The 57,671-nt window shown below is 73.9% G+C and carries 42 protein-coding genes (2 of these 42 running past the window's edge); 29 read left to right on the top strand and 13 right to left on the bottom strand.

All coding sequences use genetic code 11. The features are described from left to right. Positions 1-1,757, top strand: partial view of a methyltransferase, FxLD system gene (gene fxlM / locus ACIRBY_RS15775; protein ID WP_403900963.1) — the 3' portion only. 619 nt of this gene lie to the left of the window's left edge; only the last 1,757 of its 2,376 coding nucleotides appear in the window; its start codon lies off the left edge, out of view; its stop codon occupies positions 1,755-1,757. Positions 1,758-1,977: 220 nt separating this feature from the next. Next, positions 1,978-2,391 carry a peptidoglycan-binding protein gene (locus ACIRBY_RS15770; RefSeq protein WP_403900962.1) on the top strand — a complete coding sequence of 138 codons (414 nt, stop codon included), beginning with the start codon at positions 1,978-1,980 and terminating at the stop codon, positions 2,389-2,391. Positions 2,392-2,946: 555 nt separating this feature from the next. On the opposite strand, the gene ACIRBY_RS15765 is transcribed toward ACIRBY_RS15770, so the two are convergent. Beyond that, a complete protein-coding gene (locus tag ACIRBY_RS15765) occupies positions 2,947-3,582 on the bottom strand; it encodes a VOC family protein (protein ID WP_403900961.1) in 636 nt (211 codons plus the stop codon). Between the two features lie 318 nt (positions 3,583-3,900). Next, entirely contained in the window at positions 3,901-4,896 is a 996-nt protein-coding gene (locus tag ACIRBY_RS15760) for a LuxR C-terminal-related transcriptional regulator (protein ID WP_403900960.1), read from the bottom strand. 257 nt (positions 4,897-5,153) lie between these two features. On the opposite strand from ACIRBY_RS15760, the gene ACIRBY_RS15755 reads away from it, so the two are divergent. The 18 genes from ACIRBY_RS15755 (at position 5,154) to ACIRBY_RS15670 (ending at position 24,318) form a co-directional block, all read left to right on the top strand. Then, complete coding sequence (locus ACIRBY_RS15755; protein WP_403900959.1) at positions 5,154-5,459, top strand: hypothetical protein; 306 nt, start codon at positions 5,154-5,156, stop codon at positions 5,457-5,459. A 99-nt stretch (positions 5,460-5,558) separates the two neighbouring features. Then, entirely contained in the window at positions 5,559-5,774 is a 216-nt protein-coding gene (locus tag ACIRBY_RS15750) for a hypothetical protein (RefSeq protein ID WP_403900958.1), read from the top strand. Further along, positions 5,771-6,850, top strand: coding sequence for a hypothetical protein (locus ACIRBY_RS15745; RefSeq protein WP_403900957.1), 1,080 nt, complete (start codon positions 5,771-5,773; stop codon positions 6,848-6,850). The genes ACIRBY_RS15750 and ACIRBY_RS15745 overlap by 4 nt, the downstream gene beginning before the upstream one ends. 222 nt (positions 6,851-7,072) lie before the next feature. Beyond that, positions 7,073-8,077, top strand: coding sequence for a TauD/TfdA family dioxygenase (locus tag ACIRBY_RS15740; protein ID WP_403900956.1), 1,005 nt, complete (start codon positions 7,073-7,075; stop codon positions 8,075-8,077). Positions 8,078-8,269: 192 nt separating this feature from the next. Continuing rightward, on the top strand, positions 8,270-9,601 hold the full coding sequence (locus ACIRBY_RS15735; protein ID WP_403900955.1) for an aspartate aminotransferase family protein: 1,332 nt from the start codon (positions 8,270-8,272) through the stop codon (positions 9,599-9,601). Next, positions 9,598-10,908, top strand: coding sequence for a hypothetical protein (locus tag ACIRBY_RS15730; protein WP_403900954.1), 1,311 nt, complete (start codon positions 9,598-9,600; stop codon positions 10,906-10,908). The genes ACIRBY_RS15735 and ACIRBY_RS15730 overlap by 4 nt, the downstream gene beginning before the upstream one ends. Then, positions 10,905-11,648 carry a hypothetical protein gene (locus tag ACIRBY_RS15725; RefSeq protein WP_403900953.1) on the top strand — a complete coding sequence of 248 codons (744 nt, stop codon included), beginning with the start codon at positions 10,905-10,907 and terminating at the stop codon, positions 11,646-11,648. The genes ACIRBY_RS15730 and ACIRBY_RS15725 overlap by 4 nt, the downstream gene beginning before the upstream one ends. Then, positions 11,645-12,346 (top strand): HAD family hydrolase, encoded by a 702-nt coding sequence (locus ACIRBY_RS15720; protein ID WP_403900952.1) that lies wholly within the window; start codon positions 11,645-11,647, stop codon positions 12,344-12,346. The genes ACIRBY_RS15725 and ACIRBY_RS15720 overlap by 4 nt, the downstream gene beginning before the upstream one ends. Positions 12,347-12,442: 96 nt before the next feature. Continuing rightward, on the top strand, positions 12,443-13,711 hold the full coding sequence (locus ACIRBY_RS15715) for a hypothetical protein (protein WP_403901140.1): 1,269 nt from the start codon (positions 12,443-12,445) through the stop codon (positions 13,709-13,711). Continuing rightward, positions 13,708-14,964 (top strand): acetyl-CoA carboxylase biotin carboxylase subunit family protein, encoded by a 1,257-nt coding sequence (locus ACIRBY_RS15710; protein ID WP_403900951.1) that lies wholly within the window; start codon positions 13,708-13,710, stop codon positions 14,962-14,964. Before ACIRBY_RS15715 ends, ACIRBY_RS15710 begins: the two co-directional genes overlap by 4 nt. A gap of 86 nt (positions 14,965-15,050) precedes the next feature. Next, positions 15,051-16,589, top strand: coding sequence for a class I tRNA ligase family protein (locus tag ACIRBY_RS15705; protein WP_403901139.1), 1,539 nt, complete (start codon positions 15,051-15,053; stop codon positions 16,587-16,589). Positions 16,590-16,694: 105 nt separating this feature from the next. Continuing rightward, positions 16,695-17,750, top strand: a complete 1,056-nt coding sequence (locus tag ACIRBY_RS15700) for an ATP-grasp domain-containing protein (RefSeq protein ID WP_403900950.1) — start codon at positions 16,695-16,697, stop codon at positions 17,748-17,750. A gap of 76 nt (positions 17,751-17,826) precedes the next feature. Continuing rightward, entirely contained in the window at positions 17,827-19,098 is a 1,272-nt protein-coding gene (locus tag ACIRBY_RS15695; protein ID WP_403900949.1) for a hypothetical protein, read from the top strand. 46 nt (positions 19,099-19,144) lie between these two features. Continuing rightward, positions 19,145-20,494, top strand: a complete 1,350-nt coding sequence (locus tag ACIRBY_RS15690; RefSeq protein ID WP_403900948.1) for an MFS transporter — start codon at positions 19,145-19,147, stop codon at positions 20,492-20,494. Positions 20,495-20,551: 57 nt separating this feature from the next. Then, a complete protein-coding gene (locus ACIRBY_RS15685) occupies positions 20,552-21,268 on the top strand; it encodes a M15 family metallopeptidase (RefSeq protein ID WP_403900947.1) in 717 nt (238 codons plus the stop codon). Next, a complete protein-coding gene (locus ACIRBY_RS15680; protein WP_403900946.1) occupies positions 21,265-21,945 on the top strand; it encodes a C39 family peptidase in 681 nt (226 codons plus the stop codon). The genes ACIRBY_RS15685 and ACIRBY_RS15680 overlap by 4 nt, the downstream gene beginning before the upstream one ends. 482 nt (positions 21,946-22,427) lie before the next feature. After that, on the top strand, positions 22,428-24,062 hold the full coding sequence (locus ACIRBY_RS15675) for a C2 family cysteine protease (protein ID WP_403900945.1): 1,635 nt from the start codon (positions 22,428-22,430) through the stop codon (positions 24,060-24,062). A gap of 4 nt (positions 24,063-24,066) precedes the next feature. Continuing rightward, the gene (locus ACIRBY_RS15670; protein ID WP_403900944.1) at positions 24,067-24,318 is read left to right on the top strand and encodes a DUF6406 domain-containing protein; all 252 of its coding nucleotides are present in this window, start codon (positions 24,067-24,069) and stop codon (positions 24,316-24,318) included. A gap of 418 nt (positions 24,319-24,736) precedes the next feature. Here ACIRBY_RS15670 and ACIRBY_RS15665 read toward each other — a convergent pair whose 3' ends face one another. Beyond that, positions 24,737-25,669, bottom strand: coding sequence for a hypothetical protein (locus ACIRBY_RS15665; RefSeq protein WP_403900943.1), 933 nt, complete (start codon positions 25,667-25,669; stop codon positions 24,737-24,739). Between the two features lie 436 nt (positions 25,670-26,105). Here ACIRBY_RS15665 and ACIRBY_RS15660 point away from each other — a divergent pair, with 436 nt between their 5' ends. Further along, complete coding sequence (locus tag ACIRBY_RS15660; RefSeq protein ID WP_403900942.1) at positions 26,106-26,333, top strand: hypothetical protein; 228 nt, start codon at positions 26,106-26,108, stop codon at positions 26,331-26,333. A gap of 151 nt (positions 26,334-26,484) precedes the next feature. Here the strand turns inward: ACIRBY_RS15660 and ACIRBY_RS15655 are convergent, their stop codons facing one another. After that, positions 26,485-30,747 carry a hypothetical protein gene (locus ACIRBY_RS15655; RefSeq protein ID WP_403900941.1) on the bottom strand — a complete coding sequence of 1,421 codons (4,263 nt, stop codon included), beginning with the start codon at positions 30,745-30,747 and terminating at the stop codon, positions 26,485-26,487. Between the two features lie 272 nt (positions 30,748-31,019). Between ACIRBY_RS15655 and ACIRBY_RS15650 the strand changes: the two genes are divergently transcribed. Continuing rightward, positions 31,020-31,238, top strand: a complete 219-nt coding sequence (locus tag ACIRBY_RS15650) for a hypothetical protein (RefSeq protein ID WP_403900940.1) — start codon at positions 31,020-31,022, stop codon at positions 31,236-31,238. Between the two features lie 492 nt (positions 31,239-31,730). Continuing rightward, positions 31,731-33,071 (top strand): Ig-like domain-containing protein, encoded by a 1,341-nt coding sequence (locus ACIRBY_RS15645; protein WP_403900939.1) that lies wholly within the window; start codon positions 31,731-31,733, stop codon positions 33,069-33,071. 371 nt (positions 33,072-33,442) lie between these two features. Here the strand turns inward: ACIRBY_RS15645 and ACIRBY_RS15640 are convergent, their stop codons facing one another. From ACIRBY_RS15640 to ACIRBY_RS15630, 3 genes are all read right to left on the bottom strand, one after another. Further along, positions 33,443-34,117 carry a pentapeptide repeat-containing protein gene (locus tag ACIRBY_RS15640; RefSeq protein ID WP_403900938.1) on the bottom strand — a complete coding sequence of 225 codons (675 nt, stop codon included), beginning with the start codon at positions 34,115-34,117 and terminating at the stop codon, positions 33,443-33,445. A gap of 354 nt (positions 34,118-34,471) precedes the next feature. After that, positions 34,472-35,464, bottom strand: coding sequence for a hypothetical protein (locus ACIRBY_RS15635; RefSeq protein WP_403900937.1), 993 nt, complete (start codon positions 35,462-35,464; stop codon positions 34,472-34,474). 6 nt (positions 35,465-35,470) lie between these two features. After that, a complete protein-coding gene (locus tag ACIRBY_RS15630; protein ID WP_403900936.1) occupies positions 35,471-35,857 on the bottom strand; it encodes a hypothetical protein in 387 nt (128 codons plus the stop codon). A gap of 185 nt (positions 35,858-36,042) precedes the next feature. Between ACIRBY_RS15630 and ACIRBY_RS15625 the strand changes: the two genes are divergently transcribed. After that, on the top strand, positions 36,043-39,075 hold the full coding sequence (locus ACIRBY_RS15625) for a CHAT domain-containing protein (protein ID WP_403900935.1): 3,033 nt from the start codon (positions 36,043-36,045) through the stop codon (positions 39,073-39,075). Positions 39,076-39,175: 100 nt separating this feature from the next. Here the strand turns inward: ACIRBY_RS15625 and ACIRBY_RS15620 are convergent, their stop codons facing one another. Both ACIRBY_RS15620 and ACIRBY_RS15615 read right to left on the bottom strand, forming a co-directional pair. Next, on the bottom strand, positions 39,176-39,958 hold the full coding sequence (locus ACIRBY_RS15620; protein ID WP_403900934.1) for a hypothetical protein: 783 nt from the start codon (positions 39,956-39,958) through the stop codon (positions 39,176-39,178). Positions 39,959-40,044: 86 nt separating this feature from the next. Further along, positions 40,045-40,218, bottom strand: coding sequence for a hypothetical protein (locus ACIRBY_RS15615; RefSeq protein ID WP_403900933.1), 174 nt, complete (start codon positions 40,216-40,218; stop codon positions 40,045-40,047). Between the two features lie 176 nt (positions 40,219-40,394). Here ACIRBY_RS15615 and ACIRBY_RS15610 point away from each other — a divergent pair, with 176 nt between their 5' ends. Further along, on the top strand, positions 40,395-42,236 hold the full coding sequence (locus tag ACIRBY_RS15610; protein WP_403900932.1) for a transporter substrate-binding domain-containing protein: 1,842 nt from the start codon (positions 40,395-40,397) through the stop codon (positions 42,234-42,236). Between the two features lie 5 nt (positions 42,237-42,241). Here ACIRBY_RS15610 and ACIRBY_RS15605 read toward each other — a convergent pair whose 3' ends face one another. The 4 genes from ACIRBY_RS15605 to proB form a co-directional block, all read right to left on the bottom strand. Then, positions 42,242-42,856, bottom strand: a complete 615-nt coding sequence (locus ACIRBY_RS15605; protein WP_403900931.1) for a VanZ family protein — start codon at positions 42,854-42,856, stop codon at positions 42,242-42,244. 238 nt (positions 42,857-43,094) lie between these two features. Further along, positions 43,095-47,459, bottom strand: a complete 4,365-nt coding sequence (locus tag ACIRBY_RS15600) for an amino acid adenylation domain-containing protein (RefSeq protein ID WP_403900930.1) — start codon at positions 47,457-47,459, stop codon at positions 43,095-43,097. Continuing rightward, entirely contained in the window at positions 47,456-49,009 is a 1,554-nt protein-coding gene (locus ACIRBY_RS15595; RefSeq protein WP_403900929.1) for an AMP-binding protein, read from the bottom strand. Before ACIRBY_RS15595 ends, ACIRBY_RS15600 begins: the two co-directional genes overlap by 4 nt. After that, positions 48,999-49,982, bottom strand: a complete 984-nt coding sequence (proB, locus tag ACIRBY_RS15590; protein ID WP_403900928.1) for a glutamate 5-kinase — start codon at positions 49,980-49,982, stop codon at positions 48,999-49,001. The genes ACIRBY_RS15595 and proB overlap by 11 nt, the downstream gene beginning before the upstream one ends. Positions 49,983-50,301: 319 nt before the next feature. Here proB and ACIRBY_RS15585 point away from each other — a divergent pair, with 319 nt between their 5' ends. From ACIRBY_RS15585 to ACIRBY_RS15570, 4 genes are all read left to right on the top strand, one after another. Beyond that, complete coding sequence (locus tag ACIRBY_RS15585) at positions 50,302-51,522, top strand: Glu/Leu/Phe/Val dehydrogenase dimerization domain-containing protein (RefSeq protein ID WP_403900927.1); 1,221 nt, start codon at positions 50,302-50,304, stop codon at positions 51,520-51,522. Continuing rightward, positions 51,519-53,003 carry an adenylosuccinate lyase family protein gene (locus ACIRBY_RS15580; RefSeq protein WP_403900926.1) on the top strand — a complete coding sequence of 495 codons (1,485 nt, stop codon included), beginning with the start codon at positions 51,519-51,521 and terminating at the stop codon, positions 53,001-53,003. The genes ACIRBY_RS15585 and ACIRBY_RS15580 overlap by 4 nt, the downstream gene beginning before the upstream one ends. A gap of 396 nt (positions 53,004-53,399) precedes the next feature. Beyond that, the gene (locus tag ACIRBY_RS15575; protein WP_403900925.1) at positions 53,400-57,368 is read left to right on the top strand and encodes an amino acid adenylation domain-containing protein; all 3,969 of its coding nucleotides are present in this window, start codon (positions 53,400-53,402) and stop codon (positions 57,366-57,368) included. Continuing rightward, positions 57,365-57,671, top strand: partial view of an MFS transporter gene (locus ACIRBY_RS15570; protein WP_403900924.1) — the 5' end (the start) only. It continues 1,013 nt past the right edge of the window; only the first 307 of its 1,320 coding nucleotides appear in the window; it begins with the start codon at positions 57,365-57,367; the stop codon falls past the right edge of the window. The genes ACIRBY_RS15575 and ACIRBY_RS15570 overlap by 4 nt, the downstream gene beginning before the upstream one ends.

Genomic DNA, 57,671 nt, shown 5'->3' with positions numbered 1-57,671 from the left:
CACCGGCCGCCATGGCGGGCGTCGCCGTCGTCGTCACCAACGCCCGCGGCCAGGTCCTCCTCGGCTGGAACAGCGCGCGCACCCTGTGGGAGCTGCCCGCCGGGAAGGTCGAGCCGGGCGAACCCTTCGAGGTCACGGCCGTCCGGGAACTGCGGGGAGAATCCGGGCTGGTCGCGCAACCGGAAGCGGTGCTGCTGCTCGGCACGCTGTGTGACGCCACGAGCGGCGGGTTCACCCGTGTCACCGAGGTCGCCCGGATCACCGCCTTCACCGGCGAGCCGACGGTGCGGGAGGCGAATCCTTCCCGCTGGGAGTGGCACAACCTGTCCGACCTGCGGAACCTGCCGCAGCCGCTGTTCACGGCCAGCGCCCAGGCCGTGAACCTCGCCTGGCCGGGCCTGCTGCCCGACGTGCCCGCCGCACACCACACTCCCCGGCCTGCCGGACCGGTTGCACCGGCCTTCGGCGAGCCGGCCGCGGCGGTCCGGCTCCGCGAGCAGCTGGTCCGAGACCTCACGGCGGCGGGGTGGACCGACACCCCCGAGCTCCGGCGGGCGTTCGCCATGGTGCCCCGGCACGCCTTCCTGCCCGAGCAGCCACTCCTCAGGGCGTACGCGAACGAGGCCGTGGCGACCGTCTTCGACGAGGCGACCGGCCGGTCGATGAGCTCGGTGTCCCAACCCGAGATGCAGGCCGTCATGCTCCGCGAAGCCGGTCTGCGGCCGGGCGACCGAGTGCTGGAGATCGGGGGCGGCGGCTACAACGCGTGCCTGGCCGCCGAGCTCGTCGGCCCGACCGGGTCGGTGGTCTGCGTGGAGATCGACCCCTACGTGCACGGCCGCACGCTCCGGTTCCTGGCCGAGACGGGGTACGCGGACCGTGTCCGGGCCGTCCTCGGCGACGGGACCCACGGAGCGCCCGGCCCGCTCGTACCGGCCGCAGGCTTCGACGCCATCCTCGTCACCGCCGGTGCGAACGACGTCCCGGCCGCCTGGCGCACGCAGTTGGCCGAAGGCCGGCACCTGGTGGTGCCGTTGCGGATCGGCGGTTTCACCCGGGCCCTCGGATTGCGGAAGGAGGCCGACCGGCTGGCTTCGACCTGGGTCGGCGCCTGCGGGTTCGTTCCGATGCAGGGCGCCGGCCGGTGGGACGAGGCACCGGACCCGATCGGCGAGAGCGGCTACGCCATCCGCTGGGAGGACACCGCCCCGGCTCCCCTCGACGGCCTCGACCGCGCCCTGACGACGGCGGGAACCGAGGTGCGGACCGGGGTGACCGTGGCCGAGAACGAGTCCTTCGAACACCTCCAGCTGTGGCTGGCCACCACTGTCCCCGGGTTCTGCCGCCTGACGGGGGACCGTGGACGGCCGGGCCCCATCCGGCTGCCGAAGAGCATCGACCCGATGGCGATGGTGTCCGGCAGTTCCCTGGCCTGCGTGGTCATCGAACGCCTCGAAGAAGAAGGGCAGGGCGGTGCGCCCACGTGGGAGTTCCGCGTCCTGGGGTTCGGGCCCGACGGCAAGACCGCCGCCGACACCCTGGCCGACGCCGTCCGTACCTGGGACCGGGAACTGCGCGGCGGCGCCCGCCCCGTGCTGACCCTGCTGCCCGCGGACACGCCCGGCCACGTGCTGCCCGCCGGAGACGTCGTCGACAAGACCCTGGTGCGCATCGCGGTCACCTGGGCCGGACGCGACCGGCACGCCGGCCCGGGCGTTGTACGGAGCGAGGGAGGGGACGGAGGCGCAGGGCGGTGATCGCCTGGATCACCGCGGCGTTCGGCGCCGGGAAGTCGGCGCGGCTTCACTGCCGGTCGTAGCCCGCGCGAACAGGTCGTGCCACGCCAACCACCTTGATTCGCTTGCCAGTTCGGATTCAGATCGTATGATGATCGCCGTCCGGCCGGTGGCCGGATTCGTTCGGGATGCCGCGGGGGGTGTCCCGGATCCTTTCTCCACCCCGATACGGGAGCACCTCATGAAGCGACGCATCGCCGCACTCGGCATGACGGCGGCATCGATCGCGGCCACCCTCGTCGGTTTCGCTCCGACCGCGAGCGCGGCCACGCCTTCCTGCACCAGTGAGACCCGGATCTGGCAGGGCGACTTCTACACCGACGTCCCGTCCACGTCGAGCGGCTCCACCAACTGCGTCCTGCGCAAGGGCATGACCAGCAACGCCGTCTACCGCCTCCAGTACACGCTCTACATCTGCAACGGCGCCAACAGCCTGGACCTGGACGGCATCTACGGCGACGAGACGGCCGCCGCCGTCCGCGTCTTCCAGGACCGGATGCACATCGGCGTCGACGGCACCTACGGCCCGCAGACCCGCAACGCCATGTACTGGTCCTTCAACTCGAAGACCAACTACTACTGCGGCAAGATCTGATCCGTCGCGCTCGTCTTCCCCAGGGCCGATCGTGGTGACGCGGGTCGCGCAGGCGGTGCCGAGGTAGATGGTCATCCTCTTGTTCGTCTCGTTTTCGATCAGATCCGCCCGGACCTGGAGAGCGAGACAGACGTTGTCCGGCGGGTTGGAGACCCGGAACTCGTTTTGATTGACGTCGAAATACCGGATCGTTCCCGGGGCGGCCTGCGCGTTGGTGGCCAGACCGGTGGCCGACACGGCCGCCGTACCGACGGTGAGGCCGATCCTGCCGAGGCGTGAGAGGGGCGGGGATCGTCCATCCGGAAGGACGACGGCTCTGCCGCCGCCCGGCAGAGCGTGCCGGAGGTCTTCCACCGCCCCGGGACGACGGGCGAAGAGATCCGGCAGTTCCGGATGGTGGCCTCGGACGTCCCGCCGCGGGCGGAGCTGCGGAAAGTCCGCGAGCCGTCGGAGCATGGCGAGGCGAAGGAGTGGAGTGGTGGCACTGGGAAGAGGGCCTGTGTCACCGCTGCCTGGGAAGCCGCCGCGCGAGGGTGAGGAGGGCGGATCCCCGTTTCAGATCGTGACCCGGCCATGGGCGGTGGCGAACTCGACCGAGACCAGGCCCGGTTCCTCGTCCTCGACCCAGGCGACGTCGATCTGGTCGAGGGGGTGGTCGGCCGGTTCGCCGAGGAATTCGGCGATGGAGGCGGCGTCGCCGGCGATGGAGACCCCGTGGATGGTGGTGGAGGTGCGGGGGTCGGCGCTCGGGCGCTCCGCGTCGGGGACCAGCCACTGGAGGAAGTACGGCAGTTGCGGGTCCTCCATCAGTTCCAGCAGGCCGATCTGCTTCCACCTCAGGTCGAACCCGTCGGGGCGGACACGGTGGCCCTCGGCCGAGGTGCGGCCGAGGCGGGCCTCGACCGGGGCGATGTCGTCGACGGAGACCACCCAGCCGAGCCAGCCGCCGCCCTCGGCGGCGCGGCGCGCGACCGCCTGGCCGAAGGGTGCGCGGTCGGCGGCGGGGTGGTCGAGCGTGGTGACGACCTCGACGTAGGTACCGCCGCTCAGCGGGAGGATGAAGTTGCGGGTGCCGAATCGCGGGTGCACGCCCCCGTCCACGAATCCGGCGCCCAGGGCCGATCCGATCCACTGGACGGTCGAGACGAAGCTGTCGCGGGCCACCGCATAGGACACGTGATCAAGTCGCACTGCGCGATCATCGCCTGACGACCCGCACGAATCCCGACGCCACGCCCGCCGTCCCGGCCACGTCCTCGATGGATTCAGCCGTGGAGCGGATCGACCACCGTCATCCCGGCGGAGGAGAGGCCCGGTCGAAGCCAGTCGGCAGCACCGCCGCCTCGCGGACCGCGAAAGCGCCCTCCGCGATGTCCTGTTCGCGAAGCGGATGCTCCGGCCTCGGCGGGTGGTGGTGTCGGCGAGGTGTTCGCGTCGGACGGCTGGGCCGGGAGGCTACGCCCCGGGGGTGCGGTCCGGTGGGCGGAGAGCCGTCGTCCGCACCGCCCGTCAGAGGTGGGACGGCAGGTATCCCAGCTGTACGGCACGGACGCCGGCCTGGAAGCGGCTGCGGGCGCCGAGATGGGTGAGCAGGCCGGTGGTCAGACGGCGGGCGGTGCGGGTGGAGATGCCCATGCTGTTGGCGATCGACTCGTCGGTGCGGCCCTCCGCCATCAGGCGCACGACCTCGGTCTGCTGGCGGGTCAGTTCGCCGGAGGAGCGCTGGGGCGCGGCGCCGAAGGGTTCGGCGGAGTCCCACACGAGGTCGAACAGGCGGCACATCAGGGAGATCACGCCGGGGTCCGTGATGGCCAGTGCGCCGTCGGCGGTGCTGTCGGAGTCGGAGGCGATCAGGGCCGAGCGCCGGTCGATGATGATCATGCGGTTGGGCAGGGTCGGCACCGTGCGGATGTGTGCTCCCTGCTCGGTGAGCCAGGCCGCGTGGCCGGCGGTGGGGGCGTCGCGGCGGATGCTGTCCAGGTAGACGGTGCGCATCGTGATGCCGCGGGAGAGGAGGCGGCGGTTGAGCGGGCGCGAGGCCTCCATGTTGGCGGGCGTCTGGGGGCCGCCGGGGGCGAAGGTGAGGAACTCCTCCTTGACGTCGTCGTTGAGGGCTTCCAGGTGGTCGCGGATCGCGTCGATGCCGCGGAGGTAGCGGATGCCGGCGCCCATCGACATGGTGTCGCGCTGGGCGTACTGGGCGATGAGCTCGGCTGTCGCCGCTCGGCTCTGCTCCACGTGCTGCTGCTGCTCGGCCAGCTCCGCCTGGCGGCGCGCGAGGAGTTTCATGAGCCCGAGGTCGGGGCTGATGGCGCGCATCGGGGACTCGTCCGCCGAGGACGTGCGGATCAGGGCCAGCTCGAAGAGCTGGTCGAGGGCGTCGCGCACGGCGTCCTCGGACAGCTCCAGCTGTCCGGAGAGCTCGGCCACTCCGGACAGCGGGTGAGCCAGCAACTCCCGGTAGACCGCTTCGGCTGCGGCGCTGAGGCCGAGTGGACCAAGCATGAACGTTCCCTTGTGGTGCGAGTCGTGCGGGTGGTTCGAGTCGTGCGAGTGGTGCGGGTGGTTCGAGCGGGTGGTCCGCGCCGGGATCCCGTGCCGACCTACTCCGACCTGCGACGATCCGGTCCGGTATGCGGACGGCCTGCGCCGCATTCTATTGCTCCGGGCCGTCCCGGAGCGGCCCGGCCCGGGCGGCGCGTCCAGAAGTGGCCAACTGCAACCCCTGGCACTGGGGCCCCGAATCCCGCATGGTCTAAACCATGTTCCTGATCTGCGCATCCCTGACCCCGCGCCCCGGCGTCAGCGGCCCCTTCCCCGTCGACACCGCGGCCGCCGTCGCGTCCGCCGCCGCTGCGGCGGGGATACGGGGCGTCGAACACGTCGTCCAGCGCGCCGCACCGGGAGCACGACCCGTACTCGGCATGTACATCGTCGCCACTACGCAGCAGGCCGCTGCTTCCGCTTGCGAGCGGGCGTGGCACGCCGCGGTCGCCGCCCGGCCGGAGCTGGGGGGGTGGACGGCCGTCTGGGAGGACGTTCCGCTTCCGCAACCGCCCGTGGCCTAGGGCGGACATGGCCATTTTGACCCTCCCGATCTCCCTTCTCCTGGCACTCGCGCCGGGGCAGACTCGTGGTCGTCCAGGAGAACGAACGAGGAACGGAGCATGAACATGAAGAAGACCAAGGGCCTGGCCCTGTCGCTGATCGCGGCCACCACCGTGCTGCTCGGTGCCGGCACCGCGAGCGCCGGCACCGTCACCCCCGAGCACCCCCGCACCCCGATATTCACCCTGCAGCCCGGCACCAGCTGCTCTTCCCCCGGCTTCGGCTGCCCGCGCGACTCCGGCTGGCAGGAGATCAAGCCGCCTGCCGCCAAGTGACGGAGCCCGGGTCGGGCAGTCGCGCCCCGCACCGGGGCGCCGGGGCGCGCCGGCTCACGGCGTTCCTCGACCGGCTGTCCCCCACCTCGACCGTGGAGCCCGTCCCGCTGCGGGACCTCCACACGGCGCACGCGCCGCGCAATGCCGAGGAGGACGAGCAGTACGCACGGACGCTCGCCGCTTCCCAGGAGGACCTCGCGCCGGTCCTCGTGCACCGCTCGACGATGCTCGTCATCGACGGCGTGTGCCGGGCCCGCGCCGCCGCGCTCCGCGGCCGCACCCACATCCGGGCGCGCCTCTTCGACGGCACGGAGGAAGACGGCGACATGCTGTCGGTGCTGGTCGACGTCGCGCACGGCATGGTTCCGCCCGTGGCGGAACGTACCGCCGCGGCCCGGCACGTGCTCCGCGTGCAGCCCGAGTGGTCCGACCGGGCGCTGGCCGCTCTCACCGGACTACCGGGAAAGCGCGTCGCAGCGCTCCGGCGGGAGAGCGGGTCCGCCACCCCACCGCACGAACGACGGCTCGGCCTCGACGGCCGGGCCCGGCCCCTCGACTCCGCCGCCCGCCGGCAACTCGCCGACGGGCTGCTCAACGACGATCCGCACGCCTCCCTGCGACAGGTCGCCCGCGCGGCCGGACTGTCACCGGCCACCGTGGCCGACGTACGCGAACGCAGGCGCCGCGGCGAGGATCCCGTACCCCGCCGGGGCACCGGGGCCCGGCCCGGGCGGGCCGGCCTGGTCCCGACGCCCCGGACCGGTGGGACGGCCCTGCCGGCGACGGCAGTCACCGCGCTGCGCCCCGCACTGGCGTCTCTGACCCAGGACCCCTCCCTGCGGCTCACCGAGAGCGGCCGCGCGCTGCTGCGCGCCCTCGACGTCTCCTGTGTGCTCGCGGACGGGATCGAGGGCATCGCCGCGCACGTTCCGCCGCACCGGCTGGACACCGTCGCCCGGCTCGCGGAGTCGCACGCCAGGCTCTGGGAGGCGCTCGCCTCCCATCTCGGGCAGCGGCGCACCGGCCGGGACGACCGTGTCCCGCTGCCCGCGGGCACCGGCGGCGCGGCCGGCTGACGGCGCTTGCCGCTCCTGCCACCGCCGCCTCCGGTGGCCGAGGCGGACGAGCACGCGCATTCCGGCGGCACGACGGCGTTCGGCGGCGTTCGGCGGCGTTCCACGCCACCGTGCACCACGCGACGTGCCGCGCCGGCCCAGCACCACCAGCACAGCCCATCCCCCTTCCGTCGGCGGACCCCGCCCCCGCCCGCCGGAACCCCCGCAATCCAAGGAGCAGGAGTGGCACTCGCCATAGCAGAACGACACGTGGCAGGGTCGGTCGTCCACCTCACCCAGGCCGAGAGCGAGGGGTTGTGGAACCTGTCGCACGAGGTGGTGTCACTCCTGGAACACTCCCCGTCCTTCGACCTCTCGGAACTCCTCCCGGACGTCCCCCACGCGCTGCGCACCGCGCTGACCGAGTTCCGCGAGGGAGCGTCGGACAGCGGCTACCTGCTGGTGAAGGGGGTGTCCACGGGGGAACTCCCGAGCACACCCGTGGAATACGGGTCACGGGCACTGGCCGGACACCCCACCAACGGAACGCTCGCCCTGACGGCCGACATCCTCGGCAGCCTCATCGGCTACGCCGACGAGAAGAAGGGCGACCTCTTCCACGACGTCCACCCGGTGCGGGGCGAGGAGCACCGGATGGAGAACAGCGGCTCGGTGGCCTTCGACTTCCACACCGAGAACGTCCACCATCCGCTGCGCCCCGACCACCTGGGTCTGCTCAGCCTGCGCCAAGGGCACGAGCGGACCACCGCCACCCGCGTGGCCTCCGTCCGGCGGGCCCTGACCCGCTTGAGGGAGGACGAGGCCGTCATCCTGCGGGAACTGCGCTTCGAGAGCCTGTTCCCGACCTCGTTCACGCGGGGCGCCTCCGGCGAACGGCCCGCCACGGGCCGGCACCGGGTCCTCTTCGGCGCCCCGGGCGGCGAGTTCTTCCGCTACGACTCGTTCAACACCAGGGCGGCGGACCCCGAAGCCGCACAGGCCCTGCGGGCCCTGGCCGAAGCACTCGAAGCCGTGTGCACCGAAGTCGTCCTGGAACCCGGTGACCTGCTCCTCGTCGACAACCACATCGCCGCCCACGGCCGCTCCGCCTTCACTCCCCGCTACGACGGGCAGGACCGCTGGCTGCGGCGCTTCTACTCCCACAGCGCCCTGCCGGGCTGGGCGCGGCGCATGATGGTCGGCGCACGCGTCCTGCCGGCCACCACCGACATCCAGGGCGTCTTCTGAGGCCGCACCCCGGCCTCCCACCCGCCCGTCCCCCTGCTTGCCCGCCGCCCGCACCTCCGGGCGCCCCGGGCCGGTCCGTGGTGCCCACGCGCACCCCGTCCACACGTGCCGGACTCCAGGAGTCCGCACGCCCTCATCGCCAGCGCACCTCAAGCGCGCACCGCCAGAAATCCTCCCAAGAAGGGCACACCCATGTCCATCCTCGCTTCCCCCGGTGACCTCGTGCCCGGCGCGATCCCGGACCCCGTCCTGAGCGCCGTCGTATCCGGCGAGACCTCGCCCGAGGCCGTCTACTACCCCGTCAGCGACCAGCGCATGGTCACCGGCGAAGGGGTCTACCTCTACGACTCCGAGGGCCGCGGATACATCGACTGCGCCTCCGCGACGTTCAACCTCAGCCTCGGCTACCGCCACCCGGCCGTCATCAAGGCGATCAAGGACCAGGCCGACGAGCTGATCCACGTCACGTCGAGCTTCCAGACGGAGCCCATCAACCGGCTCTCCAAGCGCCTGGCCGACCTCGCCCCCAAGCGCCTCACCAAGACCCACCTCAAAGTGTCCGGCGGATCGGTCGCCAACGAGGGCGCGATCAAGATGGCGCAGCGGGCCACGGGCAAGCGCGACGTCGTGACGCTGTTCCGCAGCCACGTCGGCCAGACCATGATGATGGCCAGCCTGTCCGGGAACGCCTTCCGCCGGGCGCCGTTCGCCCAGCTGTACCCGGGCGGCATGCAGGTGCCGGACCCGTACTGCCACCGCTGCTTCTACGGCCAGCAGGCCGGCAGCTGCCGCATGATGTGCGTGGACCGCATCAACGACTTCCTGGAGTTCGCGAGCAGCGGCAGCGTCGCCGCCGTCCTCGTGGAGCCCATCTCCGGCAACGGCGGCAACATCGTCCCGCCGGACGGCTACTTCACCAAGCTGCGCGAGCTGTGCGACGCCCACGGCATCAAGCTGATCTTCGACGAGATCCAGACCGGCATCGGCCGCACCGGGCGCATGTTCGCCGCCGAGCACTTCGGCGTCGAGCCGGACGCGATGACGGTCGCCAAGGGCCTCGGCGGTTCCGGCGCGCAGGTGGCCGCGATCATCGCGAGCGACGAGATGGCGGGCCTGCCCACCAACGACCACTCGTTCACCTACGGCTCCAACCTGCTGGCCGCCTCCGCCGCTCTGGCGACGCTCGACGTGATCGACGACCCGCTGTTCCTGGCGAACGTCCGCGCCACCGGTGACCTGATCATGGGCCGGCTGGAGGAGATGAAGAAGCGCCACCGGGTGATCTCCGACGTCCGCGGCGTGGGCCTGATGATCGGCATCGAGATCGTCGACACGGACGGCACCCCCGACACCGCCCTGACCAACCACCTCGCGGACAAGGCGATGGAGCACGGCCTGATCCTGCGCACCTCGCGCTACGGCAACGGCAACGTGCTCAAGATCCGGCCGCCGCTCACGCTGACCCTGGCCGAGGCCGAGCTGATCTGCGACCGCTTCGACGCGCTGCTGACGGAGCACGCGTGATGGAACCCGGCCTCGTCCTGGTGGGCGGCGGGTTCCGCGCCACCACCTTCCTCGCCTCCGCCCCCGAACTCCTCTCCCACCGGGTCGCCGTGTTCGAGCGCGGCACGTCCTTCGGCCCCGGCGGCTTCGCGGACTACGCGATCACCAGCACCTCGATCGGCTCCCGCTTCCTCAAGGAGCTCTCCGCCACCGGTCCCTTCTCCGCGCTGAGGGACGATCCGCTGGTCGCCCGGGTCGCCGACGCCGAGGCGCCGGTCCCCATGGCGCACCTGGCCGCGGCGCTGGGCCGGGTCGGTACGGCGGTGGCCGCGGCCCTGGGGCCCGACGGGCTCTCCCTGGGCACTGAGGTGACCGGCATCGACGTCGTCGAGGAGGGCTCGGCCGTGCTGGTCCGCCTCGCGGACGGGCGGACCGTACGGAGCCGGAACGCGGTCATCGCCACGGGGCGCACCGAGCGGCCGCACGCCGAACTCGCCCCCTGGAGGGCGAAGGTGCGCCGGTCCGCGCAGATCATCAGCCGCAGCGGGCGGGACGCGCTGCGCCGGGAGCTGGCCGCGCTCGGACGGCCCGGCGAGGACGGCGGCCGGATCGTCATCGCCGGCGCGTCGCACAGTGCCATGTCCGTGCTCCGCGTCCTGCTGGAGCTGTTCGACGAGATCCGCGCGACCGACCCCGGCTACCGGCCCCCCGCCGTCGACGTGCTCCAGCGCAGTGCGGCGCGGCTGGTCCACCCCGGCCTCGCCGAGGCGCGGCGGGACTACGTCGAGGGCCGCGAACGGGCCGCCGACCCGGCCACCGACGTCTGCCCGGAGACGGGCATCGTCTTCCGCGACTCGGGTCTGCGGCACGAGTCGCGGGACCTGTACTGCGCGCTGTGGGACGGCCGGGTCCCGGGTGCCCGGCTGATCCGCACGGGCCGGCTCGCGGAGGCCGCGGACCTGCTCGACGACGCCGCTCTGGTGGTCCAGGCGCTCGGCTACCACGGCCACGCGCCCGACGTGCTGGTCGACGGCCGGCCCGCCCGCCCCAGCGGCTCGCCGGAGCGGTTCGCGCACACGGACGACGGCACGGCGCTGATCGCCGGGCGGCCCGTTCCGGCGCTGTCGGTCCTGCGGGTCGAGCCGACGCCGTACGCCCTGCGCGACCACGCGGTCTACGGCAGCGGGCTCTACGGCAGGCTCGCCGGCCGGCTCCTCGCCCGGCTCGGAGCGGACGCCGGCCCGCTCGCCGCGACCGCGTCCGCGGCCGTTGCCGCTTCCGTGCCCACTCCCCCGTCCCCGTCCCTTCCCCTGGAGAGCGCCGTATGACCACCGAGACGACGACGGCGGGCGCCGCCGCGTGCGTCCGCAACCAGCAGCAGCTCGTCGAGGAGCTGGCCGATCTGCTCCAGGGCCGCAAGCGGCCGGGCCGGCCGCTGGTGGCCGGGCTGACCGGCATGGACACCTCCGGCAAGTCGCAGCTGGCCACCGCGCTGGCCGCCGAGTTCGAGCGCCGGGGAGCCGACCACCAGCTCGTCCGGATCGACGACTTCCACCGGCCGCGCGCCGTCCGCTACCGCTCCGACCTGCCGGAGGCCGAGGCGTACTACCACCACAGCATCGACTTCGGCCGGGCCGCCGGGGAACTGCTGCGGCCCGTGAGGGAGGACGGCCGGCTGTCGGCGGAGCTGACCCTGCTGGACCTGCCCACCGACACGTACACGCTGACCCGGACGTACGAGGTCGGGCCGGAGACGATCGTGCTGGTCGAGGGGGTGTTCCTGTTCCGCGACGAAATCCGGGACCTGATCGACCTGTTCGTGTACCTCGACGTCGCCGAGGACGTCGTACTGGCCCGCGGCCGGTCGCGGGACGTCCCCTCGCAGGGCGAGGAGGTCATGGGCAAGTACCACACGAAGTACCTGCCGGCGCAGCGGGCGTACCTGGCCGAACACCCGCCGGCCGAGCACGCGGAGGTGATCGTCGACAACTCGGACTGGACGGCTCCGGCCGTACGGGTGTGGCCGGCGGACGCGGTGGCGGCCCGGGCAGAGGACGGCGGGCGATGAGCGCCGCGGCCCCCGGCCGGGGTCCCGTGCGCGCGGTGGTCTTCGACCTGTGGAAGACGCTCGTCCCGCTGCCCGACGACGTGAAGCGGCAGGCCTTCACCGAGACGGCGCAGGCTCTGGGCCGGCGGCCGGAGGAACTCGCCGGGCCCTGGGCGCAGACCCGGGTGCGGCGCGAGACCGGCCCCCTGGGCGCCTACCTCGACGGCCTGCGCGAGGACCTCGACGCTCCGTGGGACGAAGCCCAGCAGGCCGAGGCCATGCTGGTGCGCCGGACCGTCCACGGCCGGGGCTTCGCCCGTCCCGCCGACGGCGCCGTCGAGACGCTGACCAGGCTGAAGGCCTCGGGCGTGCCGATCGGCCTGGTCTCGAACTGCAGCTCCGACGTCCGGGACATGCTCGACGCCTCGGACCTGGGGCCGCTGATCGACGTGTCCGTGCTCTCGGCGGAAGCCGGGCTCATGAAGCCGGATCCGGAGATCTTCCTGCTCGCCGCCCGCCGGCTGGGCGTGGACAGCGGTGCGTGCCTCTACGTCGGAGACGGCCACGACGACGAACTGGACGGCGCGTCGAGCGCCGGGATGACCGCCGCGCTGCTCGACCTCGGCGAGGACCACCCGTGGGCCGGCCCCCGGATCGGCGCGCTGCCGGAGGTCCTGGGGCTGGCCGGGTACGGCGGCCGTGCACCGGATGCCGTCTGAGGCGACGGCGCACGAAGCGTTCCCCGGCCCCGCTCCGACGCCCGTACCGGGCGATCGACCACCTTTTCCCCGTTCCGACAGGAGCTCGTGAACCTCATGAAGCACGTCATCGTCACCAACACCGGCAATACCAAGCAGGCCCGGCAGCTCGCCGAACGGGGCGACCTGCGCATCCTGTTCGTCACCGAGCCGCGGTTCGTCGACCAGTACCCGGAGGGCACCGAGCTCGCCCTGGTGGACGACCTCAACGACCCCGAAGCCGTCACCGCCGCGGTCACCGCGGCGCGGCAGCTCGGCGAGTTCACCCACGTGCTGGCGCTCTCGGAGCGCGCCTCCCAGGCGGCAGCCCACCTGCGCAGCCACCTCGGGCTGCCGGGGCCTTCGTTCGACACGGTGGTCAACTGCACCGACAAGCAGGTCATGAAGCAGCGGTTCCGGGAGGCCGGGCTGCCCACCGCACGGCATGCCCTCGCGGCCGACGCGGCCGGGCTCGCCGCCGCACTCGGGGAGACCGGCTATCCGGCCATCGTCAAGCCGGTCATCGGTGCCGGCGCGGACGCGACCGAGGTCGTGCGCTCCGCCGCCGACCTCGCGACGCCCGCCGTGCAGGCGTACCTCGACCGGCTGGCCCACCCGGCCACCACCTCCGAGAAGGCCTTCCCGGTCGTGGTCGAGCAGTACCTGGACGTTCTCAACGAGTACCACTGCGACGGGCTCGTCACCGACGGCGAGGTGACGTACGTACGGGTGTCGCGCTACCTCAAGCCCGTCCTCGCCTACGGGGAGGGCGGTGTCTTCGGCTCCCACCTGCTGGACCAGGACTCCGCGGAGGCGGCCGTGGTCCGCGAGCTGCACGAGCGGGCCGTCCGCGCGGTGGGCCTGCGCGACGGGGTGACCCACTTCGAGGCGCTGGAGACCGCCGACGGCATCCTCGCCGGGGAGATCGCGTGCCGTCCGGGCGGCGGCGGCATCCGCCGCATGCTCCAGCTCGACAGCGGCTTCGACACCTGGGGCGCGTACATCGCGAGCAGCTTCGGGGAAGCGTACGAGGTCCCGTCCGCAGCGGGTGCCCCGGACTCCGGTGCCGCGGACGCGGGCCTGCTCGTCGAGATGCTGTTCCCGGCCGTGCGCGGCACCGTGACGGCGATCAGCGCGGCGGAGGACTTCACCGCGATTCCCGGCGTCATCGAGGTCGACATGCGGCTGAAGGCGGGCGACACGGTCGGCGGGCTCATGGACTCCTCCACGGTCAGCGGCCTGGTCTTCGCGCGGACTTCGGCCGACCGCGACGTGTCCGCCCTCGTACGGGACGTCGAGGCGGCGTTCCGCATGGAGACCGCTGCGCCCGAGGAGGCGGCCGCGTGAGGATCCTCGTCCTGAACCGCTCCAACCTCGCCACCACCCCCTACGCCCAGTGGCTCGGCCCCGCGCACGAGGTCGTGCTCGTCACCTCCACCGGCGCCATCAGCGCCGACCCCGATCGCGCGCGGGCGGAGCTGTCCGGCTACCGCGAGGTGGTCACCTTCGACCGCTTCCACGCGAACGCGGCCGTCGAGACCACCGCACTCGACCTGCACCGGCGCCACGGCTTCGACGCGGTCATCGCCATGAACGAGTACGACCTGCTGCGGGCGGCCCGCCTGCGGGAGGCGATGGGCCTCGACGGCCAGGGCACCGCCGAGGCGGAGGCGTTCCGCGACAAGCTCCGCATGAAGGAGGTCCTCACCGCGGCCGGCGTCCGCACGGCACCGTTCGCGCCCGTCGCGCACGTCACCGACCTGTACGCGTTCGCCGCCGAGCACGGCTACCCGTTCGTGGTGAAGCCGCGGCGCGGCGCCGGGTCGACGGGCGTGGAAGTGCTGCGCGACGCGGACGGGCTGGCGGCCTACGCCGCATCCCACACCCCGCTCGGGGACGACGACGGAGCCGCGCTGCTGGCGGAGGCGTACGTCGAGCACGAGCTGTTCCACATCGACGGGCTGGTCGTGGCGGGCACCACGGTGCTGGTGTGGCCGTCCGCCTGCACCTCCGCGCTCACCTACCGCGAGGGCACCGTGTTCACCAGCACCACCCTCGATGCGCACGACCCGCTGACCGGGCCGCTGCGCGACCTGACCCTCCGCGCGGTGCGCGCCCTGTCGGCCTGGCCCACGCTCACGTTCCACGCGGAGGTCTTCCGCACCGCGGACGGCACGCTCCTGCTCAACGAGATCGCCTCCCGGGTCGGCGGCGGCAAGATCTACGAGACGATCCGGCTGGCGACCGGTGTGGACCTGGTCCGCGAGTACATCCAGGCCGTCGGCGACGACAGCGTTCACCGCCCGCCCGTGGACCGGCCCGAACGGACCGCCGGCTTCGCCCTGTTCCCCGGCAGCCCGGGAACCCTGGCGGCGGCGCCCGCCGAGGGCACCTGTGACGTGCCCGGCGTGGACCAGTACCGCCTCAACGTGCCGGTGGGCACGTTCCTCGGCGTCGCCGAGCACAGCAGCGCGCGGATCGCGTCGGTGGTCGTCGCCGGCGACGACCGCGCCGCGGCGGGGGCGGTCCTCGCCGAGGCCGTCGACTGGTTCCGGGCGGCCTGCGAGATCACGCCGCCGGAACCGGACCCCGCCCCCTGACCGGCCCCCTCCCCCGCTCGCCCGCTTCCCTCCCGTACGTCGAAAGGCCCCCCGTGCACGTCAGTCAGACCGTCCTCATCGTGCCGATGCAACCCACCCCCAACGGACGCATGCACATCGGCCACGGCGCCGGAACGTATCTGCGCGCCGACGTCCTCGCCCGTGCGCTGCGCAGCCGCGGCCACGACGTGTCCGTCATCAGCGGCAGCGACGGGTTCGAGGACTGGGTCACCGCCGCGGCCCGGGCGGACGGAAACACCCCCGAGGAGACCGTCGCCCGCCACCACGCCGGCATCAAGCAGGACCTGGACAGCCTGTCCATCGGCCTCGACGCGTGGATCGACCCGACCTCGGCCGAGCACCACGACGGCTACCGGGCCGTCCACGAGGACACCTTGGAGCTGCTCCGCTCCACCGGCGCGGCACGCGCCGAGAGCGAGCGGATCCCGTTCTCCGAACAGACCGGGCGGGCCGTCGTCGGCACCTGGATCGCCGGCGACTGCCCGCACTGCGGCAAGCCGTGCGGCGGCGCGACCTGCACGTTCTGCGGCCAGTTCTTCCAGCCCGAGGAGGTCGTCAACCCGCGCTCGCGGCTCGACGACTCCACGCTGGAGTGGCGGGACGAGGAGAACTGGTTCACGTACCCGGCCGATCCGCACGCCATCACCGAGCACCACGAACGGGCCGGGGTCCGCCCGCAGTTCCTCGACACCGTGCGCCGCTACCTCGACGCCAGTGCGGGGCGGGTCAACCTCACCGGCCAGGGCACCTGGGGCATCAAGAGCCGTACGCTCCCGGCAGGCAAGGTCATCGCGAACAGCTACTACCTGTACAGCGTGTACTGCGGCGAGGTGCACCGGCGGCTGACCGGCGCCGGCGCCAACCCGTTCGCCGCCGACAGCGACGTCACCACGATCGGCGTGTTCGGCAGCGACAACTCCCGTCCGGGCTTCGTGTCCCCACACGTCATCGCCCAGGGTTCGGGCGGCGCCCTCAAGCCGTTCGACGCGGCCGTCGTCACCGGCATGCTGCACTTCGAGGGCCAGAAGTGCTCCACCAGCAAGGGCCACGGCATCTGGCTCGGCGAGCTGCTCGGCAGTGCCCGCGTCACGGCGGACGAGCTGCGCTTCCACCTGCTCCACGCCCCGCTGGACCACGGCACCGCCGACGTCACCCTGGACGGCCTGGTCGAGGACGTGGTGCGGCTGCGCGACTGGCAGCGGAACGTGCTGCTGCCCGCGGTCGACCAGGTGCGGTCGGCGGGCGCCGCCGTGGCGTGCACCCCCGCCGTGCTCGACGCCGTCGACGCCCAGCACACCGGGCTCAGCCCCTACCACACTGACCTCACCGCGGCCGTCGCCGCGCTCGCCGACTGGATGCACCGGGGCCCCGGCTCCGCGCCCGAGGACCGCGGACCGTGGCTGCTCGGCCTCGCCCTGCTCGGTGCGCCCCTGGTGCCCCGCCTCGCCGGTGAGATCTGGGCCCAGCTGGGCTTCGAGGGCGCGCCGGACCTGGCGCGGGCCCGTGCCGGCAGCTCCGCGCCGTGCCCCGGGCCGCGGCTGACGCCGCCGCCCGCGCAGCCGCTGACGACCGAGGCCCTCCTGCCCTTCGTCCACCGGGCCTGAGGCGCGCGGCCGCCGCCCCGGCCCGGCCCGCGCCGTCACCCGTACCTGCCCCCCACGCCCCTCCCTCGCCCTTCTTCCCTCACCGACCGGACACCGGAGTACCCCATGCACATCACCAGCTGGCTCGACCACGAACCCCACCGGCTGCGCGAGCTGGTCCGCAGCGCCGTGGCCCGTACCGCCCCCTGGCGGGTGGCCGTGCTCTACGGCGGGACCTCCGCCGAGGACCGGCTCTACATGGAGAGCAAGCCCGCCTCCGACTGGTCGGTGCACGACGTCCTGGACGGGCTGCGGCAGCTGGGGACCGAGGCCGACTGGATCGACCCGACCTCCCCCGCCTTCCCCTCCGAGATCACCGCCTACGACGCCGCGTTCCTCAACGTGCACGGCGACTTCGGCGAGGACGGCCACCTCCAGGGCACGCTCGCCTACCTCGGCGTCCCCTACACCGGCAGCTCGGTCGCGACGGGCGTCATCGGCGCCGACAAGCGCCTGACGAAACTGCTCCTGGCCTCCTCCGGCGTCACCGTCCCCGCCCACCGGCGGCTCAGCCCGGCCGGGACGCCCGAGGCCGGCCTGCCGTGCCCGGTCATGCTGAAGGCCGTCAACGGCGGCAGCAGCGTGGGCATGGTCCTCGTCACCGAGCCGGACGACGTCGCCCCCGCCCTGCGCGGCCTCGGGGAGGCCGGCTTCACCGACGTCATCGCCGAACCCTTCGTCGACGGCACCACCGTGACGGTCTCCGCCCTGCGCATCGACGGCGAGGTGGTCCTGCTGCCGCCGGTCACCTGCGGCACCGAGCGGGAGTACTACGACGAGTACAGCAAGCTGCACGGCGAGCGGGCGGGCACGGTGACCTACCTGGCCCTGACCGACGCCGACGACCCCCGCCTGCACGCCCTGCACCGCGCCACCCGGCACGTCCTGGAGGTCATCGACTTCGAAGGCGCGATCCGGGTGGACTTCATCCTCACGCCGGAGGGCGACCCGGTGCTCCTGGAACTCAACACCATCCCCGGCGTCCAGCACGGCAGCAACCTCGTGCTCGCCGCCGCCGCGGCCGGCATCACGTACCCCGAGCTGCTGGGCGTCGTCCTGGCCAGCGCCGCGAACACCGCGAAGCTCGCGCCGTGGAGGCGGGAGCGGGCCGACCTGGCCTGACCCCGGCTCCGGCCCGGGCCACGGCCCCGGAGCAGCCGGACACACCCTCCCCCCGCACAGAACGGACACCCATCCCATGCTCCATGACGGCTACAACACCACCGCGGTAGCAGTGGTCGACGCGCTCGGCACCGGTCACCTCCTCGGCCCCGCCCTCCGCTCCCGCGGCGTCCCCGTCGTCCACGTACGCAACCACACCGCGGCGTTCGAACGGCAGCTCCAGACCTTCCACGCGCCGGACTTCACCGCCGCGCTCGACTTCACCGGTGACCCGGCGGCCACCGCACGGCAGCTGCGCGGACTGGGCGTCCGGCACGTCCTGGCCGGCACCGAGAGCGGCAGCGACACCGCCGACCTCCTCGCCACCGAACTGGACCTGCCCACGGCGAACGCCCCCGGATTCGCCGCGGCCCGCCGGGACAAGCGCACGATGCACCGGATCCTGCACGAGGCCGGGGTCGCCGTACCGGCCCAGCAGCACCTGGACGGCGAGGGCCGCGTCCGCTGGCAGACCGGCCCGCTCGCACCGGAGCGGCCCACCGTGGTCAAGCCGCCCGCCAGCGCCGGGACGGACGGCGTGCACGTCTGCCCCACCGCGGCGGACCGCGACGCCGCCGTGCGCAGCCTGCTGGGCGCCCCCAACCTGTTCGGCCAGCCCAACGACGGCGTGGTGGTCCAGGAACTCCTCACCGGCCCGGAGTACATGGTCAACACCGTGTCCGTGGACGGCTCCCACATGGCCGTCGAGATCTGGCGCTCCGACAAGAAGCTGGTCGACGACGCGCCCGTCTACGACCGGCAGGAGCTGCAGAGCCCCGACGCCCCCGGCATGCCCGCCCTCCTCGCCTACGTCCGCGAGGTCCTCACCGCGCTGGGCGTGCGCTGGGGCGCCACCCACACCGAGGTCATCCTCACCGACCGGGGGCCCCTGCTGCTGGAGACGGGCACCCGGCTGCCCGGCGGCCACGACCCCTCGCTCAGCCTCAAGGCCCTGGGCACCAGCCACCTCGACGAGGTCGTCGACTCCTACCTCGCGCCCGACGCGGTCGCCGACCGCGGTCCGGTCCGCCCGCTGCGCCGTCACGCGCTGGGCGTCAGCCTGATCTCCCCGACCGCCGGCGTCCTCCTGCGGCCGCTCGACCTGGACCCGGTCACCTCGCTCCCGTCGTTCCACGGGATCAAGCTGACCGTCCGCGCCGGATGCGAACTCCCCCGTACGACCGGCCTGCACAGCAAGCCCGGCGGCCTCTACCTCTGCCACGAGGACCCCGCGCAGCTCGAACGCGACTACCTGGCCGTACGGGCCTGGGAGCGGAACGAGTTCACCGACGCCGTGGCCGGCCGCTGACGGACGCCGCCCGGCGCCCGGAGTCCGGCGCCGGCCCTCCTACCGATTGCCCTGCCCTGGCCGCCCTGGCCGCCCTGCCCGCCCTGGCCGCCCTGGCCGCCCTGCCCGCCCTGCCCGCCCTGCCCTTGAGGATGCCGCCATCAACGCCCGAGCGAACACCACCACGCCCCCGCCGGAACCCGGCACCGCGCTCACCCCCCGCGAGCTGCTCCGCCGCAGACCGCTGCGGCTGCTCTTCCTGGCCCGCGGCACCTCGGTGCTGGGCGACATGGTCACCCCCGTCGCCCTGGTCTTCGCCGTCCTCGCCCTGGGCGGCGGCGCGTCCGGCGTCGGCGTGGTGCTGGCCGCCCGGGCGCTGCCGAGCGTGGCACTCGTCCTGATCGGCGGGGTCGTCGGCGACCGCTACCCGCGCCGGTCCGTCATGGTGTGGTCGAACCTCGCGGGTTTCGCGGGCCAGACCCTCACCGGCGTCCTCATCCTCCTCCAGCACGCCCCGCTGTGGTGCATCGCCCTGCTGGCCGCCACCCGCGGGGCGACGGGCGCGTTCTTCAACCCGGCCTCCACCGGCGCCATCGCGGAAGTCGCCCCGGCGGGGAACCTCCGGCAGACCTACAGCCTCTTCTCCCTCGTGGGCAATGCCGCGGAAGTCGCCGGACCGGTTCTCGCCGCCGCACTCCTGGCCTGGACCGACCCCGGCTGGCTGCTGGTGGCGGACGGAGCCACCTTCCTGATCAGCGCACTTCTCGTCTCCGCCGTCGGCCCCCTGGGCGAACCGGCCGCCGGCGCCCGCCGCTCGATGGTCAAGGACATCCGCGAGGGCCTGCGCTGCGTCACGGAACGCCGCTGGCTGAGCGCCCTCATCGCCAGCGCCGCAGTCTTCCAGCTGTGCCTCCTGTCCGCCCTGAACGTCCTCGGCCCGGTCGTCGCCGACGACCACCTCGGCGGCGCCTCCGCCTGGGCCCTCATCGTCGGCGCGCTGGGCGCCGGCGGGCTGTGCGGCACCGCCCTGTCCCTCAAGCTGCGCATGCGACGGCCCCTGCTGACCGGGTACGTCGTCATGCTCGCGGGCGCCGGCCCGACCCTGCTCCTCCTCGCCCTGCCCGCGCCCGTGTACGTCCTCGCCGTCTCCGAGTTCGTCTCCGGCATGGCCATCGCGGTCTTCACCGCCGTGGAGTCGGCGGCCATAGCCAAGGAAGTGCCCCGCGACCTCCTCTCGCGCGTGGACGCCGTCAACCGCTTCGGGTCGATGGGCCTGCGCCCCGTCGGCACGGCCCTGGTCGGCCCGGTCGCCGCCGCCTGCGGAGTGCCCCTCACCCTCGTCTGCGCCGCCGTGCTCTCCCTGCTCGCCATGGTCGTCCCCCTGCTCGTCAGGGACGTGCGGCAGCTGACCGAGTGAGCGGGACGCCACCAGAAGCCGAACGGACGCCCCCGCACGACCCCCGAGGAGACTCGTATGACGGACCTCACGCCCGCCCCCGTCCTGATGGCCGACCCCCGCGTCGCCGCCATCCCCGTCACCGGCTCCGACGAGCCGCTCGTCGACCTGCGCACCCACTCCCACCTGCGCATCGACACCCGCAAGGCCGACCCGGCCGGACACTACGCCCACGTACGGCAGGGCGTCGCCGACCGCCTCGCACGCGCCGCCGGCCTGCTCCCCGCCGGAATCGCCTTCCTCTTCGTCGAGGGCTACCGGCCGCCCGACCTCCAGCAGCACTACTTCACCGCGTACCGCGAACGCCTGCGCGACCTGCGGCCCGACCTGGACGACGCCGGCCGGCACCTCGCCGCCAGCCGGTACGTGTCACCCCCGGAGATAGCACCCCACTCGGCCGGATCCGCCATCGACCTGACCCTGTGCACCGAGGACGGCCGCGAACTGCCCATGGGCACGAGCGTCAACGCCTCCCCCGAGGACAGCGCCCTGCGCTGCTACACGGCGGCCCCGGACATCGACCCGGAGTGCCGCGCGAACCGCGAGCTGCTCGGCGGCGTCCTCACCGCGGTCGGCTTCGTCAACTACCCCACCGAGTGGTGGCACTGGTCGTACGGGGACCGCTACTGGGCTCTGGGTACGGGCCGCGCCGCAGCCCTGTACGGGCCGGTCCACCGCACCGCGGAACCACCGGTCGACGGGAGCGCGGACGCCGGCGAAGGGACCGCCCGGTGATTCCGGAGCCGTCCCACCTCACCCCGCCGCACCCCGTCGCGCCCCACTCCGCGTACCGGCCCGTCCGCCACGAGGTGCCGTACTTCGCGCAGTGGGAGTCGCCCGAGCTGGTCTCGGAGATCGTCACGGGCCGCCTCGACGCCGCCGACGACCCCCGCTGGCGGGCCTCCGGCGCCGACTCCCGCGAGGAGTACGCCTTCTGGTCCTGGCGGGCATGCGGCATGGCCTGCCTCCGGATGGCGCTGACCCACTGGGGCCTCGACGCGCCCCCGAGCGTCACCCTCGGCAAGGAGTACCTCGAAGCGGGCGCGTACGTGCCGAAGGAGGGCGGCCTGCACGGTCTGATCTACGCGCCCTTCGCCCGCCACACCCGGGACCGCTTCGGCCTCCACGCCGAATCCCGCCCCTGGCTCCCGCTGCACGAGGTGGCGTACCAGCTGCACGCCGGCCGCCTCGTCATGCTGTCCGTCCACCCGGGCGTCCGCAGCGGGGACACCGAGCCGCCCCACCGCGGCGGGCACCTGGTGCTGGCCGTGGGCGCGGACCGGGAGTCGGTCACGATCCACAACCCGTCGGGCTGGCACGGCACCTCGCAGGAGTTCGTCGACGTCCCCTGGCCGGTGATGCGCCGCTACTACGCCCACCGCGGCGTCCTCCTCGGCCGCCCGGCCGACTGACCCCGCGCCCTCCCGGCGAAGGGGAACGATGGTCGGCCCCGACCCGGCACGGGAGCGTGCGCAGCGTGGGCCGGCCCCGGGGCGCGACGGCTGGCCGAGCCCCGCGCGGGAACGGTGGCCCCTACGCCGCGGCCCTCGAGGCGCGGCGGTGGGTGACGACCAGGCCGCCGAGCGGACGCCTTCGAGCTTGGGGCGGGGGCGTCGGTGGGGATGTGGCCGACACCTCGAGGAGACGGGTGCTGCGGGCGAGGGCTTGGGCGTGCTTGCCGAAGAAGGCGCCGATCAGGACCAATCCGGCGATCGTCGGCAGCGCCCAGCAGACCAACCCCGGCCTGACGGTGGTCAGCGCCCTCGACCGCGACCAAGCACTTCCAGGGGGCCGGGCGACGTCCGGGCAGCCGGCTCGGTTCGCGAGGAGTTCCGGTCTGCCCTCATGGGGGTGAACGTCGAGAATATGATCTTCGAATGTCACAGGGGGGAACATGGGCGAACTGCACTCTGCCGACCGCAGTACCGAGACCAAGGCAACGGAGGCTCTGCCAGAGCCCGATGTCCGTGACGGTGGTGACCTGCATGCCGAGCCGGTGGAGCCCGAGGACGCGCCGGACGACTTTCACGATACCGCCGCCCCTGCCGACGAGCAGCCTGAGATCCGGGCGGACGACGACGTCCCGGACGAGGTCGGGGCGGAGGACGACGGCATAGAGGGGCCGGACGAGGCCCATGAGCCCGCGGAACCGCAGGAGTTCTGGGAGCCCGAGGAACCAGCGGAACCTGCAGAACCGAAGGAGTCCTGGGAGCCCGAGGAACCAGCGGAACCTGCAGAACCGAAGGAGTCCTGGGAGCAAGGGGAGCCGGACCAGCCCGCGGGGCCCGCGGAACCGGAAGAGTTCCAGGAGCCCGGGGAACCGGAAGAGTTCCAGAGGTTCGCGGAACTGAGCGACTCCGAGGAGCCTGCGGACCCCGGAGAGTCGGGCGAGCTCGAGAATCTGCGGAACCCTGACTCCGTCGAGCCCGCCGACCGGTCCGGCGCTTCCGGCGAACCGGAACAGCCCCACGCCCGTGGGGCCTCCGACGTGCTCGCGGACGCCGCCGAGGAGCGGAGCGGGGACGAGCAGCAAGACACGGTCTCCGGGGCAGCTGACGACGGCCCGCCCCCCGAGGGTGCGCCCCTGGGGGACATCTACTCGAAGCTGCGTGACGCCGTACTCACGCCGCGCGAGCCGGCCGAGGGTTCCCTCGACCTGTACGCCACGGTGGACCGGCCGGCGTACAACGCCGTGGAGATCCCTGAGTACGGTGTGCGTCTCTACCAGTACGGCACGCCTCTCGATCGCTCCGACGGCGGGCGCATCCCCCTGTTCGACGGCCCGCCCGCGCGCGAGCAGACCATGCAGGGGAGCCTCGGCGACTGCGGGGTGATCGCCACCATGGGTGCCGTTGCCGGGCACCTTCCGGAGGCGATCTCGAATGCCGTCAAGGAGAATGCCGACGGCACCTACGAGGTGACTTTCCATCAGGTGAAGAAGACCGCTCCCGGCGACTGGACTCCCTACGAACCAACGGGTTCGCTCACCGTTCTCACCGTCACTCCGGATCTGGTCGTGAAGTACGACGATACGCAGAGGCCCGCCTACGCAAAGGTGCAGGGAGGGGCTGCCTGGCCCGCGATCCTGGAGAAGGCCTTCGCGGGGGTCGACCAGACCTGGGAGGAGGGCAAGCTGGGGGATGCGTCCGGCTACCAACGGCTCAATCTGGGCACGAAGGCGGACAACCGGGCCGTGATGCTGGCTCAGCTCACCGGCCGCCCGGCGTACACCGAGGACGTCCCCAGCCAGTACGACATGAACGGCGTGAGCCCGGACCGCCAGCTGCTGGCCGCGTTCCGGGAGAAGCTGGACGCGAACTGCCCGATCCTGATGGGGACGAAGGACGTGAAGAGTACGGAGGAGCCGCTCGGCCACGACCTCGTGGCGGCTCATGTCTACGAGGTGACCGGCGTGGACGACCGGGGGCGCATCCACCTGCGCAACCCACACAACAAGAACCAGCCGGAACCGCTCACGGCCCGGCAATTCAGAGACATCTCCGCCGGTCGCTACACGACGATAGGATAAGGAAATGATCAACGAAGTAAGGCTCTGGCACGGAACCTCCGGAGAGTCGGACAACGGCTGGTTCGCGGTGATCTACGTCTACGCTCCGCCCGGTGGACCACTCACGGTCCGCCTCGTCGTCGACGCCGCCGGGGAGCAGAAGTACACCCTGGGCGTCGGAGACACCTTCCCCGTGCTCAACGAGACCTGGATGCTTGACCGCGTCGACAACCCGGAGAGCGACGACTGGGTCGTCATCCTGCGCAAGGCCCATTGACGCCCGCTGGCAGAACACCGGCTGGAGCGCGGCAACGGCGCGGTCGAGTCGGTTGGTCGCCTGCCCGGGGTGCTCAGGGATCCGGTCCCCCTGTCCTCGCCGTGGAACTCGCCGACATCGCCGAGCAGGCGCGCGCGAACAGCCGAAGCTCGCCGGACCGGGTACCCCCGGCAGCCTCGCCGTCATCGAGTCGCTCCCGACGGCCTGGCCCCCGGCGTGATCGCCTGGCGGGCGGGCGGTGTTCCCCCGCCCGCGTGGGCGAGTCCGCGGCACGCGGACCAGGAGGACAGCGATCTCACCTCACGATCCGGTGGCAGGACGGGGGGAGGGTGCGCCCGAGAACGTCGTACCGGAAGGCGTGGGTGGCGACCGCCCGGAGCGTGGGCAGCTGCCCGTGGACCCCTGGTGCCGGAGCCGCTCACATCAGGGGAGGGAAGCCGCACATGTGCTCGTACCCCTCGTCCGGGGCGGCGGCGGGGGCGTTCCTCACGTCGCGCACGACCATGAGGATGAGTCCGGTCATGAGCAGGACGACTCCGCTGCCGAGGCACCACCAGCCGGCGGTTGTCGGGCGGGCGTCCGCCACGGGGCTGCCGGTGTGCAGGAAGAGCCCGCCGAGCATGAGCAGCATGCCGGCCGCGACGGCGCCGGTGGATGCCCGCTTCAGCCCGTCGGCGCCGTCCGTCGGATCCGGTGCCACCTGGGTTGCCACCGACTGCGCCACCGGGTTGCCGTGCCGGGTTGCGCCCCCGGCAACCTGGGTCCGGCCTGCGGTTGCGCTCCCCTCCTGTGGGACGGGGTGGCGGTCGAGGACCTGGCCGACGGCCTGCAGCGCGGGGGCGCGCACCGCGTCGTCGGCGTCGTCGTCCTGACCGGCTTCGGCTGCCGCGAGTTCCACCTGGAGGCCCACCAGGTCCTCGCTCAGCCGGGAGGACTCGACGCGGAGCCGGTCGCGTTCCTGCCGCAGGGCCGTCGCCTCGGCGGCCGAGTCCTCCAGCAGGCCGCGGAAGGCCCGGATCTTGTCCTCGTGTGCGAGCAGGTCCCGGAGCAGTCGTGATTCCTCCTCTTCCCGGGCGCGCAACTGCTCCTCGTGTTCGGCTCGCGCCCGGTCGAGCCGGGCGTCCCGCTGCTCCTGGAGCAGGGCGTTCAGGCGGGCGGTCTCCTCCTGATGGTGCTGCCGCTGTGCGCGGAGCCGGTCCTCGGCGGTGGCGAGGGCCCGGCTCGTCGTCTCGTGCCGGGCCAGGAGGTCGTCGTAGTCGGCCTGTCGGCGGCGGTGCTCGCCGAGGGCGTCCTCCAGCCGGGCCTGGACCCGGTCGTGGAGGAGGACGGTCTCCTCGTAGGCGTCGGCCATCACCAGGCGTTCGGCGAACGCAGAGCTGGACGATCGCCTCGACGGTGGAACGGTGGGGAAGCCGTTCCCCCGACAGGTTCTTCGACAGGGCCGAGGCGCTCAGCGCCACACCTGGGGCGACGTGTTTGCCGGTCAGGTCCGCGGCCCCGATCAGGGACCGCAGGTGCTCGACGGGCGCCAGCTTGTGCGGCCGGTTCCTGAAGACCTCCGGTTTCAGCGGATTCAGCGCTCGACGGGCCGGCCGCGCCTCCCCACCTTCGGTTCCTTCACTGCCGGGTTCCCTCCTCGGCAACACCCGTCATGCCCGTTCTCCCAGTTGACAGTTGCGGAAAGAAGATCGTTTCCCTTGGCGCACCCGCTGCGGCCACGTGACGCTCGAAACACACCCCCGTGGGGCTGACGTCCTGCGACCTTCCATGTACTGAGGAGAACCATCGTGCCGATCCGTCGTGCCCCGCGTGGCAGCTTTCCCGTAGAGCTCGTCGTGTTCCTGGCGATCCTGGCCACCGGCGTCGTCCTCGTCCTCGTCGGCCACGTCTCCCCCGAGGCCCTCGCCGGCTACGCCTCGGCCCTCGGCGGCCTCTACGCGGCCTGGCGCCACCGCCCCCGGGGCGAAGAGCCCCGGCGGACTCCTCCCGAGGCCCCGCCCGCAACCGGGCGGTAGACAGCGGCGCCCGGCCCCCGAGCGAAGCGGGGTGTGCGCCGTCTGGGGGCGAAGGACGGGAAGAGCGCCTGCGGCATGGCCGCGGCCGCGGTGACGGCCACGGTCGCCGTGGTGGAGCCGGGCGCGGGCGGTACGGGTCCCGAACGCGGCCTCACGCCCCCGCGGGGAGCAGGACGGCAGGCCACAGCCGTTCCTCCAGCGGGGTCCTGCGGTGGCGGACCGCGGCGTCGCGGAGCCCGGCCATCGCCACCTCGCGGTAGGGGCTCGTCGCGAGTTCCCGGGCGGCGTCGGCCCGTACGTCCTCGTCACGTCGGCGGGCGGCGGCCGTGTCGAGGGCCTTCTGGAGCATCACCTGGGGGCCGTCGGCCAGACCTCCGATCAGCCTCAGCCAGTCCTCGCGGTCGGCGGTCGAGGCCAGCCGGGTCAGCGGCTTCTGCCACTTCCAGCCCAGGCGGGTGACGTGGTGGGGGTCGGTCAGACCGGAGCCGGCCGTCCGGCGGGCCACCTCCAGCGCCACCTCGACGGCCTGGCCGGGGTCGGAGTCGCAGAGGCGTTCGGTCAGGAAGCCGGCCCCCGAGTCGTGGATCGCCGCCGTGTCGGTGGAGAGCCGGACCCGGTCGGCCACGGTGCCGATCGCCGCGGCGATGGCGTCCCGAGTGGTCAGCGGTGCGAAACGGCAGCGGAGGAGCGAGCGGAGGAGGGCCAGCTCCCCGGTCGAGGTGTCCGGGACGACCGCCGAGGCCAGGGCCCCTTCCAGCTCCTCCCAGCCGGGCTCGCCGCCGACCGCCGCCAGCGGGGAGACGTCGTGGCCGTTCCAGTGCCGCAGGACCTGGCACGCCGTGGACCACTGCCGGTTGCGTACCTTCGCGACCAGCCGGGCCTGCGCGGCGAGCGAGGGCCGGTCGGCGGCGCCCAGGCGGACCACGTCGCCCCACAGGCGCAGCGCCGCCAGCTTGGCGGTCGGGTCGGGACACGGGCCGGTGTCCCACAGGGCGGCACACCAGTCGGCCAGTTCCGGCCCGAATCGGTCGAACAGCGCGCGGGCCGCGGCGGCGGCCGGACCGGGCTGCTCCACCGTGCGCTTCGCGAGGGCGGCCAACCAGGGGACGTCGGCGGTCGGTACCCGCCGGCGCAGCGCCTCCGGGAGCAGCCGGTGGGCCTCGGGGGCGTGGTCGGCGAGGGCCGCATGGATCACCCCGTTCATGGTGTCGCGGTCGCGGGGGCCGTGGTACGGCCTTCCGCCCCGGAAGGCCGGCCACTTGTTGCGGCCTTGGGCCAGTTGCTCGTGCCGGAGCCCCTCGAGGGTGCGCCAGCGCTCCAGGGCGACGACCGCCCGGGAGTGGCCGGATGCCGCCAGGGGGACGAGGAGTTTGGCTGCGCCGTCGAGTGCCAGGAAGGTGGCGTCCATCCTGTCCTCCCCCCACCGGCCGCCCGTCCGCCTCCAGGGCACGATGTCCGACAGCCGGGCCGGCGGCAGCAGGGACAAGCCGGTGACCGCGAACCGCAGGGCCGGGGATCCCGTACGGCGGCCCCGGCCCCGGTCGAGGCGGGGGTCGAAGACCTCCAGCCGGGCGGCGCACCAGGTGGCGGCCGCCCTCGTCCCGGGGGCGTCGGCGGGCTCGCGGAGCAGGGGCGGCAGCAGGAAGGCGGCGACGGTGTCCACGGTGTCGCGGCCCCGGCACAGCGCCACGGTCTCCTCCAGGAGCTCGGGCACTCCGTCGGTCGCCTCGCGCAGCAGCGTGCCGACCTGCCCCAGAACCGCCCTCAGCCGGGAGTTCGGGACGTCGAACGGGTTCCCTCCCTCCGCCGCCAGATCACGGATCACGTCTCCCGGCGGCGTGGTGGGCGTGGCGAGCGAGGCGGCGAACCAGTGGGCGTCCAGCGCCGCCTGGGCCCGCCTCCACTCCTCCACGGGCGTACGGGCCTCCCAGGTGGCGCCGCCCTCCTCCTGCTCGTCGTCGGCTCCGGCCGGGAGGGCCTTGTCGGTGCCGAGCCGCTGGGCGATCCGGGCCGCGACCGGGAACAGCGCGTCCCACTCCGGGTCCCCGGCCCGCCGGTGGATGACGGCCACGCAGTGGAGGGCCTGGGCGCGCGAGCGATGCCGCTCGGCGAGCGCGAGCAGTTCCCGCATGCGTTCGGCCGTCCACTCGCTGCGGTGCTCGGCGAGGGCGTCGACCAGCCGCACCGCCTGGTTGCCGTGGCTGCTCGCGCTGTTGGAGCTCCGGCTGACCAGCCACGACCACAGGCAGTGTTCGCCTCCGCAGCCGGTCGGGGCGGCGTCCCGCGGGTCCGGCTCACGGGTCAGGCAGCGCGCGTGGTCCTCGCACAGCTGGCGCAGGAACGTCCAGACGGCCGCCGCGGTCCTCCGGTCGAGCCGCCCGAACCTGCACAGCACGTCCAGGACGCGCCACTGCATGCGCGTGCTGTGCCTGAGGACGACGCCCAGGTCCTCGGCCACCCGCTCGGGGTTCATGTGCTTGCGCGTCGGCAGCAGGGCCAGCACCTCGCGCAGCATCGCCGGTGAGGCCTTCTCCCGTAGGTACCGGTGGAACACGGCACGGACGTCGCCGTACAGGTCGTCCGGGAGCAGCGCGCAGGCCCGTACGGCGATCACCTGGAGGTCGACGTCCTCGCTCCCGAGGAGTTCCGCGAGCAGCTCCTCCGCGTCGTCCCGTGCCCGGCCGTCCGCGCGCATCCCCTGGACCAGGGCCTGTTCGGCGACCACGGCGCGCAGGTAGTCGTCCGGATGCGCCGCCAGGTGCCGGCCCAGCGCCCCGTAGTACGACTGCTTCTTCTCCGCGGCGAGCCGCACCAGGCAGCGGGCCGCCGCGTACTCGAAGAGGGTCTGGTGGAAGAAGTGGACGCTCGGGCGGCGGCCGGCCGTGCCCGCGACCACGCTGCGCCGGTCGAGCTGTGTCAGCTGCTCGAGCGGATCGCCGTCGCCGGCCTGCGGGTTCGCCCCGGCCATGCGGCCGACCGCGTCCGCCACGGGCAGGGCCACGGCTCCGTCGTGCAGCATGAGGCGGGCGAGGGACTGGGCGGGCCAGGACAGGTCCGGCGACTGCGGCAGCGCGTGGCCGGCGGCTCCGTGGCGGCCGTCCTCGCTGACGCGTCGCTCCCAGTAGCGTTCGTACAGCCCCGCCGCGTCGATTTCGGGAGCCGGCGACCGGGGTGCGTACACCTCGAAGAGCATGCGCAGCGTCAGGGGCCGGGCGACCACCTCACGGATGGGCAGCCCGCGCACCGCGGCCTCCAGCAGGTCGGCCACCGCCTTCGCCCGGGCGGCGGGGGTGGCCGCGGGCAGGTAGTGCAGGCAGTACGTGGACAGCGCGCGCTCCAGCTCCTCGCCGCTGCGGAAGTCGCCCGTGTGGAAGACGACGTCGGACGGCGTCCTGCCCAGGAGGTCGTGGAGGGCGGCGCTGTCGCGCGTGCGGCAGGTCAGGGCGAGCGGCACGCCCCGCTCCTGGCAGAAGGCGACCGCCCGGCGCAGTACGGTGCGGCCGCCGGCGGCGTGCAGGAGCAGGTCCGCGGTGTCTAGCAGTGCGATGCAGCCGGGTTTCGGGCTGAGTTCGAAGGACTCCAGCAGTTGCTCGCCCTCGCCCGGCGTGAGCAGTTGCTCCGCTCTCAGCAGGACCGGCCGGAGTTCCGCGCCCGCGCGGAGTTCGTCCGAGGGGGGCCCGGTGCGCGTCCCGGCGAGCGGGGCCGCGGCACGGCGGCCGTCGAGGAGTCCGGCCAGGTACCACAGGAGGCTCGACTTGCCGGTGCCCGCCTCGCCCAGCACCACCTGGACGGGCTGGCCCGGGCCGCCGGCCAGGGCCTGCTGCTGCAGGACGCGCGCCAGACGCTCCTCGGTACCGCGGCGCACGTACACGTCCCGCAGGGATACGGGCGGGGCGTCCGCGGAACCGTGGTCGAGGACCAGCATGTCCTGACGGGCCCGCTCGCTGATCTCGTCGACCAGCTGCCGGTGCGCGCTGCCGCCGTCGCCGGCCTGTCGGGCGGCGAACTGCCACAGCCGGCGTGCGGCCTTCTCCAGCCCGAGCCGGAGCCCGGAGGGGAGCGCGTACTCGGGCTCACCGAGGCGTGCCAGTGCCTCGACGACCCGCTGCCGGTCCTGGGTGATCGGCCTTTCCAGACAGACGTCGGCCCGCAGCCGCTGGAACGTCGGCCACTGGAACCTCGTGTACCGGTCGGGTGCGGTACTCGCCCCGGCCCGCCGGTCGCGCTCCATCTGGCGGGCGATCCGCGCGTGGACGTGCCGCCACAGGGGGGAGTCCGCCGGCCGCTCGCGCGTCTCGCCGGAGCGGGGCAGCGGCCGTCCGGACTCCCGTCGGTCCTCGAGGTCGTAGAGCAGGCACAGGGCCCGGTGCAGGTACGCCCGTACTTCCCGCGCGACGGCTTCCTCGGCGGCCATCGGCCCCTCCCCACTGACGGATCGGCAGGCCGCTCAGCGTAGGGCACCCGGCCCGGTCCCGTAGCCGTCCCGGTCGGGCCGCGCAGCGGCGAGACCTCGCGGGAGTCCTGCACGAACCGCCTGTGACCTGCGGTTCCACATCCCTTCTCACCGGATCCCACGAGGGAGTTCGGGAGCCCCACCGCACCGGACGAGGCTGATCGCGCACGCCGGCAATCCCGGGGTGCGGGCCCGCACCTCGCCGTCTCGAGAATCGGTGAGGTCACCACACCATGCGCCATGTCCGTTCCGTCATCGACACCTGCATCGACCACGCACTGCACACCACGGGCGCCGTCCTCTCATGGCACCCGGGCCCCGAGGTCCGCTTCCTGGGCCAGGTCGTCCACGACCTGGCCTCGAGCCAAGCGGTGCGCCTGTGGGTACGCACGGCCACCCGCGTGTACGGGACCCGTCTCACGGCCCGGCTGAGCCGCGGCGACGACCGGTAGCCCCACACCAGCCCGCCCCGGCCTGCGCTGTGCGGCGTGCCGACCGGGGGCAACGGTGGGTCGGCACCGGACTCATGGGGGAGGACCGTCTCGCCGTACTCGAGGCCGCACGCGCCCGACCGGTACGGCTCGGCGCGGTACACGTGCGCACGCTTTACGGAGGCAATGATGCGTGCATCCCGATGCCGGACACCGAGGGCAACGAGTTCAGTGTCGACTGGGCACAGGACCACAAGCGGTGGTACGGAGCCCGTTCCGGGGCGGTCTCCGCGGTCCGTTCAGCGGCCGAGTGGTCACTGACCTGCACGCACCTCCTCGGCCGAACGAGTGCCTGCAGGGCGCGGCGCTGGAGGACCCGAGGAGGCCGTGGTGACGATGTGCGGCGGCGGGCCTGTCCGAGGCCCGCGCAGCAGCCACGAGGAGGAAGCGCACATGGCCCGTTCGCACGGTTCTGCCATCCCGCGTCGCACCCGGACCCGGTCGTGTCCTCGCATGCTGGCGGCCACGGTGCTGACCACCGGGATGTCCTTCGCTCTCGTGCCGCTCGGGGCCGGTTCCGCCGCGGCTCAGGGCTGTGTGCAGACGGGCAACCAGGTGGTGTGCACGTACGACTACACCGGGGCGGCCCAGACCTTCACCGTGCCCAGCGGGGTGACGCAGGTGTCTGTGGATGCCCGGGGCGCTTCCGGTGGCGCGGCGGCCGGCGATCCCAACCCCGGGGGCGGCGGGGGCGCCGGTGCCGAGGTCGTGGGTACGCTCATCGTCACACCGGGCCAGACCTTGCAGATCAACGTCGGTGGCGCGGGCGGGGCCGGTACGGAGGGAGCTCCCGGCAGCGGGGGTTTCAACGGTGGCGGCACCGGCGGGTCCTCGGACTCCGTCTACGGGGGAGGCGGCGGGGGTTCGTCGGACGTCCGGTCCGGCGCCCTGGACCTGGCCTCCCGGCTGGTGACGGCCGGCGGCGGCGGGGGCGGCGGCGCGACCGACGAGCTCGCCGGCGGCAGCGGCGGTGCGGGCGGCCCATCCGGAGCGACGGGGGCCAACGGGACGGGCGGTGCCAACACCACCGGCGGCCGGGGCGGGGGCGGCGCGACTCCCACCGTCCCGGGCGTGGGCGGAACCGGAGGCACAGGGGCCGACAACAACGGCGGCAGCGGCCAGCCCGGTGTGCTGGGCACAGGAGGACTCGGCGGCACGGGCCGCACCGGCGACGCCGGCGGCATCACCGGCGGCGGGGGCGGTGGCGGTGGCGTGTACGGCGGTGGCGGCGGAGGTGGCGGGGGCATCACCGACGTGGAGTTCTCGGGTGCGGGCGGCGGTGGCGGCGGTTCGAGTGCCGGGCCCGTCGGCAGCACCTTCACCACCGGAGCCAACACCGGAAACGGCCTGGTGACCCTCACCTACACGCTGCCCGGCACCGTCATCACCTACCTGGAGTCGCACCCGAACCCCTCCCAGCCGGGCAAGCGGGTCGACCTGACGGACCTCGTCTGCCCCTCCACCGTCGGAACGGGCGTACCCCGGCCGACCGGCACCGTCGCCTTCGGCGTCGACGGCACGCCCGTGGGCACGGCCCAGCTGACGCCCGGAGCGGGCAACTGCGGCACGGCCACCGTGCCCGTGAACGACCTGGCCCCCGGGACCCACCTCGTCACGGCCGTGTACTCCGGTGACGCCAACTACCAGTCCAACCGCGACAACCCCGAAACCCTCATCCACAAGGTCAAGAAACACAAGAAGGACGGTGTGCCCCACACGTGGCCGTGGAACGGCCACGACGGACCCTGCCGTGCCGGCTCGGGCAACGGCGTCGGTGGTGAATGTGCCCGCTGAGGCGGCGGCCGGCCGCGTGGCCGCAGTGTGCGCGCCGCCCCCCTGACAGGGTGCGACGTGCCGCCCGGGCGGCCCACGGGCAACTGCGTCGACCTGTCGCGCCACGTCCTGACCGCACCGTACTCGGGCGCATGGCTGGACGAGGCCGGCAACCTCATCGACGCGGCGGCCCTGCGCCAGGCCGGGGCCGCCGACGGCACGTGGGGGAAGGCTTCACTGCGCCGCTCGCTCGGGCCGACGGCGAGTCGACCGCGCCGGGTTCGTAGGCGCTCTCGTCCTCGCGGGTGGTGCGGACGGCGGCGACCTCGCAGCGGGCGCGGAGCGCGGCCCGGTCGCCGTACGCGATGTGCAGGGGCACGGAGGCCTGCCGGTCAGTCGTCTGCCAGGGTGATGTCGAGGTCGGCCACGAGGGCCTCGGCGAGATCGGCCTGCTGGGCGGGGTTGATGAGGATCTTCGAGAGGTTGGCGACGCCGCGGATGCGTGAGAGGTCGTTGCCGCGCAGGTCCAGGTCCCGGTACCGGCCGGCGCCGAACTCGGTGAGGCGCAAGGTGCACTCGGAGAACACGGCGTCGGTCAGGTCGCAGTCGGTGAACGTGGCCTCGGTGAAAGCGCAGCCGGTGAAGGCGACGGGACCGGTGGCGCGGACCTTCTCGAAGGTGGCGTAGTCGAACCTGCAGTTCTCGAAGAGGACGTCATCGAGCACCAGGCCGTCCAGGGCGGCGCCCATCAGCCTGCAGTCGCGGATGTGGACGCGGGTCAGCTTGCTCTCGGTCCAGCGGGCCGTTCCGAGGTCGCTGCCGGTGATCTCCACACGGTGCAGGTCGACGGCCTCGAACTCCGCCCGTTTGGCATGGAGGCCGGCGATGCGGCCCGTGATGAGCCGCGCGTCCGAGAGGTCGAGCGAGCGCAGGTCCGCCTGCCCGTACGTGAAGTCCCGGACGGTGCCTCGGGGGCTGTCGAGGGTGTCGACGCGGGAGAGGGAGAGGCCGAGGTCGTCGAGTTCGGGCAGGGTGATGGTGGCGTGGCCGAAGGTGCGAGTGGACATGTGGTGCTCCTTGATCGTGACGCAGGGGCGGCCGCGCGCTGTGGCAGGACCGCCCCGCCCGCGTGGCTGCTTGCTCCTGCTCCAGAGGTTCCCCCGAGCACGACGGCCGGTCCGACGGCACCAGGACCGGTACTGCACCAGCTCCAAGATCGCCCTGCTCGAAGGAGTGACACGGCACGCCCCGGTTGGCGGCGTGGGCGCCCCCGCAGGAAGCGAACGCGGTGCAGGTGGCGCGGCAGGCGTCGATGCCTTGCCGGACGCCCTCGAACGACGTCGGGTCCGGCGGTGCCGAGAAGAGCGGCGAGCCGGCTTCGGTGGCCTGAGGGGCGCCCCCAGGCCCCCCTTCCGCATGCGTTACCGGCGGGAGCGTGGAATTCCTTGTGTTGCTCCTCCGGCCGGCGTCGGGTCCGCCGGGGTCACCGGGGAGGTCGCGAGCAGACGGGTGAGGGCGTCGCCGACGGCTTGGGTGAGCGTTGCGGGGACATCGAGCCCGAGGCTGCGGGCGAGCTCGGCGGCGTGCACGCGGACGGCGGCCTCCACGAGCAGCGCGTACGTCTCGGTGGCGGCGCGGGTGCGGATCCGGCCGATGACGGCGAGCACGGCGGCGACCGGCGCGGCGGGCCACCACCACACGCTGAGCGGCAGATAGAACAGTGCCCAGGCGTACAGGCCGGTGGCGCGCGTGAGCGCCTGCCGGGCGTCGGTGATCTCGGTGCGCGCGGTGTCCGGGAGCATCAGCCACAGAGCGGGCCAGACGGTGGCGAGGTCGAGGTGGTGGTCACGGTCCAGCCGGACGGCGGCGGCGTGGATGCGGTCCCCGCTCCAGGTGGGCCGGACAGGGCGCTCGGCGGCGATGCGGTCCATGGCCCGGCGGGCGGCGTCCAGGGCCGCGGCGTCGGGCTGGGGCCTGCGCTCGTTGCGCACTGCGGCGCCGATGGTCGCGCCCAGCCCCTGCCGCACGACGCCTGCGGCAGCGTCCCAGCGCACTTGCCGACGGGCGACCCGGCGGCCGGCGAGCCGGCGCAGCGGCGACGGCCAGGCGAGCCAGTCGGCGGCGAGGTACACCCGTTCCACCGTCGACCCGAGCGCATGGGCGGCCAGACCGACCACGGCCGAACCGGCCAGGACGGCGGCCAGCAGCACGACCTGACCGCCCAGGGTGTGCGCGGCGGGGGCCTTCGCCCAGGCATCCACCTGCACGGTCAGCTGACGGACGGCGAAGGCGTGGCGGTGCCCGAGGGTGTGCGCCGCGACGGCGACCGCGAGGTACAGCGCGCCGGGCAGCGCGAGCAGTGAGATCCAGCGCTCCGCCAGCTTGGAGCCGAGTGTGGACAGCAGATCGACCATCGTCCGCTACAGCCGGGTCCGACGCAGGCTCTGCCCCACGATCCCGCAACGGGGCAGAGGTGCCGTGTCCTGCGGCCACCACCACCGTGAGCAACGGGCCGTGGGACACAGGTAGACCGTATGACCGGCCCCGGCCGCGCTGGTCCCGGCCAGGCGAACGCTGCGGGAGCTGCCGTACACGCCTGCCGCGTCGCCGTCCGCCTGCAGGCGGGCGTGGAGGACGTCCAGCGGCCCGGACACGTCCCCGTCGGTGTGCAACGCCGCCGTCACCCGGTCCAGCGGCACGGCGTCGCCGGTGTCGAGCAGATCCTCGCGGATCTCCTCGACATGGGTACAGACGTAGGCCAGGGCGGCGCGTGTGCGCTCGGCTGCCCCGTCAGCGTCGTCGGCCATCGAACCCCCCAAGAGCCGGTCCATACGTCCCCGCGACGGGCCGGATCCCAGGGGAGGCGACGGGCGCGGCAGTGCCGACCGTATCGGCAAAACCCCTCTCCTGGTAGCCACTTGTACGACTACAGTCACCGAATGTGACGTGGCATCGACGACGAGCGCGACTGTTGGCAGGGCTTCGGTCAGGCGTGCGGCACCTGGCCACCGGCCCCGGCGCAGGCACCCGGGCGGTGGCCGCCGCCGCGGAGCTGACCGCCCGGGCGATCGCGTCCGGAGACCCCGGGGCGATCTCCCGTGCCGTGGTGGCGTGGGAATGCGTCCTGTCCGACCATCCCGAGCAGGTGGACCTGTACGCGGCGTCCGGCATGTCGGTCATGCTGTTCGCCCGCTACGAGTGCAACGGCGACGTCGCCGACCTGGACGACGCCGTCGACGTCGGCACGTGGGCGCTCGACACGTTCCCGTTGAGCGACCCGAACGCTCCCGGTCACCTGTCCAACCTGGCCAACACACTGCGGGTGAGGTTCGAACAGGCGGGACGGCGGGCGGACCTGGACGAAGCCGTCGATCTGGCCCGGAAGGCGGTGGAGCTCGCCGGCTCCGGGAGCCCCGAGCAAGGGGCCTACCTGACAAGCCTGGCGAATACGCTGCGGACCCGCTTCGAGCACTTCGGGAACAGGTCCGACCTGGACGCGGCCGTCGGGTTCGGACGCGACGCCATCCAGGCCGATGGCAGCGGACACCCGTTCCAGGGCATGCGCCTGTCCAACCAGTGCTTCTCACTGCGCCTGCGCTTCCTGCGCTTCGGGGACCCGGCCGATCTGGACGAAGCCGTCCGCCTCGGCCGCGAAGGAGTCCGCGTCACTCCCCTCGGCCACCCGAACCAGCGGATGTACCTGCACAACCTCGGGCTCGCGCTGCGCGTCCGCTTCAAGTCCGCCGGCGTGCGGGCGGACCTGGACGAGGCCGTCGACGCCGGCCGCCAGGCGGTTCGCGTGACTCCCGCCCACGACGTGTACCTCGCGCCCTACCAGTCCGGCCTCGGCAACGCCCTGCTGGCCCGCTTCGAGCGCTTCGGCGACCCGGCGGATCTGGAGGCGGCCGTGGGCGCCCACCGCGAGGCCCACCGCGCCACCCCTCTCCCCCACCCCGACCACGGCCTCTTCGCGAACGGCCTGGCGAACACGCTGGGCGAGCGCTTCCATCACGCCGCGAACGCCGCAGACCTCGACGAGGCCATCTCCCTGGGCCGGGAGGCCCTCCGGGGCATACCGGCCGACCATCCCGTCCGCGCCCTGCTCCAGAGCAATCTCGGGCGCCGCCTGGTGACGCGGTTCGCCCTGGACGCCCGCTACGCGGACGACCTCGTCGAGGCCGTCGACCGGTGTCAGGCAGCAGTCCGCTCCGCCCCGGCCGACCACCCCGGGCGCACGGCATTCCTCCTCAACCTGGGCCAAGCCCTCGAACACCGCTTCCACCACACGGCGAGCGAGGACGACCGCCGACGGGCGGTGTCCGCCTACACCTCCGCGTGGGAGGGCGAGCTCGGATCGCCGTCCGAACGCCTGGCCGCCGCCTGGCAGGCAGCCCAGCTGCTCGTGCGATCGCAGAGCGAGCAGGCGCGGGCGGCGGCACTGCTCGACGCCGCGGTTCTGCTCCTGCCCAAGCTGGCGCCGCGTCAACAGGACCGCACGGACCAGCAGCACGCCCTCAGTGACGTGGGCGGACTCGCCGCGGAGGCCGCCGCGCTCGCCCTGGCCCACACACCCGGAAACGAGGCCGATCGGGCCCTGCGCGCCCTCCAACTCCTGGAAACCGGGCGGGCAGTGATGCTGAGCCAGCGCATGGACGCGCGCAGCGACCTCGCCGACCTCCACCGGCAGCACCCCGCGCTGGCGGAGCGCTTCGTCGCCCAGCGCCGGCGACTCGACGACCCGGCCGACACCTCCGCCGTGGGAAACGACGCGACCCGGCAGACCCTCGACCGGCACCAGAGCGCAGCCGCGTTCGAGCGGACCCTGGAAGAGATCCGGGAGCTCGACGGCTTCGACTCCTTCGGCCGTCCCCCCACCACCGACGACCTCCTCACCCAGGCAGAGCACGGACCCGTCGTGGTCTTCAACACCGCGGCCCATCGCAGCGACGCCCTCCTGGTCACCGGGAGCGGCGTCTCCGCGGTACCCCTGCCCGCGCTCGACAGAGCCACCATCGGCGAGCACGTGATCGCCTTCCACCGGGCGCTCCAGATCGTGGAGACCGGCGAGCGAAGGGAACAGCGCAAGGCCCAGGCCACGCTGTCCCACACCCTGAAGTGGCTGTGGGACGCCGCGGTCGATCCGGTCCTCACCGCGCTGGGCCACGGGCCCCGGACGGCGCCCGAGGACCCCTGGCCCCGGGTGTGGTGGGCCCCCGGAGGACTGCTGGGCCTGCTGCCCGTCCACGCCGCCGGCCACCACCACACGGAGGACGCCGACACGCGCCAGGGGGACACCGCCCTCGACCGGGTCGTCTCCTCGTACACCCCCACCGTCCGGGTCCTGCGCCACACCCGTCAGCGGGCCACCCCCACCCTCCACGGCACTCGCGCCCTGGTGGTGGCCATGCCCACCACCCCCGGCCTCGGCGACGACCACGGCCAGCTCTTCCACGTCCCTGCCGAGACCGCGAAGGTGCAGCAGCACCTTCCCCACCACGTCCTGCTGCGCGAACCCGATCCCGGCACCGTCGCCACCACGCTGCTGCCCACGAAGGCGAACGTCCTGGCCCAGCTCCCCACCTGCGCCATCGCGCACTTCGCCTGCCACGGTGCCAGTCACCCCACCGACCCCTCCAGCAGCCGGCTCCTGCTCCACGACCACGCCCGCGACCCGCTCACCGTGGGCTCGCTCGGCCCGATCGACCTCCGCAACGCGCAGCTGGCGTACCTGTCGGCATGCCACACCGCCGCGATCGACGCCGCCGACCTGCTCGACGAGGCGATCCACCTGACCTCGGCGTTCCAGCTCGCGGGCTTCCCCCATGTGGTCGGCACGCTGTGGGCGATCGACGACGCGACCGCCGTGGACGTCGCGGACGCCTTCTACCGCCACATCCGGGCCGACACGGGCGCACTCGATACCGGCCGCGCCGCGCTCGCCCTCCACACGGCGGTGCGCGCGCTCCGCGACCGCCTCCCCCGGACCCCGTCCCTGTGGGCGGCCTACCTCCACGCTGGCGCCTGACCTCGACGCCTTCATCGCGCGGCGCACGGAACGCTGGGCCCGTCAGCCGAACGACGCGGGGCCCCGCCCCCGTGTCGGAGTGGCGGTGCCGGGCCGTCGTTCAGTTCATGGCGGCGCTGCGCGCGGCGAGGGTCGTTGTCGCGGCGTCGGGGAGTGTGGCGGGGTTGAGCAGGGTGGTGACGGCGAAGGTGTCGGCGTCGCTCCATGCGCAGACGGCCCGGTCACGGGCGGGCTGCGTCACGAGTCCGCAGATCAGCCCGCCGCCGTACTCGCCGGCGTCGAACGTGGTGGCGTCGTGTGCCCTCGCCCCGGCGATGAAGTTCCTGAACTCCTGGCGGATGGACATGCGCGCCTTCTCCGCCTTGAGCCCCGGGTTCGCCTCGGTCGTCCGGATCATGAGGATGAGGTCGGCTGTGTCGTCGGCGTTCTGATCGTAGAAGCCCGCCGACGTTCCTTCGGGAAGCGTCCCGCCCGCCAGCCACGCGGTCTTCGTCTGCTCGGCCGCGGCTCCGGTCATCAGCCGGAAGTCTGCGAAGGAACCCGGCACGGCCGCCTGTGGGCCGCCCGTGCTCGGAGTCGAGGTCCGCTCGGCGGATGATCGCGGCAGCGCCTCCGCGGCGCGCGGCTCGGGGTCGTAGCCGCGTACCGCCTGGACCACGGCCACCACCGCGATCAGGACCGTCGCCCCGACGACCAGCCGGCGGCGCTTCGCCGCCCGGCGCACGGTGTCGGAGTGGTCGCCGCCGGGGGGCGTCGACGGTGCGCGCCAGGAACGGGTGGCGCGCCAGAGCACCACGAGGGCGACGGCGAAGACGAGGGAGGACCCCAGCACCCGGCCGAGGGCGTAGCTCTGGGAGGTGGAATCGACGGCTGTGCTGATCACACGCTGGATCGTACGTGTGATCGATCTTCTCGGACATCACGATTCGGCTGCCGTGCCCTCGCCGCACAGGGCGGGGCGGTCGGTCGCTACTCGGCGGAGCTCCGGTCGCGATCGGGGGCGCGGTCGCTGCGGCGTGCGGTGCGTGCCGCGCGGAGCCTGCGGGCGGACCAGGCGGTGGCGGTGAGGAGGGCGGCCGAGGTGAGGTTGCCGAGTACGTCGTCGAGGAGGAAGTCGCGCAGGACGGTCCAGGTCGTGGTCATGGTCGGCTCCGGAGCGGAGGGGCAGCGGGAAGGGGGAGCGGGAATCCGGGGATTCGGGTCCGCTGCGACCGTGCCGACTGGTGTGATGTGTCCGGGCCCTGACGATGCGTCGGGGCTGGTCGACGAGGTGGGACGCCTGGACATGACCGGTCTGGGCTGGACAACCGGGGGTTCGGATGGCGCGGCAGAGGCGGTTCGTCCAGCGGCCGAGAGCCAGGGCGCTCGCGGAGTTCATCGTCCGCATCACGCGGCCGCGTGCGATCAAGGAGGTGCACGAGCTCATGGGCCGGCCGAGCCGGGCGACCTGGGCGACGTACATGAACGGCTCCGCGATCATCCCCCAGCGGACGCTCGGCGCCCTGGTGAAGGCCGTGACCCCTGTCGACGGCCACGCCCTCGCCGCACGCCTGCGGGAGGCGAACCGGCTCTGGAAGGCCGCTGACGAGGAGTCCCGGCACCCGCAGGGCGGCGACTCGGCCCTGGTCGACCTCCACGAGCGGCTCGCCAAAGCCGCGGAAGGCAGGTTCCGGGCCGAGCTGGCGGCCGAGAAGGCGAACGCGACCGTGGGCACCCTGCGGGACATGGGCGCCCTGCTGGGGGTGGTCATCGACTCCACGAGGGCGCAGCTGCGCATGGCCACGGACCGGGAGCGGGCCGGGCTGAAGCTGCGGCTCGCCGAGGCCCGGGTGCGTTCGGAGCGCATCGCCCGGGAACTGGACCGGGCGCAGTCCCGCCGTTACACGGCGGAGCAGGCCCGGCAGGCCCTGGCCACGGAGATGATCGCCGCCAGGGAGGAGCTCGCCCGGCTCCACCAGGACATCGCGCAGATCCCGGAGCCGGTTCTGCCGGACCACTCCCCCACGGCGCCGGTCGCGCTGCTTCCGGCACCGGAGGTGGTGATGGACGTCCTGGACGAGCGGTTGGCGGCCATCGCCGGCGAGCGCACCCGGGCCGAAGAGGAGGTGGCGGACCTCGCCGAACTGGCGCGGCTGGAGCCCGGCGCCGCCATGGCGGCGCCGCCGGACATCGTGGGCGAGGCCGTCGGGCCCGGGGGTCCGGGGTCCGCGCCACCTCCGGCCGGGGGGAGCCGGTTGTCCAGGACAACTCCGGACAACGAGCCGCCGGGAACTCCCGCCCCGCGGCGTCCCGCCGTCGTCGCCGCGTGCCTCGCCCTCGTGGTGGCGCTGGGGGTCTCGCTCGCCTGGGACCCGCCGCCGGCCGGGCCGTCCGCGCACGACCCCCTGAACGGGAGCGACGGGAACCCGCTGACCATCGGCGTCACGATCGACGCGCCCGGGCTGAGCACCCTGAGCGGGGGCGCCTCCCGCGGGTTCGAGACCTCCATGAGCGCCTGGCTCGCCCGCAACCTCGGATTCGGAAGCCAGAGCCCGCGGTTCGTGGCGCTGACCGCGGAGGAGCGGCTGGCGGCGCTGCAGCAGAGGCGGGTGGACGTGCTCGTCGCCCACGTCGAGATCACCGAGACGCGGAAGGGAGCGATGGATTTCGTCGGCCCCTACCTGCGGAGCTACCACGGGGTCCTCGTCCGGAAGGGGGACCAGGGCGTCTCCTCCTTCAAGGACCTGTCCCGCCGGAAGGTCTGCACGCGCGCGGGTTCCACCTCCCAGGAGGCCCTGCTCAACGAGAACGGCGCGCAGATCGAGAAGCGGCCCGGGCTCGCGGAATGCGTCGCCTCGCTCCGCGGCCACGAGGTGGACGCGGTCCTCGACTCCCAGGTGGAGCTGTACGGGTACACGGAGAAGTACGACGACGTCGAGGTGCCACCGGCGGTGACGGACGGCCGGCCGGCCGGCTTCTACGCCATCGCTCTCGCCAAGGGGACGCCCGTGGAGTCGTGCAGGAAGGTGTACCGCGCCCTGCAGGAGTACGTGCGCACCCGGTGGTCGGCGGACTTCAGCTCCAACCTGGGGAACGCGGTCAAGGCGTTCCCCACGACGTGGAACGCGTTCGCCCCGGCGGAAGGCGACATGAACCGCTCCTCCTCCTGCCCCGCGCCCTGAACCTCTCAACCCCGCCCCGTCGGCTCGCCCTTCGGGGCCGGCGGGAGGTCGGCGCGCCGGGTCGTGCGGTGCCACCAGTGGTGGCGGCGGGGGTGGACGGCGCGGCCCATCGGGCGGCCCAGGAGGAGGTAGCCGAGCAGCGCGCCCGCGGTGTTGAGCAGGACGTCGTCCACGTCGAAGGCGCGTCCGGTGACCAGGGCGCCCTGGATCAGCTCCACCAGGGTCATCACCGCCGCCGTCACCGCCACGACCCTCAGCAGCCCGCGTGCCGGGGGCAGGAGGACCGGGAGGAGGATGCCGAACGGCACGCCGAGCAGGACGTTCCCGCCGAGTTGCACGGCGGCCTCGCGGACGGACCCGTCGAGGTACGAGCCGATCGAGGCACCCGGGTGCGTGTTGCTGTGCACCAGCCCGGCCGAAGCCGCCGAGGGCTGCAGCGTGAGGCGCGCGAGAACGAGGCTGAAGAGCACCGTCGCGGCGAAGGCCGCCAGCATCGCGAGGGCCCGCACCCACGGCCGGACCGGCGGCCGGGGCACGGGGACGGGCTCCCGGACCCGTGCGGCCCGTGCGGTCGGCCTGTTCCTGCGCACCGCCGCGGCGAGTTTCCTGCGTACCTCCATGGAGCGCTCCCTCCGTCACCGGTTCGTACCGCGCGGACGCGTGTACCCCGCGGCGGGGAACGTAAGACTGCGAAGCACCCTCGGGGCCGCGCAGTCAGCACGGGCACGGCCGCTCAGGATCGCCTCGTCACCGGACACCGTCCCACGAACACCACGGCACGGGACGGACCGTGGCCCGACGGGTGGTCCGACGGGTGGCCCGACGGGTGGTCCGCCGGTGGTACGCGGTGAACCGGGCCTACCGAGCGGCCTGGGCCGGGGGCGGGAAGAAGCCCGTCTCCGTGAAGTGGGCCACCGTCGCGGCGAACCCCTCGGCCGTCAGCGGCGCCGGGACGGTGCCCGGCAGCAGGGCCCGGGTCGGGGAGACGTCGTAGCGCAGGGCGGTCTCGCCCGCGCCGTCGCGGACGGCGGCGAGCAGGGACAGGCCGGTGGGGAGGCGGTGGGCCTCGACGTGGGCCGCCCAGGCGGCGCCGGTGGTGGCGGTGATGCGGTGGCCCAGCGCGCGCAGCCAGCCGACGGCGGTGTCCAGGCCCAGCCGCTGGTCGGCGGCGATGTGGAAGGTACGGCCGACGGTGTCCGGGCGGAGGGTGAGCGCGACCACGGCGGCCCGCACGTGGTCGACCGGGACCAGGTCGAAGACGATCTCCCCGCCGGGGTCCCCGGTGGGGGCGAGGCCCGCCTCGACACAGGCCTTGAGCAGCAGCCAGAAGTAGTCGGAGGGCTGGCAGATGCCGGTGGCCGTGTCCGCGGCGATCCGGGTGGGGCGGTGGACGGTGACCGGCAGGCCGCGGTCGGCGGCCTGTGCCAGCAGCTTCTCGGCCGCCCACTTGCTCTGCGCGTAGCCGTGCCGGAGCAGCCCGGGGCCGGGCAGGGGGTCGTCGGGGTGGACGACCGGACCCGCACCGGGCTCCGGGGCCAGGACGCCGACGGTGGAGATGTGGTGGAGGGGTACGGTCCGGTGCCGGGCGGCGAGACGGAGCAGCTCGACGGTGCCGCCGACGTTCGCGGCCTTCAACCGGTCGTAGGAGTGCGCCAGGTTGACGGCGGCGCCGCAGTGGTAGACGGCGTCGGCGGTACGGGCCAGCTCGTCGAAGAGCTCCGGCGCCAGGCCCAGGCGCGGGGCGGCCAGATCGGCCGGGACCGCGTGCACGCGGCCGGCGAACCCGGGCCGCCACAGCCGGTGGGCGTTCAGGGAGGCGAGGACCCGGGCCCGGGCGGCTTCCGGGTCTGCGGCGCGGACCAGGCAGTGCACTTCGGCCGGGGTACGGGTGAGGAGTTCGTGGAGGAGGTGGGCGCCGAGGAACCCGGTGGCTCCGGTGAGGAGCAGCCGGCGCGGAGCGGCGGTCCAGGAGTCGACGGTGGCGGCGGGCCGGATGTCCGCGGGCAGGACCGCGTCGGCGGACAGGCCGGGTGCCTCCTCGTCGGGTGCGCCCGTTCCGTCGAGCCGGGCCGCGAGGGCGCCGGGGGTGGGGGATCCGAAGACGGCATGGGCGGGGAGGGTCCTGCCGGTGGCGGCGCGCAGGGCGAGGACGAGGCGGACGGCCAGCAGGGAGTCGCCTCCGGCCTCGAAGAAGTTCGCGTCCGGGCCCGCGGGCGGCTGCCCCAGCACCTCCTGCCAGGCAGCGGCGACGATGCGCCCGGCGGCGGTCGCCGGGGGTGCGGCGGGGGTGGCGGCGGGCGCGGCGGGGGGCAGGGCGCGGTCCAGCGCGAGGCGGTCGAGCTTGCCGGTCGCGGTACGCGGGAAGCCGGTGTGGGCCACTACCCGCGAGGGCACGCAGTACGCGGGCAGTACGGCGGCCAGCGCGGTACGGACCTCGCCGGGGGTGGGGCCGGGGGCGCCGGGGCCGGGTACGAAGTGGGCGTGCAGCCGGGGCCCCGCGGGCCCGGGGACCACGGTGACCGCGGCCTGGGCGACGCCCGGCAGGGCGCGCAGCGCGGACTCCACCTCGCCGGGCTCCACCCGGTGGCCGCGGATCTTGACCTGGTCGTCGTCGCGTCCCAGGAACTCGATGAGCCCGTCCGGGCCGAACCGGCCCAGGTCGCCGGTCCGGTAGCACCGTCCGCCCGCCACGCGGGGGTCCGGGCGGAAGCGGAGCCCTGCCTGCTCCGGGTTCCCGAGGTAGCCGTCGGCCACCGGAGTGCCGGCGACCCGGATCTCGCCCGGCGCACCCTGCGGCACGGGCCGCCCGGCCCGGTCCAGGATCTCGACGCGGGCGTTCTGCACGGGGCGGCCGATGGGCGGCCGCGCGGGCCAGTGCGCGGGGTCGCCGGTCAGCCGGTGCGCGGTGACCACGTGGGTCTCCGAGGGGCCGTACTGGTTGTCCAGGGACGCCCCGGTACCGGCGAAGAACGCGCGGACGGCGGGGGTGACGTGGAGCTGCTCGCCGGAGGTGATCACTTCGGGGACGGGGCAGCCGAGGCCGGCCGCCGCGGCGTGGTCGGCGAGCTGCTGGAGGGCGACGAAGGGCAGGAAGAGCCGGTCGACGCGCCGGTCGGCGGCGAGGGCGAGGAGCAGCGCCGGGTCCTTGCGCACGTCGTCCCCGGCCAGCACCAGGGTGCCGCCGCCCGCCCACGTGGCGAAGAGCTCCTGGAAGAAGACGTCGAATCCGATGGGGGCGTACTGGAGGGTCCGGGGGGCCGGAGCGGAGCGGCGGCGCTGCCAGTCCGCCAGGTTGGCGAGGCTCCGGTGCGGCATGGCGACGCCCTTGGGCGCGCCGGTCGAGCCGGAGGTGTAGACGGCGTAGGCCAGATCGTCCGGGCCGGCGGAGGTCAGGGGGGACGCAGCCAGTCCGGGCGCGGCGGGCTCCCGTACGGCGGCCTCTGGCGTGGCGGGCTCCGGCGTCGGGTCCGGGGTGTCGAGGGTGAGTATCCGCAGGTCCGCGGTGGCCGGGCGGGGTCCCGTCGTGTCCGTGCGGGTGAGCAGGATCGAGGCGCCGCTGTCCGCGAGCACCAGGTCGGTCCGGCCGGCCGGCAGCGCGGGGTCGAGCGGGACGCAGCAGGCGCCGCTCTTGAGTACGGCGAGTACGGCCACCGGGACGTCGGGGCCCCGGTCCAGACGGACGGCGACGCGCCGGCCGGGGCCCGCGCCCAGGGCGGTGAGCCGCCGGGCGAGCCGGTCGGCGGCGGCGTCCAGGGCCGCGTAGCCGATCTCGCGGGAGCCGTCGACGACGGCCGGCCGGTCCGGGGCGAGCCGTGCCTGGCGGCTGAACGCCTCATGGGCCAGGAGCGGTTCGGCGGGGGCCGGGGGCCCCTCGGTGAACTCCCGGGCGACCCGGGCGTACTCGGCGCCGGACAGCATCGGCAGCTCGCCGATCGCCGTGTCCGGCCGGGCCAGCGCACCGTCGAGGAGGGTGGTGAACCACTGGGCGATGCGCTGCGCGTGCGGAACGTCGTAGAGGGCGTCGGAGAAGGTCAGCAGGCCGAGGTAGCCGCCGTCCTCGGGCACCAGGTGGAAGAAGAGGTCGAACTTGGCGGTGCCGTGGTCGACGCGGACCTGCCGGGCGGTGATCCCGGGGAGGTCGAGGCCGGGTGCGGCGGCGTCGTCGACGGTCAGGACCACCTGGAAGAACGGGAACCGGGCCGGGCTGCGCTCGCCGTCCAGGGCCTTCACGAGGTGGCCGAAGGGGATGTCGCGATGGGTGACCGCGTCCCACACGGTGTCCCTGGTGGAGCGCAGGAGCTCGGCGAAGGTGCGTGCGGGGTCGGCGGTCTGACGCAGCGGCAGGACGTCGGTGAGGCAGGCGAGGAGCGGTTCGAGGTCCGGTGCGTCGCGGCGCGAGACCGGGGTGCCGATGACCACGTCGTCCTGGTCGCCGGAGCGGGCCACCAGCGCGGTGAGCGCGGCGGCCAGGACGCAGAAGGTGCTGGTGCGGTGGAGCCGGGCGAGTTCGCGGATCCGGCGGCCGGTGCCGGGCCCGATGCGGAAGCGGACCTGCCCGCCGCGGTGGTCGGGGACGTCCGGGCGGGTGCGCGCGGAGGGCACGGTGGACTGGGCGGGCGCACCGTCCAGGACCCGGCGCCAGTGGGCGAGCAGTTCCCCGTGGTGGGCGGCGGGGCGGGACCGCTGCTCCCGCGCGTAGTCGGCGAAGGTCTTCTCCAGCGGCGGCAGCTCGGCGGGCCGCCCCTCCAGCGCCGCCCGGTAGCGGGCGCTGAACTCCAGGTCCAGCAGGCGGAAGCACCAGCCGTCGACCAGGGCGTGGTGGAGGGCGACGGCCAGGACGGCGTCCTGCGGCCCCACCTGGAGGAGCGTGGCCCGCAGGAGCGGGGGCCGGGTCAGGTCGAGGGTTCCGCCGACCGCCTCGCGCAGGGCCCGGTCCAGCCCGCCGGGCGGCACCGTCCGTCGGTCCACGCCCACCGGGCGGGGCTCCTCGGCGTACTGCACGGCCCGGCCGTCCTCCAGGGCGAGCCGCGAGCGGAGGGTGGCGTGCCGCTCCACGATCCCGGTGAGGGCGGTCTCGACGGCCCGTTCGTCGAGGGGGCCGCGCAGGCGGTGGTTCCACGATTCGACGTAGCGCGAGGCCCCGTCGTGGAGCTGGTCGTTGAGCCAGATCGACTCCTGCTCGTACGTCATGGGGTACGGAGCGGACGGGGAGGCGGCGGTCATGACGTGCTCCGTGCGGCGGTGAGGGTGGACAGCAGGGCGGCCGGGTCGACCTTGCCGTTGGGGGTGACGGGCAGGTAGGGCACCCGGTAGACGGCGGCGGGCACGCTGTAGCGGGGCAGCCGGTCGGCGAGGGCGCGGCGGATGACGGCGGCCGTCAGATCGCTGGACCAGGAGGTGTAGAACAGGGCCAGGTGGTCGGGGGCGGCGCCGGCCGTGCCCGGGCCGGTCTCCCGGGCGGGGACCGGCAGGACGTGGCAGTGCCGGATGCCGGGCACGGTACGCGCCACCGACTCGATGCCTGCGGGCTCCAGACGGTGGCCGGCGATCTTGACCTGCCGGTCGGCGCGGCCGAGGAAGTGCAGCACCCCGTGCCGGTCGAACTCGCCCCGGTCGCCGGTGCGGTACGCGGGCCGTGTCCGCCCCTCCAGGGTGAGCGTGGTGAACGCGGCGCGGGTGGCGGCCGGATCGGCCAGGTATCCGTGGGCCAGGCCCTCGCCCGTCACCCAGATCTCGCCGCCGACCAGGTGCACGTCCGTGCCGGGTACGGGGGTGCCGATCGGGATGCCGTTCGGCAGGTCGCAGTCCTCGGGGCGGATGGTGCGGGTGGTGGCGAAGACGCAGCTCTCCACCGGGCCGTAGCCGTTGATCAGGGTGATGCCGGGATGGCGTGCCAGGAAGGACCGCACGTGGGGCGGGGAGAGCGTCTCGCCGCCGGTCAGGACGGTGCGCAGGCCGCCGAACGCGTCGATGTCCTCGTCCACGAACAGGTTGAAGACGGCCGAGGTGAGCCAGAGGGTGTCCACCCCGCTCTGCTCGCGCAGCCGGCGCAGGTCGTCGGGGAGCAGCTGGTCGCGGGCGGCGAGGGCGCAGGTGCCCCCGGTGGTGAGGGGACCCCACACCTCCAGGGAGAAGGCGTCCCAGGAGGCGGGCGCCGCCTGGGCCATGGTGCGGCCGGGGCCCAGTCCGGCGAGGGGCCGGCCGGCGAACAGCCGGGTGGTGGCGGCGTGCGGGGAGAGCACGGCCTTGGGCGGGCCGCTGGTGCCCGAGGTGAGGAAGACCGCGGCGGTGGAGCTGCCGTCGACCCGGAGGCCGACGGCGCGGACCCGGCGGGCGGCGGCCTCCTCCAGGGTCCCGGCCGGCGGGGTCCAGACGCGCGTACGGCGGCCCGCGGCCGGCTCGTCGTCGGGCTGCGGGGCGGACGCGACCATGACGGGCGACCCGAGCCGGCTGACGGTCTCGCGGCGCCGGAAGGCGGGCTGGGCGGGGTCGAGGACGGCGTACCCGGCCCCGCACTTGAGGACCGCGAGCAGGACCGCGATCAGCCGGGCGCCGCGGGGCATGCCGACGGGAACCAGGTCGCCGGGGCGGACGCCGAGGTCCTGGAGGCAGGCGGCGTAGGTGTCGGCGGCGTGGTCGAGGGTGCGGTACGAGATCCGGGCGGAGCCTTCGACGAGGGCCGTGGCCCCGGGGCGCAGACGCGCCTGCCGGGTGACGGCCGCGTGGACGAGACGGCTTCCGGCACCGGGGGCGGCCGCGCTTTCACGCGGCATTGCGCATCTCCGTACAGGAGGTGAGGAATTCCCTCAGCGAAGCACTTTCGAAAACCTCCTGCGGGGCGAAGGGAATTCCCGTCAGGGTGCGCAGGCGGGCACATATGCGCATGGCCTGGAGCGATGTTCCGCCGATGTCGAGGAATTGCGTGTCGGGGGTGATGTCCGGCCGCCCGGTGACGTCGCGGACCACGTCCATGAAAGCGTCGAGGACATCGGATCCCTTGGCCCCGCACGCGTGGAAGAGGGTGCCGCACGGCCGACCGGCCAGTGCCTCGGCCGCCTGCGGGGCGGAGGTCAGCAGAACGGTGATGCCGGCCTCGGTGGCGCTGCGCGCGGCGGCGAGCTTGCTCGCCATGCCCCCGGTGCCGAGCCCGGATCCGGGCGAGGAGAGGTCGAGTCCGCCGAGTTCGGCTCCGGAGCGCACCTCGGGGATGCGCCGGCTGCCGGGCAGCCGCGGATCGGCGTCGTAGAGCCCGTCCACGTCGGAGAGCAGCACCAGCCGGTCGGCCCGGACCAGTCCGGCGACCAGGCCGGCGAGCCGGTCGTTGTCCCCGAAGCGGATCTCGTCCGTGGCGACGGTGTCGTTCTCGTTGACCACCGGCAGCACCCCCATCGCCAGCAGCGCGTCGAGGGTGCGGCGGGCGTTTCCGAACTGCCCGTCGCGCGTGACGTCGTCGTTCGTGAGCAGGACCTGGCCGACGCGGATGCCGTACCGGGCGAACGAGGCCGTGTAGCGGGCGATCAGCAGCCCCTGCCCCACGCTCGCGGCGGCCTGCTGGTGGGCGAGGTCGGCCGGCCGGGCGGCGAGACCCAGCGGAGCCAGGCCCGCGGCGATGGCGCCGGACGACACCAGCACCAGCTGCTCGCCCCTGCCCAGGGCCGCGGCCAGCGCGTCGACCAGCGCGTCCAGCCGTTCGGCGTCCAGGCCGCCGGCCGCGGTCGTCAGCGAGGAGGAGCCCACCTTCACCACGGTGCGGACACCCCGTCCCCGGCCCCCTGCCCGGCCCCCTTCCCGGTCCGGTGTCTCCGGTTCCCGTGTCCGTACGACTGTCTGCACGACGGTTCCCCCTCACGAGGCTTTTCTTCCAGTGGAGTTGGCCTGAACCGGCCTGGCCGGTTCTTTCTACCAGCGCACCGGGGGCACGCCCCGGAGACGGCTGACAGGAAACTGCCGGGACGGGTGCAGCTTCCTGATCCGGCCGGATCTGGTCCCGCCGAATTCCCGGTGCGAGATTTCTTCCGTCGGCTCGACCGGCAGCCACATCCGGTGCGGAGGAAAGAGGCAAGTCGTGTCCACCACCATTGAGTACACCGACCCTGTCGAAGGCTTCGGCGGCTGGCTCGTCTACGACGGGCACACCGCCGACATCGCCGCCGGCGGATTCCGCGTCCAGCCCGGGGTCACCGGGGAGCTCGTCGCTTCCCTGGCTTCCCGGATGACCCTCAAGCAGCGCGTGCTCGGCCTCGGCGTCGACGGCGCCAAGGCCGGCATCGACTACGACCCGGCCTCCCCGGGCAAGCCCGCCGCGGTCCGCCGGTTCCTCGCCTTCTTGCGCGAGGAGCTGTCCGAGCGGTTCAGCATGGGCTGCGACATGGGCACCCGCTGGCACGAGCTGGAGGAGCTGGCCGCCCTGGAGGGCATCCCCTCCATCAAGTACGTGGTGAGGAAGGCCCAGGGCATCGGCGACCAGGACTTCTTCGACCGGCTGCGCGCCCTGGACGCCCCGGTGGGCGCGCTCACCCTCGGCCAGCGCCGGGCCGGCCACGCACTGGCCCACGCGGCCCTGGCGACCGCTCGCCGCCAGGGGCGCGAGCTCTCCGCCCTGACCTGCTCCCTCCAGGGCTTCGGCAACATGGGCCGGGCCGCCGCCTACTCGCTGCTGGAGCACGGCGTCCGCATCACCGCCGTCGCCGACGCCCACGCCTGCGTGGTGGACCCCCGCGGGCTGGACATCGCCCGGATGCTGGACAGCCCCCAGACCAGCGCCGTCGACTCCCTCGCCCCGGGCGCCCTGCGCCTGCCCCGCGAAAGCCTGCTGGACCTGCCCGCGGACGTGCTCGTCCTCGCCGCGGGCGAGAACGCCATCGGCGAGGAGCAGGCCCGGGTGCTGCCGTGCCCCGTGGTCGTGGTCGGGTCCAACCACGGCCTCAGCGCCCCCGTCGAGCAGACGCTCGCCGACCACGGGGTGCTGGTCGTACCGGACTTCATCGGCGGGATCGGCGGCTCCGCCTCGATCGACGCCCTGTTCGGCCCGGCCGCCACCCCCACGCCCCAGGAAGTCCTCGACAGCGTCGCGGCGATGATGGACGACCTCCTGGACGACCTGCTCAGCCGGGCGCGCAACCTGCGCACCACCCCCCGCCGGGCCGCCCTCGACTTCGCCTCGGTGGCGATCGACAAGCGGGGCGACCGCCCCTACGGCACCGGCCCCTACTCGCAGAGCGCACTGCGCCGTGCCGCCCGTTCCCGCCGCACCGTCATCGGCGCCACCACCGGAGAGAACCGTTGAGCACCCTCACCCTGCACGCAGCCCGGGCCACCGCCACCGCTCCCACCCAGGACACGACCGCGACCATGGACACCGCAGCGGACGACGGCCCCTGTAGCCACGAGCGGGGCCACATCACCGACTCCCGCTTCTACGGCCACATCTACGCCACCGAGACCAGCCGGGAGATCTTCTGCGACGTCTGCCGCTTCCAGAGCTGGCTGGACGTCGAGGCCCAGCTCGCCCTCGCCCAGGCCGAACTCGGCATGATCCCCCAGTGGGCCGCCGACCGCATCGCAGACAGCGCCCGCGTCGGCCTCCTCGACCTGGACGGCGTCCGGTCCGAGATCCGCCGCACCGCGCACTCGCTGGTCGGCGTCCTGCGGGCCTTCCAGACGGTGTGCGGACCCGAGGCGGGCGAGTTCATCCACTTCGGGACCACCACCCAGGACATCCAGGACACCGGCCAGGTACTGGCCATGAAGCGGGTGCTGGACCACCTGGAGCAGCTGATCGCCGGCCTGGTGGCACGCCTGGTGGAGATCTCCGAGGAGCACGCCGCCACGGTGGTGCTCGGCCGCACCCACGCCCAGCCGGCCCTGCCGATCGGCTTCGGCCTGAAGGCCTCCGGCTGGATCGACGAACTGCTGCGCCACGCCGAGCGCATCGAGGCGATGCGGCCGCGCGTGCTGGTGCTCCAGCTGTTCGGCGGCGCCGGTTCCATGGCCGGCTTCGACGGGCGCGGCCCGGAGCTGCTGGAGCGGCTCGCCGGGCGGCTCGGCCTGAGCGTGCCCGACACCGGCTGGCACGCGGCCCGCGACCGCATGGTCGAGTACGTCTCCACCCTCGCGATGGTCTCCGGCACCCTGGGCCGGATCGCCGACGAGATCCGCACCCTCGGCCGGCCGGAGATCGGCGAGGTGCAGGAGGCCTGGTACCTGGGCAAGGTCGGCAGCTCCACGATGCCCCACAAGCGCAACCCCGAGGGCTGCGAGCAGATCGTGGTCATGGCGCGGCTGGCCGCGGCCCAGGTCGGCACGGCCCTCACCGCGATGGGCGGCGACCACGAACGGGACGGCCGGACGCTGCGCATGGAGTGGGTCTGCGTCCCGGACGTCTCCCACTACACCCTGACGGCCTGCGAGATCGCGACGCGGGTCCTGGGGGGACTGTCCGTGCGGTCCGAGCGCGCGCTGGCCAACGTGCTGTCCGTACGGGACCAGGTCGCCACCGAGAGCCTGATGCTCGCCTTCGCCGGCCACGTCGGCAAGCAGACCGCCCACGAGCGGGTCTACCAGCTGATCCAGCAGGGCATCAGCGAGCAGCGGTCGCTGCGCGAGCTGATCGAGGCCGACGCCGAGCTGGGCCCGGTGCTGACCGCCCGGGAACTGGACGTGCTCTTCGACCCCGCGCAGTACCTGGGCGAATCCGTCCTCCTGACCCGCCGCGTGACCGAGCGGGCCCGCGCCTGGCTCGGCGGGCGGAAGGACACGGCGGCCTAGGGCGGCCCCGGCGCTCCCGGAGGGGCCCGTCGAGGGCAGCCGCCCGGCGCCGCCCGGCGCCGGGAGCCGTCCCCGTACCGCCCCGGTCCGTCCCCGGGCCGCCGACCCGGACCGTCCCCGTACCGCCTGCGCACCGCCCCGGACCACCCGGACCGCCGTCCCCGCACCGCACCGGACCACCCCCGGACCGCCGTCCCCGCACCGCACCGGACCACCCCCGGACCGCCGTCCCCGCACCGCCCCGGACCACCCCCGGACCGCCGTCCCCGCACCGCACCGCCCCGGACCGCCCCCGGACCGCCGTCGCCGGTCCGTGCAGAACCGTACGCCCGCATCCCCACCAGCCTCTTCCGCGCGGTCCCGCCGCGCCCCCACCCCGTTTCGAGGAACGATCCGATGACCCCCGTAACCGCCGTCCCGCTCTCCTCCGGCCAGCAGTCGCTGTGGCTCGACGAATCGCTGCGCGGCGAGTCCGCCGTCTACAACGTCCCCGTCGCCTACGAGATCCGCGGCGCCCTCGACACCGGTGCCCTGGCCCAGGCCCTGGCCTCGCTCCTGGCGCGCCACCCGGCGCTGCGCAGCAGCGTCCGCGTCACCGACGACGGGGAGCCGTCGCTGGTCACCGCCGCCCCGGGCGAGGTACCGCTGGAGATGCGGGACCTGCGCGGCCGTCCGGCCGCCGAAGCGGCCTGCGCCGCCGAGGCGTTCGCCGCGCAGCCGCTGTCGCTGTCCGCTCTGCCGCTGCTGCGCGCGCTGCTGCTGCGTACCGGCGACGAGGAGGCGCTGCTCGTCCTGGTCGTCCACCACGGGTGCTTCGACAGCTGGTCCGTCGAGGTACTGCGCGGCGAGCTCACCGCCGGCTACGAGGCGGCCCTGGCCGGCACCCCGCTGCCCGCCGGGGAACTGCCGGCCTACGCCGAGCAGCACCGGATCGCACGGGACGAGGAGGCCGCGGGCCACGGGGAGGAGCTGGCCTACTGGACCGAGCGGCTGGCCGGCGCCCCCGCGGAGAGCACCTGGCCGCACGACCTGTCGCGTCCCGAGGCGGCGACCCAGCGGGGCGCGACCGAGGGCTTCGACGTCCCCGGCGACCTGGCCGCCGCGCTGCGGGCCCTGGCCCGCAGGCAGCGCACCACCCCCTTCGCCCTGTTCACGGCCGCCGTCCAGCTGCTGCTGGCCAGGGTCTCGCAGGAGCCCGCCGCCGACGACGGCACCATCGACGTCGCGATCGGCACCCCGGTGGCCCGCCGCGAGCACGCCGCCGCGGAGGAGCTGATCGGCTACCTGGCCAACACGGTCGTGCTGCGCCGCCGGATCTCGCCGGAGGAGTCCTTCGCCGGCCTCGTCGCACGGACCGGCAAGGAGCTGCGCGCCGACCTGGGACGGGCGGCCCTGCCCTTCCCGGCCCTGGTCAAGGCGCTGGCCCCCGGGCGGAGCCCGGACCGCTCGCCCTTCTTCCAGGTGATGCTGGTCGTGGAGGACGCGCCCGAGGCCGAGCTGCGCCTGGGCGCGGCGACCGGGCGCGCCGTCCCGCTGCACTCGGGGACCGCGAAGTTCGACCTCACCCTGACCCTGGTCCCCGACGCGGCGGACGGCTACCGGGGCACCCTGGAGTACGCCACCGGCGTCTACACCCCGGCGGCCGCCCAGGAGTTCACCCGCGCCCTGCTGCACCTGCTGCGCGGGGCCGCGGCCGAGCCGCTCACCCCGGTGGGCGCCCTCCCGCTGACCGCGGCGGCGGACGTCCGTACGGACGGCGAACCGGCCGGCGGGCACGGGGCCGCGCGACCGGCGACCGCCCACGAGCTGTTCGACCGGACCGCGGACCGCATCCCGGGGGCCCCGGCCCTGCGCTGGGACGGCGGCGAGCTCGACTACGCCCGGCTGCGGCTCGCCGCGGACCGGCTGGCCCGCAGGCTCGGGACCAACCGGGCCGTGGCCCTGTGCGCGCACCGTTCCCCCGAACTCGCCGTCGCCCTGCTGGCGGTGCTCAAGAGCGGCGCCGGCTACGTGCCGCTCGACCCGGCGTACCCGCGCGAGCGCCTGGACTACATGCTGGAGGACAGCGGGGCCGGGCTGCTGCTCGTGCACTCGGACGTGGCCGGCACCCTCACGGTGCCCGAGGGCGTGCGCGTGCTGCTGCTGGACGACGTGCTCGAAGGGCTCGACGCACCGCAGTCGCCGGACACGGCGCCCGCACGACAGGAAGGGGACGCCCCGGCGGAGTCCGGCCTCGGCTACGTCATCTACACCTCGGGTTCCACCGGTCTGCCCAAGGGCGTCGAGATGCCGCACGGGCCGCTCGCCAACCTCATCGACTGGCAGCTCGGCCGCTCCGCGTCCGCGGAGGGCTGGAACACCCTGCAGTTCGCGGCGTTCAGCTTCGACGTGGCCTTCCAGGAGCACTTCTCGACCTGGGCGAGCGGCGGCACGCTGGTCCTGGTCGACGAGGAGGTGCGCCGTGACCCGGCACGGCTCCTCGGCTACCTGGAGACCCAGCGGGTACACCGGGTCTTCGCCCCCTTCGTCGCGCTCCAGCAGCTGGCCGACGCGGCCGCCGAGACCGGGGTCTACCCGCAGGCGCTCCGCGAGGTCGTCACCGCCGGCGAGCAGCTCCAGGTGACCGACGCGCTGCGCACCTTCTTCACCCGCGTGCCCGCCTTCCTGGAGAACCAGTACGGCCCCTCGGAGACCCACGTCGTGACGGCGGAACGCCTCACGGGAACGCCGGACACCTGGCCGGACCTGCCGGCCATCGGGCTGGCCGTGCAGCACACCCGGGTGGAGATCCTCGACGACCGCCTGCAGCCGCTGCCGGCCGGTGTGCCCGGCGAGATCTGCGTCTTCGGGGCCGCGCTCGCCGACGGCTACCGCGGCAAGCCCGGGATGACGGCGGAGCGGTTCGTGGTCCACGGCGGCCACCGCCTCTACCGCACGGGCGACTTCGGCCGGACCCTGCCCGACGGGCGGATCCAGTGCCTGGGCCGCCGCGACGGCCAGGTCAAGGTCCGCGGCTACCGGATGGAGCTGGGGGAGATCGAGGCCCAGGTCCGCCGCCAGGAGGGGGTCGCCGACGCGGTGGTCGTCGTGGACGAATCGCCCGCCCGGGCCAAGCGGCTCATCGCGCACTGCCTGCCCGCCGCCGGCGCCGAACTGTCCCCGCAGCGGCTGCGCCGGGCCCTGCGCGGAGTCCTGCCGGACTACATGCTGCCGTCCGCCTACGTGACGGTCGACAGCTTCCCGCTGACCCCCAGCGGCAAGGTCGACCGCAAGGCGCTCGCCGCCCGCCCCCTGCCCGGGGCGGCCGCCGGGGGCGGCTCGGCCGCGGCCCGCGACGCCGTCGAGTTCGAGATGTGCGCCCTGTGGGCCAAGGCCCTGGGACGCGACGCCGTCGGCATCGACGAGGACTTCTTCGACCTGGGCGGCGACTCGCTCACGGCGGTCCGGCTGATGGGATCGGTCCGCGCCCACTTCGGCACCGGGCTGGAGCTCAACGAACTGTTCCGCGCCCCCACCGTGGCCGCCCTGGCGCGCCGGGTCCGCGACGGCGCGGAGGCCGAGCCGGCCGGTCCGCTGGTGCGGCTGCGGGCGGGCGTCGAGGGCACGGCGCCGCTGTACCTCTTCCCGCCGCTCGCCGGCACGGTGGTGCGCTACGCCCCGGTCGCCCGCGCCCTCGGCGAGGGGCTGACGGTCTACGGCCTGCAGTCGCCGGGCATCCAGCCCGGCGAGGAGGCCTGCTCCACCCTCGCGGACATGGCCCGCGTCTCCATCGAGCACATGCGCAAGGTCCACCCGGGCGGTCCCTGGCACGTGGGCGGGTACTCGATGGGCGGGGTCATCGCCTTCGAGGCGGCCCGGCAGCTGAAGGCGGCCGGCGAGGAGATCGGACTGGTCGCACTGCTGGACACCAACCCCCGGATGGACCTGGACCCCGCGGAGGACTACGCCACCCGGATCCTCGTCACCATGGCGCTCAAGCTCGACGTCGACCTGGCCGCACTCGGCGCGCTGCCCGAGCCGGAGCGGATCCGGCAGCTGCTGGAGCAGGGCATCGCGGCGGGCTCGCTGCCCGCGGACTACGACGAGGACCGGCTGAGGCGGATGCTGGAGGCCTACCGGCACAACGGCAGCGCTCTGGAACGGCACGTCATCGAGCCGCTCGACGGGGACGTGGTCCTGTTCCGCGCCGAGGACCGCAGTGCGGACGTCACCGAGGAGGCGTACGACCTGGGCTGGAACATGCGCTGCGGCGGCCGGCTGACCGTCCGGGACACGCCCGGCACGCACTTCACGATGATGGACCCCGGCGGCCCGCTGGAGACGCTGTGCGGCCTGATCGACGCCGAACTGGCGGCCCGCCGGTGAGCGCCGCCGAGGACGCCGCCGCGGTCCGGGAACGGGAGGCCGCCGAGGACGCCGCCGCGGACCGGAGACGGGAGGCCGACGAGGACGGCGCGCGGACCGGGCTGCGGGCGCCCCTGCGCAGACGCCGCTTCCGGCTGCTGTACACGGGACAGTGCCTCTCCCGCACGGGCGACTTCGTCTTCCAGGTCTCGCTCGCCGGGTACGCCGTCACCTCGGGCAGCCCGGCCCTGCTGGCCTACACCCTGTTCGGGCAGGCCACCGGGACCGTGCTCATGCTGCTGGCCGGCGGGGCGCTCGCGGACC

This window comes from Streptomyces sp. NPDC096136 (assembly GCF_044763325.1).
Lineage (GTDB): Bacteria > Actinomycetota > Actinomycetes > Streptomycetales > Streptomycetaceae > Streptomyces.
The sequence above is the reverse complement of the archived record's forward strand: the minus strand, read 5'-3'. Positions and strand labels throughout refer to the sequence as shown.

What these genes read in the sequence shown, in the direction of transcription:
- ACIRBY_RS15700 (WP_403900950.1), top strand. Translation starts at nt 16,695, where the DNA reads ATGCACATCACCAGCTGGCTCGACCACGAACCCCACCGGCTGCGCGAG.
- ACIRBY_RS15770 (WP_403900962.1), top strand. Translation starts at nt 1,978, where the DNA reads ATGAAGCGACGCATCGCCGCACTCGGCATGACGGCGGCATCGATCGCG.
- ACIRBY_RS15715 (WP_403901140.1), top strand. Translation starts at nt 12,443, where the DNA reads ATGAAGCACGTCATCGTCACCAACACCGGCAATACCAAGCAGGCCCGG.
- ACIRBY_RS15615 (WP_403900933.1), bottom strand. Translation starts at nt 40,218, where the DNA reads ATGACCACGACCTGGACCGTCCTGCGCGACTTCCTCCTCGACGACGTA.
- ACIRBY_RS15705 (WP_403901139.1), top strand. Translation starts at nt 15,051, where the DNA reads ATGCAACCCACCCCCAACGGACGCATGCACATCGGCCACGGCGCCGGA.
- ACIRBY_RS15635 (WP_403900937.1), bottom strand. Translation starts at nt 35,464, where the DNA reads ATGGTCGATCTGCTGTCCACACTCGGCTCCAAGCTGGCGGAGCGCTGG.
- ACIRBY_RS15605 (WP_403900931.1), bottom strand. Translation starts at nt 42,856, where the DNA reads ATGGAGGTACGCAGGAAACTCGCCGCGGCGGTGCGCAGGAACAGGCCG.
- ACIRBY_RS15695 (WP_403900949.1), top strand. Translation starts at nt 17,827, where the DNA reads ATGCTCCATGACGGCTACAACACCACCGCGGTAGCAGTGGTCGACGCG.
- ACIRBY_RS15750 (WP_403900958.1), top strand. Translation starts at nt 5,559, where the DNA reads ATGAACATGAAGAAGACCAAGGGCCTGGCCCTGTCGCTGATCGCGGCC.
- ACIRBY_RS15685 (WP_403900947.1), top strand. Translation starts at nt 20,552, where the DNA reads ATGACGGACCTCACGCCCGCCCCCGTCCTGATGGCCGACCCCCGCGTC.
- ACIRBY_RS15755 (WP_403900959.1), top strand. Translation starts at nt 5,154, where the DNA reads ATGTTCCTGATCTGCGCATCCCTGACCCCGCGCCCCGGCGTCAGCGGC.
- ACIRBY_RS15675 (WP_403900945.1), top strand. Translation starts at nt 22,428, where the DNA reads ATGGGCGAACTGCACTCTGCCGACCGCAGTACCGAGACCAAGGCAACG.
- ACIRBY_RS15725 (WP_403900953.1), top strand. Translation starts at nt 10,905, where the DNA reads ATGACCACCGAGACGACGACGGCGGGCGCCGCCGCGTGCGTCCGCAAC.
- ACIRBY_RS15655 (WP_403900941.1), bottom strand. Translation starts at nt 30,747, where the DNA reads ATGGCCGCCGAGGAAGCCGTCGCGCGGGAAGTACGGGCGTACCTGCAC.
- ACIRBY_RS15610 (WP_403900932.1), top strand. Translation starts at nt 40,395, where the DNA reads ATGGCGCGGCAGAGGCGGTTCGTCCAGCGGCCGAGAGCCAGGGCGCTC.
- ACIRBY_RS15650 (WP_403900940.1), top strand. Translation starts at nt 31,020, where the DNA reads ATGCGCCATGTCCGTTCCGTCATCGACACCTGCATCGACCACGCACTG.
- ACIRBY_RS15645 (WP_403900939.1), top strand. Translation starts at nt 31,731, where the DNA reads ATGCTGGCGGCCACGGTGCTGACCACCGGGATGTCCTTCGCTCTCGTG.
- ACIRBY_RS15595 (WP_403900929.1), bottom strand. Translation starts at nt 49,009, where the DNA reads ATGCCGCGTGAAAGCGCGGCCGCCCCCGGTGCCGGAAGCCGTCTCGTC.
- ACIRBY_RS15670 (WP_403900944.1), top strand. Translation starts at nt 24,067, where the DNA reads ATGATCAACGAAGTAAGGCTCTGGCACGGAACCTCCGGAGAGTCGGAC.
- ACIRBY_RS15630 (WP_403900936.1), bottom strand. Translation starts at nt 35,857, where the DNA reads ATGGCCGACGACGCTGACGGGGCAGCCGAGCGCACACGCGCCGCCCTG.
- ACIRBY_RS15640 (WP_403900938.1), bottom strand. Translation starts at nt 34,117, where the DNA reads ATGTCCACTCGCACCTTCGGCCACGCCACCATCACCCTGCCCGAACTC.
- ACIRBY_RS15665 (WP_403900943.1), bottom strand. Translation starts at nt 25,669, where the DNA reads ATGGCCGACGCCTACGAGGAGACCGTCCTCCTCCACGACCGGGTCCAG.
- ACIRBY_RS15760 (WP_403900960.1), bottom strand. Translation starts at nt 4,896, where the DNA reads ATGCTTGGTCCACTCGGCCTCAGCGCCGCAGCCGAAGCGGTCTACCGG.
- ACIRBY_RS15575 (WP_403900925.1), top strand. Translation starts at nt 53,400, where the DNA reads ATGACCCCCGTAACCGCCGTCCCGCTCTCCTCCGGCCAGCAGTCGCTG.
- ACIRBY_RS15735 (WP_403900955.1), top strand. Translation starts at nt 8,270, where the DNA reads ATGTCCATCCTCGCTTCCCCCGGTGACCTCGTGCCCGGCGCGATCCCG.
- ACIRBY_RS15600 (WP_403900930.1), bottom strand. Translation starts at nt 47,459, where the DNA reads ATGACCGCCGCCTCCCCGTCCGCTCCGTACCCCATGACGTACGAGCAG.
- ACIRBY_RS15720 (WP_403900952.1), top strand. Translation starts at nt 11,645, where the DNA reads ATGAGCGCCGCGGCCCCCGGCCGGGGTCCCGTGCGCGCGGTGGTCTTC.